The organism is Pedobacter sp. 22226, from assembly GCF_052045455.1.
Taxonomy (GTDB): domain Bacteria; phylum Bacteroidota; class Bacteroidia; order Sphingobacteriales; family Sphingobacteriaceae; genus Pedobacter; species Pedobacter jeongneungensis.
The window spans coordinates 57,672-115,342 of sequence record NZ_JBQEPB010000004.1 but is presented as its reverse complement, the minus strand read 5'-3'; the positions used below and the strand labels follow the sequence as shown (position 1 = coordinate 115,342).

Below are 57,671 nucleotides of genomic sequence, written 5' to 3'. Positions count from 1 at the left end.
GCAAACTGCATGGAATTTTCCGTGTTTTCAGTGCCTCCGTGGCTAAAAAGAATGATTAAGAATTTCGAGGAGGTCTGTGGGACACAAACCACGGACAGCATAAAAAAAGCCGCTGAATCCTCAGCGACCTTACAATCAAACTAACATATTTTATTTTTCAATCATTTTATAGTAGCGAACGTAATCCACTTCCATTTTTTGCGGCCAGATGGTCTCATCAACACCTTGCGCACCACCCCAATCGCCGCCAACAGCAACATTTAACAACAGGTGGAAACGTTTATCAAATGGCCAAACCTTATAACCTGTTCCTTCATTGATAAATTCGAATACCTTTACATCATCATAATAACCGCGGATGGCAAAAGGTGTCCAGTCTACACGGTACAAATGGAAAGCTGTACTTGCCCCATCAATTTTTTTGGTAATGGTTTTCTGGGTATTGATTTTGAAATAATACGCCTCGCTGTGGGTACTAAAATGAACCATGTCCTGATCGTAACCTACATGTTCCATAATATCGATTTCTCCCGATTTAGGCCAATCGCCATAAGCACGATCGGTAGGCAACATCCAAATGGCAGGCCATGTTCCCCTTCCGGTTGGCAGTTTAGCCTTAATTTCGAAACGGCCATATAAAGCATCGAGTTTATTACGGGTTACCATACGCGATGAAGTGTAAGCCATGCCGCCCATGTTCTCTTTTTTAGCAGTGATGGTTAATATTCCGTTGGCAACACTGGCATTATTGGTAGTATTGGTGTAATACTCAAGCTCGTTGTTGCCCCAACCGCCACCTCCGGTATCGTAATCCCAATTGCCAGAAAGTGGTGCACCGGTGTTCGTAAATTCATCAGCCCATGTTGGTGCCGATTCAAAAGCCCATCCTTTATCAACCGGTGGTCCTGCTGGTACCGGCGGCACATAAACCAATCCATCATCACCTCCCTTTTTCGAACAGGAGCTCAATGCAATTACACCAATGGCAAATGCAAAAACCACACTTTTAAAATGCTTTACAGAATGTATCATCATATCAATTTTTAAAAATGGGGCAGTTTGTAGATCTTTCTATAAACTGCCCCGTTAAATCAGGCTTTACTTAAACTCAAAATCGTCAATGTAGAATATGCCCGGAGCAGGATGACCTTCGCCACCCAACTGAACCACAATTTTATCGTAAAGTGTTTGAGCAGCAGATCCGGAATAATCGAACTCTAACTGTATCCACTTATTGTAATCAGTTGCGGCAATCGTTTTAACAATTTCGATCTGTGTAGTATATGCATTGCCACCCAAGAGAGAGTTTTGCAGCTTTACCGAAACCTTTGGCTGCAATTTTGTAAAATCATTCCCGCCAGGAATAAAAACTTTTAAGTGGACTTTGTTTTTCGCCGCAAGATCAAAACGGTAAGGTAAGGTAACATTCAGGTTTCCGTACTGACCGTCATCGCCTGTTCTTTTTTCATAATAACCTACCTTTGCAGAGGTATTAACCGGGAATTTTGCCGGATTATCATAAGGACTTGTAAAATTAACATTTTCGGCAGTCCAGGTGAAATTTGCAGTACCCTGAAAATCATCAGCAAGGTTTGCGGCCTGAATAGGTTTTTGCACAATTGGGCGAACGTAACCTTTTTTAATCAGTTTTAAATACCAGGCATTGCCACTATTGGCTTTATCCAAACAGCGCAACCACATTTCATTCTCGTTTAAAGATAAAATCTGATATTGAGAAACCCCCAGATAATAACCAATAAACCCTCCTCCGGAAATGGTAATGTATTTCACACCATTGGTTTCGGTAACCAGCCAGGTTAAATTGGTTGGCGGGGTATAATTTACCGTTGGATCATTCGCCCCTGCAGGTCCACCAATACCCGGTGCATTGGCTGCATTGGCAAAAGTAGTACCTTTATTGTCGTAAGTATATTTCAGGGCATTCATGTTGAAGGTCATCTCATCATCGTAAAAGCCTAAACCATTCTTTTCATCAGGACCGGCCTGATACCAGTTTGGCTCCATTTTGGCAATTTCACCTACACCTAAATGTCCGGCTGATTTTTGGTCGATTACCCATGTAAAACCTGTGGCGTTTGCTAAACCTCCCGAAAGGGTTGTAAATGCCGGATCGGTTAACATGGCTGGATTAGTAGCTGCAATAATCACTGATTTGGTACTCGAAACCGAACCACCATCAGTAACAATGGTTAGTTTAACGGTATAAGTTCCTGCTAAAGGATAGGAAGCGGTAACCGTATTCCCATCGGCGGTTGCGCCGTTGCCAAAATCCCACAGGGCTTTAAAACCCGGCGATTGATTAACCAAAGTAAGCACATTGGCATTGGTTGCAGTAGGGGTTACGCTAAACTTCACCTGATCGGCCGTAGGCGCAGCACCTAAATCTTTATCGGTATTTCCTTTTTTGCAGGCATTAAAGCTCAGCAAAAGCAGCAAGGCCAAAAACCCGGCTGTTTGTTTAATGATATAATTTAATTTCATGATATATTTAATTAATTATAACCTGGATTTTGTTTAATCACACCTTTTGTGAGATCAATTTCTTGTTGTGGAATTGGAATAAATTCGCTTTTGCCTGCTTTGTAGCCCACTGGGCCTAAAACAGTAACGGCCCTGCCACTGCGAACAAGATCGAAGAAACGGTGCCCTTCGAAAGCAAGTTCTAACCTGCGCTCGTTGAAGATATTATCTAAAGTTGCAGGAACCGGAGTTAAACCCACTCTGGCCCTTACAGCAGTGAGCAGTTCTAGTGCACGTGTCGGATTACTGTTTAACCTCACCAAGGCTTCAGCTTCCATTAAATAGGTATCGGCCAAACGCATTTCAATTTCATCAATAGGCCAGTTTAATTCGGCGGTACCGCTGTTAGAACGGTAAGCTTTTAACGGTGCATATTTTTTGATGAAATAATCGGTGTTCTGGTACCTTCCGTTATAAGTTGCGCCGGCAGCTTTTAATGCAGCACCATCAATAATAGAGGTAGCAAAACGCGGGTCAGTTTTCATGGCATTTACCAGGCTCAGCGTTACCGGGCAGAAGCCCCAGCCTGCAGAATAAGTATCGCCATTGTAACTGTCCATACCCACAAACTGGGTACCTACATTACCTTCTCCACCATTAACCCAGCCCCAATCGCCCCATGCAGCTAAGGTAGAATGAGGAATTTCCAAAATTACTTCAGCATTAAATTTATTATCCGGTCTGAAGATATCGGCATAATTTGGCAATAAAGAATAACCGTAAGCATTACCAACTTTATTAATATCGTTAAATAAAGTAGCGGCTTCCTGAAGTTTGGTATTATCGTTTTGGTACAGCAATACTTTTGCAAGCAATGCTTTTGCTGCACCCATCGAAATGCGGCCTTTTTCGTTTGTGGCAACCGTTGCAGGTAACGACGGATAAGCATCACGCAGGTCTTTCTCCACCTGCGCATAAATTGCTGCCGGTGCAGATTGTTTTTGTGTGTATAATTCTCCTGTTGGGATGGTGGCCGTAATTAATGGCACATTGCCAAAAAACCTCACCAGATCGAAATAGAAATATGCCCTTAAAAATTTAGCCTCGGCAGTTACCCTGGTTTTAAAACCTGCGCTTAAGGTTGTTGCCTTTTCAATTTTCTCTAAAATAATATTGGCACGGTTAATACCAGTAAAGTTTTTGCTCCATAAACCCACCTGCGGACCCAATCTCGAATCCATGTTAAAGTTATCGTAAGCTACCCAGCCTGGCTGATCGGAGGCGTTACTGCCGCCTGCAAAACAATCGTCGGATGCAGCACTTAATAATGGTTGTTTCATGGTATAACCACCGGTTGTACCCCATTGCATTACATCATAAACCGATATCAGGCCCTGGTAAACTTCTGTTTCGTTACGGTAAAAATTTTCTTCTGTTGCAGTTCCTTTTGGCACCAACTCCAAAAAATCTTTTTTGCAGGAAACTGTTAATTGCATCATCGCCAAAATGGCAATCGAATATTTTATATCTCTAATTTTCATATCGCTCTTGTTAAAATCCAACATTTACACCTACAAAGAATGACCTGGCCTGAGGATAAAAACCACGGTCTACGCCTAAGCTTCCGCCACCAATTTCCGGATCGTAACCAGTGTATTTGGTTAGTGTAAACAGGTTATTGCCCATTACATAAATTTTTAACTTATCTAAACCAACTTTATTTACCAACTGCTTAGGCAAAGTGTAGCCCAGTTGAACGTTTTTTAGCCTGAAATAAGCACCGCTTTCTAAAAACAGGCTCGATACACGGCTATAGTTTTTGTTATCATCCTGCAGGGTTACCCTTGGTATGGTATTGCTTGTTCCTTCTCCTGTCCACCGGTTTAAAATATTGGTAGTATAGTTAGATGGAGTTAAATCGAACCTTCTTAATCCGTTAAAAATGATGTTTCCGGATACACCCTGGCCAAATAAAGAGATATCGAAACCTTTATATTTTGCAGAAAAGGTTAAACCATAAGTAAAATTCGGGTTCGATCGGCCTAAGAAAGTCCTGTCTGCATCACTGATTACACCATCACCATTCAGGTCCAAAAATTTAATATCACCTGGTTTTGCATTGGGCTGAATTAAAGCACCTGCACCGTTTTTATAATTGTTGATTTCGGCCTGATTCTGGAAAAGACCTGCAGTCTGGTATCCAAAAAACGAATCAACCGGCTGACCAACAGCTACACGAGTTACCTCTAAACCCTGTGGCGTAATGGTTTGTCTGCTTGGGATGTAATCTTTATCCGCACCTAATAGTGTTACCTGATTTTTGATAAATGAAGCATTACCGGCAACATGAAAACTCACTTCGCCAATTTTTTTGTTCCAGCCCAGTTCAATTTCGAAACCCCTGTTGTATAAATCGGCTGTATTGGCATAAGGTCCGCTATTACCCACATACGATGGTACTACCTGCTGCAGTAACATTCCGTAGGTTTTTTTATTAAAATAACTGGTACTTAAAGTAATGCCTTCAAATAAAGTAGCATCAAAACCTAAATCAACTGAAGAGGTTTCTTCCCACTTTAAATCAGGATTTGAAAGGGCATTCGGGCTCACGCCATTAACAAGTGTTTGGCCGGAAGCCGTTCCCAAAGAATAGTTCCTTCCACCACTTACGGTTGCCAGGTAGCTGAAATCAGGAATATTATCGTTACCATTAATACCATACGAACCTCTAAACTTTAAAAAAGTAATGATATCATTTTTAGGCCAGAAATCTTCACGCGAGGCTACCCAACCTGCTGATGCAGAAGGGAAATAGCCGTATTTATTATTCGGACCAAAACGTGATGAACCATCTCTGCGGATGATACCGGTAAACAGGTATTTTTCATCATAGTTATAAATTACCCTGCCAAATATGGAATTTAAAGTATTGAGGTATTCGCCACCATAAAAATCTGAATTGGTTCTGGCTACCGGAAATTGCAATGAAGCATCTTTAATATTATCAACCGGAATGCCTTCTTTAATACCTCCCTGGGTTTCGCCTTTATTTTTTTGTGCCGAGTAGCCCAATAATGCGGTAAATACATGCTTACCTATAGTTTTATCATAACTCAGGGTATTCTCCAGCGACCAGAACAAACCTCTGTTACTATCTCTGGTATAAGCCGTTAGGGTAGATTGATTAATCGAGTTCAGGTAATAAATCGGGCGAAAAGTTTGTCCGCCCCAAAAAGCAAGATCCACTCCACCAGTGCTTCTAAATTTTAAACCTTTAATAAATTCTATTTCTGCAAATGCATTTCCAACTACTTTATCGCTCCAGCTATTTCCCTGTGCTACCTTTAAAGCAGCAACCGGATTTAAAACCTCCGATTGTGCATAATCAGAAATACCATAAGGAAAACCTGCATCATTTCTTACTACCGGATTATTCAGGTATTTTGAGGCACCATATTTTGCAGGATCAGTTTCTACAACCGGTGTGATCGGATCCATATTAATGGCCCTGCTTAAAGGCGATCCATACTCGGTATTGGTACTTACCCCAACAGAATTTATCCTGGTGTACCCGATGGAATTACCGAATTTGATGTTTTTGGTAATTTTATGCTCAAAGTTAAACCTCGCAGTAAATCTTTTGAACTGCGAATTTGATGTAGCCACAATACCATCCTGATCGAAATAACTGAACGAGCCGTAATAAACAGATTTATCATTTCCTCCGCTCATGTTTAAATCGTGGTTCTGGATTTTAGCGCTGTTGTTAAATACAGCTGCCTGCCAATCGGTACCTTCGCCATATTGCGCCGGATTTGGGAACCGTACTGCGGTAATCCCATCAGCCAGTTGCGATTCGTTATATATGGTAGCGTATTGCGTAGCGTTTAACAGGTTAAGTTTGGTAGAAGGTGCCTGCGTACCGATATAGTTGTTATACTCGAGTCTGATTCTTCCCGTATTAGCACCTTTTTTAGTAGTTACAATAATTACCCCGTTTGCGGCACGTGTACCATAAATGGCGGCCGACGCAGCATCTTTTAATACCTCTATCGATTCGATATCCGATTGATTCAGGTATTCTATCCCCCCACCAATTACCACTCCATCTACTACAAATAATGGATTTGCATTATTAATATTGGCCGTACCACGGATCCTGATGGTACCGCCATCGCCTGGTTGGCCAGAGCTCGTCATTACATTCACACCCGATGCCCTGCCCTGTAACGATTGCTCCAAACGCACCACAGGGGCATTTTCTAAATCGGTAGCTTTAACAGATGCAATTGCACCCGTTACCACACTTTTCTTCTGTGTACCATAACCAATTACTACGGCATCGGCCAATAGGCCTGCCTGCGGCTCTAGTTTTACGGTAAGGCCATTGGCTGCCGTTACTTCTTTATTTTCGTAACCGATATAAGAAATCACCAGCGTTGCGCCTTCGCTTACATCTTTTAAAATAAATGTACCTGTTTCATCAGTTACCGAACCCTGGTTAGTGCCTTTTACCTTTACACTGGCACCAATCATTGGCAGGCCTTTTTCGTCAACCACCTTACCCCTGATATCAACAAAAGAACGAATCATTAATGGTGTACCCTCGGCTGCTTTGCGATGGATGATAATGGTATTATTTTTTATGGTATAGCCAAGCGGCTGATCGTTAAAAATACGTTTGAGCGCTTCTTTTATATCTGTATTACGGATATCGATGGTTACCGGTTTAGCCTCCTTTAAAAGGTCTAAATCGTACAGAAAACTATAGCCCACGCTTTTGTTCAGCTTGCGAAAAACTTTAAGCAGGGTAGTATTTTTTTCTGATAATGTTACGTTTTGTGCATTTGCAGCCCCGTAACTGAGCTGTAAAAATGTAGTGATTAGCAAGACAAAAGTCAATTTCATAATCAACAAAATTTTAAACAGGCGTCCCTTTGGTTGGGGCAACCATTCAGTATAAAAATTCATATATTTGGTTATTAGGTTTGGAATAGTTGTATCTCACAATTTTACGATTAGAACAAGGCCTTAAATATGGCCGGGAGCGTTGCCGCGCTTCCGGTTTTTTTTTCAGGCATATTCTAAAAATCATCATCGTTCTGATGAAAAAGTATAGGTTATGGCATAACTAAAATCCTCCTTTCTTCGATTTTAAAATGTACGGCACCTGTAGTTTGCAGCATATCCAACACCTCGTTAACGCTATTGAATCGCGAAATGCGGCCGCCAAAGGTTTTATTGATTTTATTGCCTCGGTAATCTATTTCTACATTATACCAGCGGGCAATTTTGTTCATAATGGTTGCTAAATTTTCTTCATTAAAACTGAAATAACCGTCTTTCCAGGTTACTAATTCTTCTGCATCAACAGTTTCTACCCTTACCGATGGCGAAGAAGAAGCAATAATCGATTGCTGGCCAGGCTTTAACAACTGAGAAATGTTCGACTGCAGGTTTTTAATCCTTACACTACCTTCCAACAACGTGGTTTTGTTGCTGGGTTCGTTGTTATAGGCATTGATGTTAAAATGCGTGCCCAATACTTCTACTTCCTGGCTCCTGCCTGCCCCAATATCGCTTTTCACTTTAAAGGGTACCCGCGCACCTTTTTTATCGGTTAATTTGGCCACCTCGAAATAAGCCTCACCTTTTAGTTCTACTTTTCTTTCTTCGCTACTAAAAGCAGCCGGGTATTTTAAAACCGATTCGGCATTGAGCCAAACTCTGGTTCCATCAGGAAGGTTGATCTGGTATTGTCCGCCACGCGGCGTTTCTATTGTATTATAAACTGCATTTTTAACATTCGGTGCCGAATGGGAGGCAATGGTATAAATCAGTTCCCCTTTGCTGGTTTTGGTAATGTTAATGCCCGCTTGTTTGGCAATTATACCATTAGTAGCATCTGTTAACGATATTTTAGAACCATCGGCCAGGGTTAAAGTGGCTTTATTACCACCTGGTTTAATAATTTTTTCTGCATTACTAATTTGTTGTGGATTTACCAGCTGTTTTTTAAGCTGGTTATTAATCACGAAACCAATAAAGAAAAGTACTACTGCCGCAGCCGCCAGTTTTGGCCAAAGGATATGTATCCGCACCGGTTTCAGCTCCGTTTCTTCTTCAATCGCATTCCAGATCTGATATTTGGCATCATTTAATTCAGCATGATCCAGGTTCGACTCTCTTGAAGAAAGTTCGTATAAGTGCCACGATTCTACTAAAGCTATTTCATCTTCAGTACACAATCCATTTCTGTATCGTTCTAAAAGTTTTTCAACTTCGGCTTTGTTCATTACTTCAAAATATTTGGCTAATTAAATACATGTAGGTTAACCATAGCCCAGGTAGTAGATGAAAAGAAAATATTTTTATTTTTTTGATTCGATAGATTTAATTAGCTGTTTATAAGATGATTAAGGTGTTCAATATTTTTTTTTGAAAACGACTGGTTCAGTTTTTCATGGGGGATGGGCAGCCCCGTTATCCGCTTTACTCCGTTACACTACGTGTTCGCTCCTACCGGGTTTATTTACGAGGGATATCAGCTCGGATTTAGGTCGTAGCGAGACGCTACAACCAGAGTGGGTTTAATTTGAGCCGGTGGGTTTTGCGTTAGGGATTGGAAGGGTTCAGTACCGATCCTTCATCGGTACCGGAGCGAAGCGCAGCCCTGAAAAGCCCGCCCCTTTCCCGATTTTTCATCGGGATTGGGTAACGCCCAAATCAATCAATTTATAATTTTTGGGTTAGAATAAAAATCAGCGAAGCATTAAAATTACAGCCAGCAACAAAAACGAAGTGAGTTTTAACCTTAAAACCTTTAGCGCATTGCTCATTTGTTTTTTTACCGTTTTATCAGATAAGTGCAAAATTTCTGCAATTTCCTTTTGGCTCAGGTGCTGCTTGCGGCTCATTTCGAAAATCAGGCGCATTTTTGGCGGCAGTAAGGCTACTTCTTTCTCAATCAGTGAAGCAAATTCGCGCTCACGGATATAATTATCCGTAACGTAATCGCCCTGATCAGCAAAGCTTTCTAACGATTGTAAATAATTGCTACGCGATTTATTTTTATCCAGCCAATCGAAGATTTTATACCTAACCGCAGTATAAAGGTAGGCTGATAATTCTGATTTGATTTTAATATTCGGATTGCTCCAGAGGTACACAAAAATCTCCTGAACAATATCCCTTGCATCTTCCCTGTCGGGCACCATTTTACAGGCATAGACATATAACAAACCGTTAAACCGCTCGTAAATTTCTTCAAACGCATACTTATCCCCATCCTGCATCAGGACGAAAAGTTCGTGATCGGTTAATGAGTTATAAGTTGACAAATGGTTAGAATGATTAAACGAATGTAAGAAATTGTTTAATGTAAATCCTAACATTATTTTAATATAGTGCTGAGCTTTAAACGTTTTAGCAACGCTTAACAATAGATTCTACACACAATTGTAAAGTTTGGTTCTTTAATTGGCATATCGGGAAATTCCGATATACATTTGTACCATGGATCAGGTAGAAATATTTAAAGCCCTTTCGAATAAAACACGTTTGCAGATTTTAGGCTGGCTAAAAGAACCTGCGGCGCACTTCCCCGAACAGCCACCAACTGCCGATTTTGAAACCGTGGGTGTTTGTGTAGGTCAGATCCAGCTAAAGAGTGGTTTATCACAAAGTACCATTTCAGAATACCTCTCTATCCTTCAACGTGCCGATTTAATCAGTTCTACCCGCATCGGGCAGTGGACTTATTACAAACGCAATAAAGAAGGGATAGAAAAATTAAGCAAAATCATCAATACAGCATTATAAATATTAAAATAATATGAACACAGATAGTTTATTCAGGCCTTTTAGCCTTAAAACATTAAATACAAAAAACAGGATTGTAATGGCACCGATGACGAGATCTTTCTCGCCAGAGGGTGTACCAACAGCCGATGTTGCTACCTATTACGCAAAAAGAGCAGCTGGTGAAGTGGGCTTAATTTTATCAGAAGGAACCGTAATTAACCGCCCTTCTTCATCAGCAGACCCTAACATTCCACATTTTTATGGCAAAGAAGCATTGGCAGGCTGGGAAAATGTAATTAAAGGTGTTCACCAGGCTGGCGGACAAATGGGACCACAGATTTGGCACCAGGGCATTATGGAAAACCACGCATCGGGATGGTTGCCGGGCGCCCCTTTCGAAGGTCCGTCTAGCTTTAACAAACCAGGTTTCGAAAACGGCGTAGCCATGACGGATGCTGCCATTGCCGATACCATTGCCGCTTTTGGCCAGGCTACTGCTGATGCCAAAGCTTTAGGTTTCGATACCGTTGAAATACATGGTGCCCACCAATATTTAATCGATCAGTTTTTCTGGGAAGGAACAAACAACCGTACCGACATTTACGGCGGTAAAACTTTGGCCGAGCGCACCCGCTTTGGTGTTGAAGTTATTAAAGAAGTACGTAAAAGGGTTGGCGAAGATTTCGCATTAATTATTCGTTTATCTCAATTTAAACCTGCTGCTTACGATTATAAACTGGCTAAAAATGAGCAGGAGTTAGAAGAGTGGTTAACACCATTGGCCGATGCCGGAATTGATATTTTCCATTGCTCGCAACGCCGTTTCTGGGAACCAGAGTTTGAAGGTTCTGATTTAAACTTTGCCGGTTGGGCGAAAAAGGTTACCGGAAAAGCAACCATTTCAGTAGGTTCTGTTGGTTTGGATGGCGATTTCTTTGGTGCTTTTGCTGGTCAGAGTTCACAACCTAGCTCTTTAGACGAACTGGTACGCAGAATGGACCGTGGTGATTTTGATTTGGTAGCCGTTGGCCGTCCGCTGTTAGCAGATCCGAACTGGGTAGAAAAAATTAAAAACAACCGCACTGAAGAACTGAAAGGCTTTAGCAAAGAGGCTTTAATGCAGTTAGTATATTAAAAATCCCTATTTTTCTTTTTAAGTTTAAAAGCATCCTGAAAGGGATGCTTTTTTCATTAAATACTGTCATCTCGACTGAAACGAAGTGGAATGGAGAGATCTATCTCGAGATAGATTTAGCTTCGCTGAGCACTTCGTGGTTCTCGGCTTCGTTGCACTCCGCTCGAAATGACGTTGAGTGGAAAGTAGTGTTCTAATGAGTATATTTTCTCTTGAACTCCCACCCTTTTTCCTTAAATTCACCTCATTAAAATTGATCATTCCATGTCGAATATTAAACTGATTATCGAAGAAAGGCCAGCAAACATTGGTAATTTTATGGTTGGCAGGCTTTTGCCTTTCAGAGAGAAACGCATGGTTGGCCCTTTTTCTTTTATCGACCATATGGGGCCTGCGGCCATGAGCGATCACGAAAATCTCGATGTTCCGCCACATCCGCACATCGGCCTTTCTACCCTCACTTTTTTATTTGAAGGAGAAATTACCCATAAAGACAGTCTGGGATCGGATGTGGTAATTAAACCCGGACAGGTAAACTGGATGACATCAGGCAGTGGCATCGTACATTCAGAAAGAACACCCGAATACCTCCGCTATACCGATAAAATGCTGCACGGCTTACAAATATGGGTGGCTTTGCCAAAAGCGCTGGAGCAAATGGAACCAGAATTTTTCCATGTAGAAGGCACCGACATTCCTGCCTGGGAACAGGATGGCGTTGCCATTAAATTAATTGCCGGAGAAGCTTTTGGCCGTAAATCGCCTGTTCCTGTTTATAGTCCGCTGTATTTCCTGGAATTAAAAAGCACCAGCCGCCAGAAAGTAAATATAGGCGATTACCTTTTTGGAGAAAGTGCCCTGTACATTTTGGAAGGAGCGATAGAAAGTGATGGACATATTTTTGAACCCCGCCAGATTTTAATTGCCAATGATGCCAAACTCTGCGAGTTCACCATGCACGCAAACACCACAGTTTACATTTTCGGCGGAGAGCCTTTCCCTGAAGAACGCTTTATTTACTGGAATTTTGTGGCTTCTGATAAAAAACTGATTGAGAAAGCAAAACAGAAATGGCTGGAGCAAAGCTTTAAACCCGTACCCGGCGAAACCGGCTTTGTGCCTCTGCCAGATCCGATCAGAAATATTAAACATTAATTTTTTACCTGTTAAGATTAAAAATTGGAATATAAATGCAGCTCTTGCGGCGAAATTCATGAGGAATGGCCTGCACTAACTTATAATTCACCTTCTTATTATAATAATCTGTCGGAAAATGAAAAATCTACAATCGGCTATCTCGATTCTGATTTCTGCACAATTGATTATCCTGATGGAAGGGCCAGGTTTATCCGTTGTACTTTGACCCAAAAAGTTAACGATCATTGCGAAGATTTAGAATATGGTCTTTGGGTATCGTTAAGTGAAAAAAGTTTCGACGACTATTCAGAAAACTTTGATAATAAAAATCATGAGGCCGGATATTTTGGTTGGTTATCCAGTTGGCTTCCAGATTATGATTTTGAAGAAAGCATCCCTACAAATGTAAATACCAGAACTGGCGGCTTTAGACCCGAAATTATTCCCCACGAAGATTTCGACCATCCATTTGTTAGAGATTATTATTCAGGGATAAGTAAAGCTGAAGCCGAAAGAAGAATAAATGAAATGCTTAAAGCGCAATTTTAGTTTCTTTTAAATAAATTCATATTTACCGAAACTGCTATTCCTGTTGAGGATAACCTCGAATTTCCGTAACCAATACCGGTTAACGGGATTTTCATGAAAGGTTTGGCGCTGATGCTTAAATTATTGTTTATTTTATGTTGAAATTCTACCCCAACATTGGCAATACCCAAATAATGCTGATTTTGGCCCTTAACCTCCCAACCCTGCGGCCCCTGGTAAGCACCATCGTAAGCGTAAGTATATTGCTCTTTTAACATAATATAGCTCGAAAGTCCGGTACTTACCGAAATCGAATTTCTGTTATTTCCAAAAACCTTATAATTTACATTTAAAGGAATATCGATCACATCGCAATTGGCGTGAATATTTGATGGTGCTATTTTAAAAATATAACTGGTGTTCGGATTGTATAAACTAAAATCCGAATCATAAATCTTCTTAGCATAAGATGCTCCTGTGCTGATGCTTAGTTTTTTGGATAATAAATAAGTTGCTTCTACTCCAAAACCACCACTTAAACTGCTTGTACCCGATTTTTGAACACTGGTTAAATCAGGTGCGGCTAAAATACTCAGTACAAACCGCGATTTTTGTTTTAAAACAGGTGGTTTTATCCGTTCAGGCTTGCCTACGGCAACATCTGATGCTAATTTTTGATCTTTAAATTCAACAGGATTAATTTTCGAACTCAAATCCGGCTTAAACTGCACATTGGCCAACAAACTGGTATTATTTGCTATAGTTTCAATGCTTTTCTGACCAGTTTCTACATTTACATCAGTAATACGCTTTTGAACTGATTTGCCCGCTTCATTATTTTTGTGGTTTACAACCAACGAATTTGAATCTATATGTGCAGCAGGATCAACCTGTTTTGCAGGCTGTCCGGTTAAATTTCCTGTATTATTTTGTTTTTCATTATTTTGATTTCCCTTATCGGTTTTTATCACCGCCTTAACATCATTTTGTTTTCCGAATGGCTTTATTAATAAAAACACGATCAATAACATTGCTGCAATTCCGGCTGCAGCGGTTAACCAAAACAAAGGCAGAACCCTCTTTTTTGGTGTTGGATGCAATCTTTCCTCCAGATTATCCCAATCTAAATCATTAAAAGGCAGATCGGGGTTTTCCAATCCATCTTTAAATAATTTATCTATATCTTTTCCCTCTTTCATTGCATGTTTGTGTTTAACCTTATCTGTAAAAGGTTTTTATCTACGCCCGAACTCCTTACCTGGTAAGTTTTCGCATCAGTAGTTTTTAACATTTCCTGTAATTTCTGCCTGGCCTTAAACAGGTTCGACTTTGATGTTCCGATTGATATACCCAGCATTTCGGCAATTTCTTCATGGTTATAACCATCTATAGCAAAAAGGTTAAAAACCGTTCGGTAGGCAGGACTTAAGGCCTGCACCAAAGCCAGCAAATCATTGTAGGCCAATTTATCATACACTGAACTTACCTGAGCAATGTTTTCATGTTCGAGGATATCTACATGATCAGAAAATTTTAAATTGGCACGGTAATAATCGATAGCCGTATTGGTAATGATCCGGCCGAGCCAGGGCATAAAAGCCTTAGATGTTTCATATTTGGCTATATTCTTAAAGGCTTTAAAAAAACCATCGTTCAGTATTCCTGCAGCATCTAACCGATCGTGTGCGTAACGCAAACAAATACCCATAGCAAAGCTATAGAAATGTTTATATAGTGCTTTCTGACTATCTCTTTCATTTCTAACGCAGCCCTGAATATACTTTTGTATAATTTCTTCACTATCGCGGTTAGCGGTCACAAGTTCTCCTTTCAACACACATTACGGCAAGGGATAACAAAAGGTTGCCTTAAAAAACTATTTTTTTAAAATATTTTATTTTGTTCGTTTTGGTCAAAAATATCCATTCTACAAGCAACCATTTACAATCTGGCGGCGTAATAGCGGCATATCAATTTTTATTAAAGTTAAAACTAAAAACAAAAATCTTATGCTAATCTACTTAAAAAAGAATCTATTGGCTATCATTTGTATAGCCATGGTATTTACAGCCTGTAAGAAAAACAGTTCTGATGAACCTACAACTCCGGTTAATAACAACAAGGGAATCCAACTGGCAACCGATGCCAAATTCGGAAGCGTGTTAACGGATAAGGACGGAAAAACTTTATATTTCTTTTCATCTGATGCTGCTGGTACCCCAACCTGCACTGGTGGTTGCGAAGCCATCTGGCCACTTTACTATTCGGCAGATGCCAGTACAGATTTAAACCTGAATAAAGCTGAAGTTGGAGAAGTTACCAGGGCTGATGGACGTAAACAGAGCACTTACCGTGGTTATCCACTTTATTATTTTGCCGGCGATGCTGCAAAGGGTGATGTTAAAGGCGATGGTGTGGGCGGAATCTGGTTTGTGGCCAAGCCCGATTATTCTTTAATGCTGGCTAATGCGCAGTTGATGGGAAAAGTAAACGGAATCAGTACCAATTTCACAAATACCTATACTGTAGGCGATGGCAAAACCATTTACCTTACGGATAACAAAGGCCGTACATTATATGCCTTTGCGCCAGATAAAAATGGCGTAAATACTTATACCAAAGGCGCAACGCAAGAAGGAATTTGGCCGGTTTATACATCTGAGGTCCTTAATGTTCCTTCAGCTATAGCAAAAACCGATGTGAATGTGATCACTGTAGCCACAATCAGTAAAAAACAGTTAACCTATAAAGGATGGCCTTTATATTATTATATATCAGATATAAATAGAGGTGATAACCTAGGTATTACTGTAAAACCAGCAAATGCTGCGGTCGGTTCGGTTTGGCCTGTACTACAGCTAAACGCTACTGTTGCTCCGGCACAATAAAAACAGTTGGGTTAGGCGGGTAGAATGGTCGGCTGGTATTTTATCAGCCGGCCTTTTTTATACTGTTAATAAAGCCTGCTTAATTTTCTCAGCAGCCTCAGCCAATTCTTCGTTTGTTGGCTTTAATTTTTCTTTGCTAAAGTTCATATCGCTCACATTATTCATCGGTATTAAATGAATATGCGCATGTGGAACTTCCAGTCCGATTACTGAAACACCAATTTTTTTGCAGGGAAAAGCTTCTTTTAAGCCCTTGGCTACAATTTTAGCAAACATCCATAAACCCACATATAAATCTTCGTCCATATCAAAGATATAGTCTGTTTCGATTTTAGGGATTACCAGAACATGTCCTGCTGTTAAAGGCTGAACATCCAGAAAAGCTAAATATTCTACAGTTTCGGCTACAACATGCGCAGGGATTTCGCCTGCAACAATTTTTGAAAAGATAGTCATAAGGTGAAAGGTTAAAAGGTGGAAGGTTTGGGGGCAGAGCGGTTAGGGTTATGCGTTTGGCGATAGGCGTTTTAATAATCGCTCACCGCCAAACGCTATTCGCTTATCTCGATATCTCGAGTACTTCGAACTGCATTTTACCTGCAGGCACTTCAATTTCTGCAAACTCGCCTACGGATTTGCCCAGTAAGCCCTGTGCAATTGGCGATTTAACCGAAATTTTTCCGGTTTTTAAATCTGCTTCTGTTTCTGCCACCAATTGGTAAGTCATGGTTGCACCGTTTTTAACATTTTTTATTTTTACGATAGATAATGCCAATACTTTTGATAAATCCATTTTCGATTCATCAATTAAACGTGCATTTGCCAGCGTATTCTTTAATTTTGAAATTTTAGCTTCATGCAATCCCTGCGCCTCTTTTGCGGCATCGTATTCTGCATTCTCCGATAAATCACCTTTATCCCTTGCTTCTGCAATTGCTTTAGATATAAGCTGACGACCGGTGGTAGTTAGATAATGTACCTCCTCTTTCAATTTATCCAACCCCTCTTGGGTGTAGTATGTTACCTCTGTCATTGCTCTATTAATTTTTATTCAAACGCTATAAAAAACAAACAAGACTATATAGTTGGTTTGCTACATAGTCTTGCTTCAATTATAACGAAGATAAAATGTGGAAATTACAAAAGCAAATAAAAGATTAAGATTTAACGGATTTTTAGATTTCAGGATCTTTTTTTTACACCAAATAGGCTTGTATGAGAAGCAAAACTCACCAAAAATGTAACATTCAATCATACATTCATTCAAAAATCTATCATTCAATCATTCTCTCATTCAATCATTTTCTTATTCAATCATTCTGTAATTCAACCATTCTCTCATTTAATCATTTTCTAATTCAATCATTAGTTTTAATTTAGCTTAAATTATTCTTAAAAAATGAAAAAGTTATTTTCTATTGCCCTGCTCCTAAGTTTGGGCGGATATATGGCTTCGGCCCAGGAGCTTTATATGCCCCGGAATATTAAAGCGGCCTATGCCAAAGGTACCCGTTCGATGAATGGAAAACCCGGTCCAAATTACTGGCAAAACCATGGTAAGTACAACATGGACATCAAGGTAGATGCCGAAACCAAAGTAGTAAGCGGTAAAGAAGAAATTTTGTACAGCAACAACAGTTCGGATACATTAAAAAATCTGGCCATCCGGTTTGTAAACAACCTGCATAAACCAACTTCTCCAAGAAATGGTGCAGTGAGCGAAGATTTTTTGAGCACCGGATTAAATATTATCTCTTTTTCAGTAGATGGCGAAACTTACAAAGTTGACAGCAAAAACTGGGGAACAGTTGGCAATGTAAAAATGAAGAAACCATTGGCGCCAAAATCGAAAATTACGGTTAAAATAGAATGGGATTATCCTTTATCAAAAGAAAGCGGCCGCGAAGGACAGATTGATCCAAACTCTTTCTTTGTGGCTTACAGTTATCCCCGCATTTCGGTTTTCGATGATTATAACGGCTGGGACCGCATCCCTCATACCGACAGGGCTGAGTTTTACAACGATTTTAACGATTACGAATTCTCGGTTAAAGCGCCTAAAAATTATGTGGTATATGCCACAGGCGATTTCCTTAACCCTGATGAAGTATTACAACCAGAGATTTCTGCACGTTTAAAAAAATCGTATAATGGTGATGAGGTGATCCACATTGCTACCGAACAGGAAATGAAAGACGGCAAAGTAACCCAGCAAAAAGACTGGAACACCTGGAAATTTGCAGTAAACCACATTACCGATGTTACTTTTGCCCTGAGTAACCATTATGTTTGGGATGGCGCAAGTGTAATTGTAGATAAAAAAACCAACAGAAGATCGAGCGCGCAGGCGGCATATAATCCAACAACCGGAAAAGATTTTGTAAATTCGGTTAAATATAATCTTAACGCATTAGACTGGTTTTCGAACAACTGGCCGGGCATTCCTTATCCTTATGTAAAAACAATAGCTTTTCAGGGTTTTGCCGATATGGAATATCCAATGATGGTAAACGATTCTCAATTTGGTGACCCTGTTTTTGCACAACTGGTTCAGGATCATGAAGTTGCTCACACTTATTTCCCTTTCTACATGGGCATTAACGAAACCCGCTATGCTTATATGGACGAAGGTTGGGCCACTACATTCGAATATTTAATCGGCATTGCCGAACATGGCAAACAGGCTGCTGATGATTTTTACAAAAAATTCAGGGTTGATCAATACATTAACGATAAATCTGCAGAAGAAGACCAGCCGGTAATTTCGATGTCTGATCAGGTTTCGGGTGCAGGTTACGGAAATAACTCTTACGGAAAAGCATCATTGTCTTATTTGGCCTTGAAAGATATGTTGGGCGATGATTTATTTAAAAAAGCATTACATAATTATATGAGCAACTGGAATGGTAAACATCCTATTCCATGGGATTATTTTAATTCGATGAACGCAGGATCAGGACAAAATTTAAACTGGTTTTTCCAAAACTGGTTTTTCACCAACAACTACCTCGATTTAGCCATTACCAAAGTAACACCTGCAAAAGGAAAATCGACGGTAACTGTTAAAAATATCGGTGGTTTCGCCATCCCATTTGATGTTGTGGTAACTTATACCGATGGAAAAACAGAAACCATCCACCAAACACCAGCCGTTTGGAAAGCAAATCAGAAAGAGGTTAATATAACAGTTAATACCACTAAAAAGATAACATCAATCAGTCTGGATAATGGCATTTATGTAGATGCTACGCCGAAGGATAATGTTTGGTCAGCGAAATAGCTGGCAGTCGTAATTTTCAGTTGGCGGTTAGATGTAACTGCCAACTGAAAACTGTTAACTACTAACTGAAACTGAGTACCGGCTCGTGTTTAACCGGAAAATTTAACGAATTGGCAATAAAACACATTTTATTAGCCTCATGATGCAGCGATGCTGCAAGTTCGTAATGCGTCTTATCGGCAATCAATACCTGTGGATGGAGGGTAACTTCTCTAAATCTCCCGCTTCCATCAGCTAATTCTTCCATGGTACCTACCGCCTCATCTTTATAATCGATAACTACGATCTCATTTTTAGAGCATAAATGCAAATACCAGAGCATGTGGCAACTGGAAATGGATGCCAGTAAAAGATCTTCGGGGTTATATTTAGATTTATCGCCCAAAAAGGCAGAATCTGATGAACCGCCAATATCGGCTTTGCCTTTTACTGAAATAACATAATCGCGGTCGTAGGAACGGTAATCCATCGTACCCGAGCCTTTATTGCCCGTCCAGGTAACCGTAGTAGAATATAAATGATCTTTCGGCATGATAAATTGGTTAGATTGTATAGCCAATTTAAGAAAATAAAATTACTTAAGCTAACGCTCGTTTCTAATGAGCGTTGAATAATTTATCGTTTAGAAACGATAGAATCGTATGGCTATTGATGCGCACGTTGATAAACGAGCGCAAACTCGGAAAATAAAATGGAGATTTATACCTTTTTTAAACCTAAGTATCGAGTTTAAGTAGATGTTAATTTTTATTTTGAGCGCGTGGCCTGTGTAAGAAAATAAATTGGCTCCTGTGTTCCGCTTATACGCTTTGGGCTTCGTACCTCTGCCCTGCAGGGTAACGCTTTACCCAGGGCTAAATGGCAAAACCAGTTGTTTATTTTAAGGGTTGCAGGCTGCAGCCGAACAATATAAACCTGATTGTAATGGAAAGCCCACAGCGTAGCGAGGACTTGTAATGAAAAGCAGGACAGAACCTTCACGACTAGCTGTGCCTGTGCTTTTCAAAACCAAAACAAGCAAGAATTATACTAAAAACCAAGCCCGCTTAACTTACCGGCCAAAACTTCCGAAATTTTCCGGTACGAATCGAAGGTCCAGCCACCAACATGTGGGGTTAAAATCACCTTGTCGTTATTCTTTAATTCATCATACCAGGGCTGTTCGCCTAACGCCGGGAATTTTTCAGTTTGTAAAACATCCAAACCTGCACCTAAAATCTTTCCAGTTTTTATAGCATTTAGCACTGCTGGTGTATCCACAATTTCTCCTCTGGCCGTATTGATAAAGAAAATCGGCTTTTTAAAATGGAAAAAATATTCATCATCCACCATTTGTTTGGTTTCAGCAGTTAAGGGAATATGCAAACTCAACACATCGCTGTGTTTTACAATTTCTTCCATGCTTACCTCGCGGACAAAAGCATCGCTAAAACCTGTTTTATATTTATCGTATGCCATTACATCCACTTCGAAACCAGCGAGTTTTTTAGCAAAACTCTGTCCCATAAAACCATAGCCAATAATACCAACCTTTTTGCCTTTCAGCTCATAACCGCGGTTACCCTCCCGGTCCCAAACGCCATTTCTGATTTCCATATCAGCCCTGCGGAAGTTATTCATCAACGATAACAGTAAACCCGTAGCATGTTCGCCAACGGCATCGCAGTTTCCCTCTGGCGCATTAATTAATTCTATATTCCTTTCAAAGGCAATTTTATCATCAATATTATCCAAACCTGCTCCTGCCCTGGCCACAAATTTCAGGTTTGGTGCTGCTGCAAAAATTTCGGCATCTATTCTAAATTTTGTCCTTACAGCAATACCGGTATAATCTTTTATTTTATCTAAAGTTTGCTGACGGGTAATCTGTGGTTCATCATCAACCTGGTAACCCATGGCAATGGCCTGCTCTTTAAATGCAGGGTGCAGATCGTCAACAATTAATATCCTATTCATAATGAACAAAAGTAACATTTTGCACATTGATCAATTGTAATATTCCGTCATTGTTTTAGGCAAAACTCAAAACTGCCTGTTAAGATCTGCCAAACTGATAAATTAACCCACAAAAATATTACGCTAAAATGGCTGTAATAAAATAGTTACGGCCCATTTATTAAACTTAGTTGCCGTTACTTTGTCTCCCTTTATAAAAACACACAAATTTTATTTTTTAAATGAGACTTTTACAATACAAAACAATAAAGATTACCCTTCTGCTGCTTACCCTTTCATTTAGTCTTTTCGCACAAACAGGCGGAAAAGCAAAAATTACCGGAGTACTTAAAGATGCCAAAACACAAGAAACCATTCCTTTTGCCACAGCAGTTTTAATTAATAAAGCCACCGCAAAAAATGCCAAAATAGTACAAACAGATGTGAACGGTGCATTTGTGATGACTGATCTCCCAACCGGGACTTTTACCTTTAAAATCAGCTTTGTTGGTTACCAAACCATGGTTAGGGATAATGTAACGATTACGGCTACCACAGGTGCGTTAAATTTCGGCGACATTAAAATGAACCCTGCAAAAGGTAATGTACTAAGCGAAATTACCGTAACAGGCCAGAAACAAGGCATGCAAATGGGAATAGACAAAAAGATTTTTGCTGTAGATCAGAGCGTAATCAGCGAAGGTGGTTCTGCAGGCGATTTATTGCAAAATGTACCTTCAGTTTCTACCGATATGGACGGTAATGTGAGCCTTCGCGGATCAACCGGTGTAAAAGTTTTAATTGATGGTAAGCCATCTTTAATTGCTGGCGGTAACGTTGCGCAAATCTTACAATCTATTCCGGCCAGCTCCATTGAAAGTGTAGAGGTAATTACCAATCCATCAGCCAAATACGATGCCGAAGGTCAGTCGGGCATCATCAACATTGTATTAAAGAAAAACACCAAATTAGGCTTTAATGGCTCGGCAGCCGTAACGGCAGGTAACCGCGATAACTACAACGCCAATACCAATTTAAGTTTCCAGAACAGCAAAGTAAACATTTATGGTAATTACAGCTACCGTTATGGTAACCGTATTGGTGGCGGTTTTCAGGATATTACCTATAAAACAGCAACACCGGGTTCAACAGCTTTTGCGAACCAGAATACGGTTTCAAACTCTTTAGATAAAGGACACAATGCTAAAGCGGGTATCGACTATTATCTGGCTCCTAAAAGCGTAATCAGCTTATCGGGTGGTTTCAATTCGAGAGAAAACGACCGCAACGATTTGCTAAATATCAGACAGTTAAATTCAAACAATGCTCCTGTTTTACTGAGCAACAGAACCAATACTACTGATGGTTATGGCAATAGTTATGATGCAAACCTGGATTATGTGCAGAAGTTTAAAAAGCCTAAAGAAGAATTAACTTTTAATTTTGGCTATTCATACGGTACAAATAACAACGATCAGGCTTACAGCACCAATACCATTAACCGTAATGGTGTTCCAATTGACGAAACCTTAAGTTTACAACGTGTATTTAACACCGGTAATAACACCAATTACAATATTCAGACGGATTATGCCCTTCCAGTAGGTAAAGCAGGTAAAATTGAATTGGGTTACCGCAGCCAAATCCGTTTAGGAAATAACGATCAGTATGCCGATTCAATCCCTACCAATACCAATGTTTATGTAAGTAATAATAAACTGATTAATGGTTTTGATAGCAAAGACCAGGTACATGCCCTTTATTTTAATTACCAGAACCAGATTAAAGATTTTGGTTACCAGGTAGGTTTAAGGGCTGAAGATGCGCGGTTGGATACCCATTTAGAAGGTTATACCAACAACGTATTAACTACAGCTGAAGGAAATATCCACTATAAAAGATTATACCCAAGCGTATTTTTAACGCAGAAACTGAAAGGCGACAATCAACTTCAATTAAGCTATACCCGCCGTGTAAACCGTCCACGCCCATGGGATACCAACCCGTTTTTGGATGTTTCTGATCCCTTAAACTATAGAGGTGGTAACCCGAATTTGTTACCGGAGGATGTGCACTCATTTGAGCTTGGATATAGCAAATACTGGAAAAAAGTAACCTTAACGTCGAGTTTATATTTCCGTCAAACCAACGATGTAATTCAGCGTGTAAGAAGCACACCTGTTAACGGGATTATCACTTCAACCCCTCAAAATTTATCACACCAGATTAATAGTGGTGTGGAGTTAATCGGTCGGTTTGATCTGATTAAAGCTTTAAATTTCACCACCAACGTTAACTTATACCAGGCCAAATTTGCCGGTGATGAGCGTTTTGATATTGCATCAAGCAGTGGCTTTAGCTGGAATGCCAACGTAACCGGAAATTTAACGGTGGTTAAAAATCTATCGTTACAGGTACGTGGCGATTACAGGGCGCCAGAGGTGATGGCACAAGGAAAACGTAACGCAATGTATGGCATAGATGGCGGTGCGAAATATGATTTCCCAAACAAAAAGGCATCATTAAGTTTCAATGTTAGAGATGTGTTTAATACCCGTAGATGGAGTATGACCACCGAAGACAATTATACAATAGTTGATTTCCAGCGTCAGATGCAGGGAACAATGGGTAGCTTAACTTTCTCTTACCGTTTCGGAAAAACCACCTTTACCGGTGCCAGTAAAAAGAAGAAAGACGATCAGCAGGAGAACCGTCCTGATGAAGGATCATTCTAATCTTGACCAATAGGCTGTATCATAAAGTTAAATTAATTGCAATTTATCACGTTGAGCTTGTCGAAACGCTCAGGATGATTATTTTGAACAAGAGGTGCTTAGAAAAAATCTAAGCACCTTTTTTTTGCACTAGAATTTCTTCCTTCTAAAAACCCATAGTAAGTTGCTATCTTGCACCATGGAAGATATTAACCCCTGGAAAACGCTGGAGAGCGAGGTAAAATATGATAATAACTGGATCCGTTTAACCGAACACCAGGTAATTAATCCATCTGGCGGAAAAGGGATTTATGGCACCGTGCATTTTAAAAATCTGGCCATCGGGATCCTTCCTTTAGATGAAAATTACAACACCTGGCTGGTAGGCCAATACCGGTATGCGCTGGATGCTTACAGCTGGGAAATTCCGGAAGGTGGCGGTCCGCTCAAAGAGGCACCTATAGAAAGCGCCCGAAGAGAATTATTGGAAGAAACCGGCATGAGTGCCAGAAACTGGAAAGAAATTCAAAGAATGCACCTTTCCAATTCTGTGAGCGATGAACTGAGCATTATTTATATAGCTACCGGCTTAATTGAAGGGATTGCCATGCCCGAAGAAACGGAACAGCTTATCGTAAAAAAATTACCCTTTAAAGAGGCTTATCAGATGGTGTTGAACGGCAAAATCACAGATTCAATGAGCGTGACCGCAATATTAAAAGCAAAGCTGATGATGTTGAATGGGGAATTGTAATATCACAATCACCAAATGTTCCTAACGGAACATAAAAAATATCAAATATTTTTCCTTACTACCTATGATATGTCCCGATGGGACATGAGATATTAAATATGGGGATAATCATACCTCTATGATTTTTTATTTATGAATTGTTACACAGAAAATCCCTTGTCCCGCTAGGGACAAATCCTTGGTAGAAAACCAATTAAACGTGAATTTTCGTTCCGTAGGAACGTTTCGTGATTGAATCTGGTTACGGTAGGGAAAATTTGAATATTTTATATAATTCAAAATAATTCTTAATTTAACTAACCAATTGCTAAAACAATTGAAATCCATCCCGAATAAATCTGTCAGTTGTCTTATAAAGATAATATCCCCTGATGGAAAAATAACAGATATAATTTCGTTCCGTAGGAACGTTAATATGGATTTAAATTTAAAATGCAATGCCTAATACCTATACTCAGTTACACATTCAATTTGTATTTGCTGTAAAGCACCGCGCTTCTTTAATTAAACCTGATTGGAAAGAAAGGCTTTTAAAATACATTACGGGGATATTTCAGGCAAATAATCATAAAATGATCCAGATCAATTGCATGCCCGACCATATTCATATTTTTATCGGGATGCGGCCGCATCAGTCAATTTCCAGCTTGATTCAAAATGTAAAAACAGAAAGTTCTAAATGGATAAACAATCAGGGATTTTGTAAAACAAAATTTGCCTGGCAGGAAGGTTATGGAGCATTTTCATATGCCAGGAGCGATGTAGAAAATGTTATTAAATATATCCAAAATCAGGAACAGCACCATAAAAAAGAAACATTTTTCCAGGAATACACTAGCTTTTTAAAAACCTTTAAAATCGACTACGAAGAAAAATATATCTTCAAAGAACCAGAATAATTTATTATTATCTTTGTCGCCTATTAAATCAACCAGATGAGCAAGCTTTTTGGATATATTTTAAGCCCTGTTTTTTATATTTTCTTCGGATTAACCCTCTGCATCTTCCATCCTATACAATGGCTTTGCTATAAAATTTTTGGCTACAAGGCGCATAAGGTTTCTGTTGATATCCTTAATTTTTTTCTTACTTATTGCCAGATTTTTCTTTTCAATTCCATCAGCTTTAAAAACGAATACGTTCTGCCAACCGATAGGCCGATCATTTTTGCGGCTAACCACCAGAGCATGTACGATATCCCATCATTAATCTGGTTTTTAAGAAAACACAGTGCAAAGTTCATTTCGAAAATCGAGCTTACCAAAGGCATTCCATCTATTTCCATTAACCTGCGCTTAGGTGGCGGAGCCAATATCAACCGGAAAGACAATAAACAGGCCATTTCTGAAATCATTAAACTTGGCCGAAGAATGAAAGAAAACAACTGGAGTACCGTTATTTTTCCAGAGGGAACGCGTGCAAAAGATGGTCAGTTAAAAACCTTTCAGTTTGGCGGTATTGCCACCATTTTAAAGGTGGTTCCCAATGCATTGGTTGTTCCGGTAGCTATAGAAAATTCGTGGAAAATTGTTCGTTTTGGCATGTTTCCATTAACCACCGGTAATGCCTTAAGATGGACGGTTTTAAAACCAATTGAACCTGGCGTAAAAACAGCAAACGACATTACCTTAGAGGTAGAAAATGAAATCAGGAAGGTTTTAGGTCAGCCAATGCAGCAGCCAGCTACGCTGTAAAGAAGGGTTAACTGGTTAATTGTTTAAATTGGTTAATCGCCGCTATACGCCTAACGCCAACCGCCCATCATCCATCTTCCATTTTACATCACCCCTTTAAATGTTCTTGTTTCCAATCACCCTGAAAAATTCATCGCGGTAAGTATCGCCTACAGGGATAATTTTCTGGTTAATCGTAATCCGGCTGCGCTCAATACTTTCAATTTTATCAACCGCAACAATATAAGATTTATGTACACGGATAAACTGGCTTTGAGGTAAAGCTTCTTCCATTTTCTTCATACTCTGCAACGTAATTACACGCTCATCTTTGGTGAAAATCGAAATGTAATCTTTCAAGCCCTCAATAAACAGAATATCGTGAAGGTAAATTTTTTGGATTTTGTGTTCTGTTTTAACAAAAATGTAATCCTGAACCGGATTTGGTGCTCCTGAAAACGGCGCAGGAGTAATGATGGGCTGTGCCACACTTGCCGGAGTTTCAACCGGTTTTACCTGATTGTGTACTTTTTCTACCGCTTTATAAAAACGATCGAATGCAATTGGCTTTAACAAATAATCAGAAACATTCAGATCATAACTTTCCAAAGCATATTGCGGATAGGCAGTGGTTAATATATAATGGCATTTATTGCCGGCAATTTTCAAAAACTGAATTCCTGTAAGTTCAGGCATCTGGATATCTAAAAACACAAGATCAATTCCACCACCCTGCACAATCTGCAAAGCTTCAATGGGGTTTTCGCACCTCTTAACCATCGTTAAAAAGGGCACTTTTGAGATATAATCCTGTAAAATATCAAGCGCTAAAGGCTCATCATCAACAACAATACAGTTTAAGTTCATTTTTGGTTAATCTATTTAATACATGATTTCTTTATCACCCAGGCCAGGTTAGTTGCCCGATTATATGTCAATCATCAGTTCGCAGGTGTAATGGGTAGCCGAATTTACAACATTTAATTTATATCTTTCAGGATAAACCAATTGTAATCTTCGTTCTACGTTGGTTAAGCCTACACCACCCTGCGCATCTTTATTCTGCTGATTCTTTTTATTAATAACACTAAAGTGCAAAATTTTCTGGTTGGCAATAATATTGATCCTTACCGGTTCGGCAGGATCGGTTACCACACCATGTTTAAATGCATTTTCTACGAAGGAGATCAACATTAAAGGAACAATTTTCTGGTTATCGATTTCGCCATTTAGAGTAAGCTCGATATAAGCCCCATCTTTAAACCGTATTTTTTGTAGTTCGATATAACTCGTTAAATAATCTACTTCTTTACTTAAAGCTACTGTAGGGGTATTGCTCTCATAAATCATGTAACGCATAATTTCCGACAGCTTCATAATCGCATCAGCTGTTTTATCCGATTTCTGGTAAGCCAAAGAATAGATATTGTTAAGCGAATTAAAAAGAAAATGTGGATTTAACTGCGATTTTAAAAACTGAAGTTCCATTTCGCGGCGTTCGCTTTCTAAATTACGCTGAATTCTTTCGCTTGCAAACCAATCGATAGTGAATTTAATGATACAGCTTGAAACCAGAAAAAAGCCGAGGACAAAAACCCTGTTTAGTGCAAAGTTATTTACTGACATTTCTGCCTTCTTACCTTCCATATTAGTATAATGAAGAAGCTCATCAGGATTTAAAACAGCTATAACTGTCTTTACAAACGCTGCAACAACAATTAAAAGCAGAAACGATATAATGTATAACCAATATTTTTTCCGCTTTTTGATTAATGATGGAATAAGAAAAATATAGTTAATGTAGAATACTGAAACGTTTAAAATCCCAAAAACAAAAAACGACAGAAAATAATCTTTTGTGGTATGTACCTCTTTATCTAGCATACTTACCACTATAATAAAAAGAAATATTACCCCCCAAAAAATAGCATGTAATATTAAAGGTCCCCTGCTTTGTTTCATTTAAAATCTGTTAAATATTGATGAAGCTGATATCCGTTTAAACAACGCATATTCTTCAAGCCACAAAATAAATAAAGTTTTATCGATTTACTTATACAATCTACCAACGGGCATTTTTTTTCTACCAACGGCCCAATGGGCAATTTTTATCGACAAACGCCAAAAATGTCTGTTGATCTAGAATCTTGAACACTTGGTATAATAGATTTTAGCAGGAAGTTTTTCTTCAGTTTCTTTGAATCATCAAAACGAAAACAATATGAAAACTACATCAGCAATCAACTTAAAAAATCAAACAGTAATGGCTGATGGAATTTTCGCAGCCGCTCAAATAAAACAAACCATCATGAAAAAGTTAGGAAACACATCGCCATTTTTACTTTTATTATTACCAGTATTTATGATGATCATTTTAACACTTACAGTAAGCACCAGTCAGAATGATGCAGAGATTGTGGTAAAACCTGCTAAAGGTTCAGAAGCGATCGTGAAACAGGCCACAGCTATTTTTAAATAATAGTGATGAGCAATTACGCTATCGAAACTGTAGGCTTAAATTTTAACTTTGGCCAGCAAACCATCGTAAAAGATCTTTCGTTACAGGTGCCAAAAGGGAGTATTTATGGCTTTCTGGGACCAAACGGAGCCGGTAAAACAACTACTATAAAAATATTACTTAACCTGCTGAAGTCGCCAGCTGATCAGGTTTTTGTATTTGGAAAAGAAATAAACAATAACCGTATAGCCATTCTTAAACGGGTGGGCGCACTGGTAGAACAACCGGCCATTTACGGCCATTTAACAGGCAGAGAAAACCTGATTAACCGCTGTATCCTGCTGGGTATAAAAAAAACCAAGGCAGACGAAATGTTAGCGTTGGCAGGCCTTACCGAAGCCGCTAATAAAAAAGCCAGTAAATATTCTTTAGGAATGAAACAACGTTTGGGCATTGCGCAGGCGTTAATCTCAGATCCGGAATTATTACTTTTAGACGAACCTACCAATGGTTTAGATCCTAACGGGATTATCGAGGTACGTAACCTGATGATTGATCTGGCCACCAAACATGGAAAAACCATATTGGTATCGAGCCATTTACTGGCAGAGATCGAAAGAACGGCCACACATGTGGGCATTATCAATAAAGGACAGCTCTTATTTCAGGGTACAATAGAGGAGCTGCACCTGTTAAGCAAACCCTTGCTCGAAATTGAAGTAAACAACATCGAAAATGCAAGCGCACTGATTGCAAAAACCGGTTACGAAATTATCGCCCAAACCGATAAAAAAATCACCGTTCCATTTACTTCATCACAAAAAAGCGGCGAATTAAATACACTGCTAGTTCAAAATGGATTTACCGTAAGTAGTCTGTATCAACAAAAAAAGGATCTCGAAAATCTATTTCTGGATATTACAAAAATCAATTAACATGCGCACGCTCTATATATCTTTAATATCGGAATTTTATAAATCGAGAAAAACGCTGGCTTTTTGGGCGGCGATCTTATTGCCAGTTATTATATGCGGATTAATCACTTTCGGTTTTTATTCAAGCTCCGAAAAAATACTGAATCTTCATTATCCTCCTATGTTGCTTTGGGGCAATTATATCGGTGCATCACTTAACGTAATGGGTTTGTTAATTCTGCCTTTCTACGTAATATTTATGGCCTTTTCAGTCAACAATATTGAACATAAAAACGATACCTGGAAAATGCTGTTTACCCAGCCCTTAAACAAATTTTCTATTTATGCGGCTAAATACCTTTACGCCGTATTTTTAATCTTGATCTGCTTATTTCTTTTTGCATTCTTAACATTTGCATTTGGCCATCTGTTGCAGGCTCTAGTACCGAAATATAATTTTGATCAGTATAGCCCAATCAACATCCTGTTCAGCTCTTACGCTAAACTTTTTCTGTCTTCACTGGGTATTTTGTCTCTGCAATTCATATTGAGTTTATTGTGGGCTGATTTTCTTAAACCTATGGGGATCGGTTTTGTGGGTACCATTATGGGCATTATAACTGCTAATGTGGGCTGGAAATACGCCTACCTCATCCCCTATTCGTTACCAACCCTTGCTTTAAGGATCACTAAAGTTAAAAAAGGGGCTGATCCCTTAAATTTTCCTGTTTTTACACAAGAAATATGGACGAGTTTAATTTACGCAGGCATTCTATTCATCATCGGCTACTTTATCGTGACTAAAAAGAGCATAAAATAGGCAAAACACCAAAGTTACCGACCTATTCATGTAAAAATATCATTAGAAAATAACTGGAAGGGGTTTAAAGCGTATTTTAGATCAAAATCAACCAACTAATTATTCAAAAATGATCAAAAGATTTACCATCTCAGCATTGGCTTTTAGCCTTTGCTTTTCAGCTTTTGCACAAGATACCCCTGATGCAGCTATAGTACAAAAAATAAGAAAAGAAGGTTTAGAGAACTCGAAGGCAATGGACATTGCTTTTAACTTAACTGATGTGAGCGGACCGCGTTTATCAAATTCGCCGGGCCTGAAAAAAGCGCAGGAATGGGCTGTAAAACAACTTACCGATTGGGGATTAAAAAATGCGCACCTCGAAGCCTGGGGAACTTTCGGTAAAGGCTGGCAGATTGATAAATATTATGCAGCCACTACCTTACCATATTATCATGCCATTATTGCCTCACCAAAAGCATGGACTCCAGGCACAAACGGTCCGATAAAATCGGAAGTAATCCTCATTAAAGCAGACAGCGTCGCCGATTTAGCAAAATATAAAGGCAAATTAGCCGGGAAAATTATTATGATGGATCAGGGTACACCGCTAACCAGTGGTATCAAACCTGATTTCTCTCGTTATGCCGATACTACATTAGCACAAATGGCTGCTGCAAAACCACAAGCAGCCGGTGCAAGGCAGCGCCCGGGCACCGGACCAATGGCCGATAGAATGGCACAAATGATGAAAATGCGTGAAATCCGTGCCGCTATAAATGCTATGCTGGTTGAAGAAAAAGTTGGCTTAATTTTAACTTATGCCCGCGGTGGACAGGGAACATTTTTTACCAGCAACGGAGCATCTTATGCTTTAGATGCAAAACCTGTATCGCCAGAGCTGGAAGTAGCAGCCGAAGATTTCTTGCACATATTACGTCTGTTGCGTGCCGGTAAACCTGTAGAAGTAGAGGCCGATATCAAAACCTCTTTCTACGATCAGGATCCGCAGGGTTATAATGTTATTGCAGAAATCCCTGGAACCGATAAAAAACTGAAAGATGAAGTAGTGATGATCGGCGGTCACTTCGATTCGTGGCATGCCGCAACCGGAGCAACCGATAATGCCGCTGGTTCTACCGTAATGATGGAAGCCATGCGTATTTTAAAAGCAATTGATTTTAAACCCAAACGCACCATCCGCATTGCACTATGGAGTTCGGAAGAGCAGGGTTTATTTGGTTCAAGAGGTTATGTTGCTAAGCATTTTGGCGACCCGAAAACGATGGCATTAACACCTGATCAGAAAAAAATATCAGCTTATTACAATCTTGATAATGGAACCGGGAAAATACGCGGCGTTTATTTACAGGGCAATGCTGCCGCTGGTCCGATTTTCCAAAGCTGGTTAACGCCATTTAACGATCTTGGCGCAACAACCATCACCATTAATAATACGGGTGGTACTGATCACCAGGCTTTTGATGCCGTGGGCATTCCGGGCTTCCAGTTTATTCAGGATCCAGCTGATTATAATACCCGTACCCACCATAGCAATATGGATACCTACGACAGGTTGGTTGAAGACGATTTAAAACAGGCGGCAACCATTATTGCATCATTTGTTTACAATACTTCGCAGCGTGAAGCACAGATTCCAAGAAAAGAATTGCCTGCCCCACAACCTGCCAGACCATAAACCGGTAAAATACAAAAGCCTGCTGATTTGACTTTAGAAATCAAATAGCAGGCTTTGCTGTTTAGAATGAGAGGTTATAATGTATCTTTAATCCCTTAAAAGGATAATATTCTTTCTTTAAAGGCCCAAACAATCAACTGATAAGAGTTTTTCAGGTCGAGCTTTCTCACCATGTTTCTACGGTGCGTATTAACCGTATGTTCGCTAATAAAAAGCATTTCGCCGATTTCTTTACTGTTGTAACCCATTGATAACAGATGTACAATCTCAACTTCCCTTTCGCTGATCGAACCATGATTTTCCTGTAGTAGGATATTGTTTATCATTTTTCAAAGAATTTAAATTTTTTAATTTATAAGATTAACCGGCTTCGTCATCAAATAGACTTATTTTTAAATAAGTCCAAAATAGTTGTTCGTTAAGGATAGATTGAGTTTGTTTTTCGTGGTGCAGATTTTTGATCTGCTACCATATACCAAAAGTAGTGCTATGTAATAATTGGGCGATGCCGCAAAACACCTTAAATAAAAGGGTATTTTTACGGTACTTTAAATGCAAATACTTCTTGACAGATCATTTATTATTATCGATTTTTAGGCTTTTTACAAACAAACAAACACTTTAACTTTTATGAGCAAAAAATTAAATATGGAACCTATCGATCCGAAGGTTGCAAAGGCTATGGTTGCTGCCTACGCCAAAGATGGCATGACGTCTGAAGAATCTTATACTAAGGCCGTATGGTTTCCGGCTGAGCAGATTTTAGCAATCGCAAAATCAATGAGCGAAGGTAAATATGATGGATTAAGAATCTATTTCGCACAATATTTGGAAGGAGCAATTGAAGGTGTTCCTAAATCTTACGAAGGCAGAAATACTCTATTGCTGGTACCAACTACACCAGGTGTGGGTAATGGAAACGGGCATGGACACGGTCATGGGCACGGACACGGCAATGGCAACAGTAATGGAAATGAAGACCATAAAGATGATTTGGGAAATATAGAAAACAGGGGTACTGCATGCCCTGACATGTGCGAAGGAACGAGCTTATAAAGAATGAGGTACGTATCACCCATAGTTATAGCAGAGATTATCTGTTTAATCAGCGCAATTTTGTTGGTGTGGAAAGACGGTAAGGTTTTTTGGAAGGTAATCACCTGCTACATTGCCATTGCTTTGGGTACAGAACTTTATGCCATTTATCTTGCTTCAAAACATATACACAATTTATGGCTTTTCAATATTTTTTTAATATTCGAAAGCAGTACCATTTTGTATGGCCTTTATTGTTGTTTAAAAGAATACACCAACCCGAAACCTATTTTTTTAATAGGCTCGGGTGTGGTTTACCTTACCTATTTTATTTTTCTCTTTACACATCCTTTTACCGATTCAAATACGCTTACCATTAGCGTAATGTCTGTATTTTTTACCCTTTACTGCCTTTACTATTACTATCTGTTGCTAAAGGATGAAAACTTTATCAATATTAAAACCCATCCTGAATTTTGGTGGGTAACTGGTGTATTGTTTTATTACTTCGGAAGTACCATGTCGAACATTTTCGATGGCCTGTTCAGCGTAAAAGTAATTGGTGTTGCAACATTAAGATATTGTATTTATGTACTGTTAAATCTTATTTTATATAGCCTTTGGGTATATTCGTTTATATGCAGAATGAAACAACGAAAATTGCACTCCTAGTTGCCGTTTCTACATTGGTATTTTTACTGATGCCGGTGTTTTTGATTTTATATATCAGGTCTTACAACCGGCACAAAAAGAATCATTTTCTTGAAAAACAGAATATGCAGCAAAGGTTCGAATCCGAGATCCTTCAAACACGTATTGAAGTGCAGGACCAGACCATGCAGAGCATTGCTACCGAGCTGCACGATAATGTTGGCCAGTTGCTGAGCCTGACCACCCTCACACTAAACTCAGTAAATTTAAACGACGCTGAGAAGGCAAAAAAGAAGATCGAAAATTCCTTATCGCTCGTTAATAAATCCATCAAAGAATTACGGGAACTGGCCAAACTTTTACATGGCGAGCAATTGGTAGAAAATGGTATCGGCCATGCCATCGATCAGGAAATTAACTGGCTTGGTAAAGCTGGCACCTACGAATTAAAAACCAATAACCTGCTAACAGATTCACAACTTGTATCTCCGGATAAAGACCTGATTATCTTACGCTTGCTGCAGGAAATCATCAATAATGTAATTAAACATGCCCAGGCTACTTACATACAGATCGATTCATACCTGGAAGAAGGTGCATTGCATTTGAAGGTTACAGAAAATGGTATTGGTTTTAACCCTGATGAAATTAATGCAAAAAAAGCAGGAATGGGACTTAATTCTATTTATAAAAGAATTGAGATGATCAATGGAAAATTAGCATTAAATTCGGCCCCTGGCAAAGGTACATCCATTGCAATTGAAATCCCCTATCCCTAATTATGCAGAACCAAAGTATCTCCATAGCCATTGTTGATGATCACACGCTTTTCCGTTCGGGATTAGCGAGTTTGTTAGAAGAATTTGACGAAATCGAAATCGCATTCGAAGCCGTTAATGGTGTAGATCTTCAGACAAAGATTACCCGGCACCCAGAAATTCAACTGGTATTAATGGACATTAATATGCCTGTTATGGATGGTTTTGCCGCTACCAAATGGGTTAAAACCAATTACCCGAACGTTCATGTGCTTGCACTAAGCATGCTCGAAGATGAAAAAGCAATTATTGGGATGCTTAAAGCTGGTGCAGGCGGTTACATGCTTAAAGAATCTACGCCATCTGATCTGTTAACCGCAATTAAAGTTATTGTAGATAAAGGCTTCTTTGTAAACGAACTGGTATCGGGCAGGCTGCTGGTAGCACTAAAAGATACTGATACTAAACCTATATTCTCTAACCGGGAACTTACCTTTTTACAATATTGCAGTACCGAACTTACCTATAAAGAAATTGCAGACCTCATGAATGTGAGTCCGCGAACGGTTGACAACTATAGGGAATCTCTTTTTGCAAAGCTAAACATTAAGTCACGCACAGGTTTAGTAGTATATGGTATCAAAAACAACCTTATAACCATATAGCACACAACAACAAAATAACCTGTAAAACCCTCATTTACAGACTACAATCACTCCAAAAAATTCTCACCCAGGCTAAAAAAAAAAAATTTACTCTGACCTGAAAAATTCAGCATTAAAAATTTGTGAAATAATTTTTAAATAAAATTTGGATAACTAATATATTAGTTTTAACTTTAGCTAAGGCAAATAAATTTGCCATTATCCTTATTATTATTAACTATTATGGAAATTAAAGATTTAACCAAGGCTGAAGAACAGATTATGCAGGTTTTATGGCAATTGGAAAAAGCATTCGTCAAAGAAGTAATTGATGAGCTTCCACTCCCTAAGCCTGCCTACAACACCGTATCAACCATTATCAGAATCCTCGAAACAAAAGGCTTTATCGGTCATGAGGCATTTGGTAAAGCACACCAGTACCATCCTTTAGTAAGCAGGGAAGAATATAAGCGCCATGCAACAGAAAAGCTTTTGGGTAATTACTTCGAAAATTCAGTAGAGAGTATGTTTTCATTCTTTGTTAAAGAAGAGAAGCTTGATTTAAGCGATGTTGATGAAATTTTAAAAATGATCAATAAAATTAAACATAAGCCAAAATGAGTTTTGCCCACTACTTATTACAGGTACATTTATACTTAATTGTTTTTTACTGCTTCTACAAGCTGCTGCTGGATAAGGAGACTTATTTTACACTCAACCGCATTTATCTTATATCTTCGGGAGTTTTGTCGTTATGCATACCGTTTATCCGCCTGGAGTGGCTAACGGAACAAAAAGCAGCACAACGCGTGTACACATCAGTTAACTGGGATGCAGTATTAGCACAGGCCACAATCGTAACAGAACGCAATTCCGGATTTAACTGGGCCAGCGCTTTTGTATATTTTTATTGTGCCGGTATTTTGTTCTTTCTGGGTAGGTTAGTGTTTAACCTTTTAATGGTTAAAAAACTCATTTCATCAAACAAGGCGGGCTCGGCCTTTGCTTTTTTTGGTAAAAAAATAATTGATCGTGAATTACCACAAATGGATGTGATCGACATCCACGAAGAAGCGCACATTAAACAGTGGCATACTGTTGATGTGCTCTTCTTTGAAATTATAGGCATTTTAACCTGGTTAAACCCGGTGATTTACCTTTATAAAAAAACAATCAAAAACATACACGAATTTTTAGCCGACGAACTGGCGGCCGACTTTCAGGGCGATAAGGCAGAATATGCCATGTTGTTATTAAGCAAATCGTTTGGTATTTCGCCAAATAGTTTAACCAATGGTTTTCTTGAAAAATCATTAATCAAAAAAAGAATTTTCATGCTTCATAAAGAGCGGTCGAAAAAGACTGCAATTATGAAGTATGGGATTTTTATCCCGCTTTTTGCTTTACTTATTGTGTTTTCATCAGCAACAGTACGTAAAAATGAAAAATTAATGTCTATTTCCGATCAGATCCCTTTAAATAAACCGATCGAAATGGTGCAGGCAATTGTTACAACCGAATCCAGCGAGGATACCCCTTCGCCAAAAGTTTCAGTTGATGGCAAGGCAGATGCAAACTGGAAAAGTTTTTATCAGTTTTTATCAAAAACCATTAAATATCCTGCTACAGCCAACAATAATGAAGTTCAGGGCAATACGCAGCTAAAATTTAGCTTAAAGGATGGCAAAATAACCAATATTACTTCAAATGCAGTGCTTGGTGCCGGTTGTGAAGAAGAAGTAAGAAAAGCTATCTTGTCTTATAAAGGCTTTAAAAATACTGAAGATGGCAAATATGCATTAACGGTTACCTTTAGCCTGCCAGAATCTACTGAAGAATTTAAGAACAAATTTGTACCCGCATCTTCGGGCTATATAAACCTGAACAAAATCAGAATTACTTCTTACCGCAACAAAGCCGCCGAAACAGCCGGCAGTTTAAACACCCAGCAGGATGAAACAGATAAAAAGGTTTATGATTTTGTTTCCATCGATAAACAACCTGAATTTCCGGGAGGTATTGCTAAATTCTATAAATACCTTGGCGGCAGCATCAAGTATCCAAAAATGGCGCTCGATAACAATGTACAAGGAAAAGTATTTTTAAGCTTTATTGTTGAAAAAGATGGTTCGCTAAGCGATATACAGATTACACGGGGTTTAGGCAGTGGAACGGATGAAGAGGCCATCAGGGTTTTAAAAGAATCGCCAAAATGGAATCCCGGAACTTCGAATGGTATGGCCGTAAGAGTGAAGTACAACATCAATGTAAACTTCACATTAAATGACGAACCAGCCAGGCCAGTTAAATTAGGCGCAGTACCGGCAAACCGGGTTATATTTAAAGATGGCGTAAATCTGGATGCACTGATCATTTTAGATGGCGTTAAACTACCAGATAACAGCCAGTTGAGCATGATAAATGCAAATAATATAGAGTCTATTTCTGTTTTAAAAGATCAGACTGCGATGAGCCTGTATGGCCCAAAGGCTAAAAACGGCGCCATTATTATTACGAGTAAAAACAAAAATAATATTTTCCGGAATCTTGAGTCAAAAGATACTGCGATTGACAAAAGCACTAATTTCTTAGATTTTAAAAGAAAATTCTAACCGATATGAAAAATTTCCTAACCTTTACCATGATGATGGGCATTAGTTTAGCTGGTTTTGCCCAAAAAGCAGACAGTACTAAAACCACCAAAATTACGCTCAGAGGAATGCCTGTTGCTGGTGCTGAACCTTTATTGGTAATCGATGGAAATAAACAATATATAAGAGGCGCATCAATGCTGGATGAAATTAATCAGGCCAATATTGAATCAATTACTGTTTTAAAAGATAGTTCAGCAATCGTTAAGTATGGCCCGGATGGTTTTGCAGGCGTAATTGAGGTAAAAACGAAAAACAACCCATTGGGTAAACAAAGCTCGATCATTCCCTCTAAACGGCTTTATAACCTGCCATTAAAAGGCAAAGCAACCGGATTTACCATTCGTCCTAAAAATTCAACTGCTAAAGATGGCGACTCGAATTTTTCTGTAACCAAAAACGGGATTAAATTAAAAAGTGGAGAAACAGCACCACTTTACATTATCGACGGCAAAGAAGCTTCAGGAATAGAAATCCTTGACAGGGAGAATATCGAAAAAGTGGAAATTATTAAAGACACGTCAGGCGCCACAATATATGGAGAAAAGGGCAAGAATGGCGTCATTATCATCACAACTAAAAAAGCTAAAACAGCTCCCGGTAAAAATTAAATAATCAATCACATAATCAAAAAGTAATGAGAAAGCTAATCTTTTTAGCCCTAACGGGCATCGCCATGTTCTTTAATTCGGCAAAAGCGCAGAACAGTCAGGACAAAATTTACGATTTTACTTCGTTGGAAAAGGCTCCGGAATATCCGGGCGGTATTTCTAAGTTTTATGCATACCTGGGACATGAAATTAAATACCCGGAAGTAGCTAAAAAAGACAAAACCCAGGGCAAAGTATTTGCTTCTTTCGTGGTAGAGAAAAACGGGGCATTAACCGATGTTCAAATTACAAAGGGGTTAACCAAAGAAACAGATAATGAAGCGTTAAGGGTATTGAGCAAGTCGCCAAGATGGAACCCCGGCTTAATTAAGGGAAGGCCGGTACGCGTAAAGTATAACATTAATGTTAACTTTAAAATGGACTAAATGCTGTTTCACCAATCTTTTAAACGCACAAAACCCCAGCAAAAATTGCCGGGGTTTTATGTTTTCTCTCCTGTCTCGGAGGACTAAATTTAGAAAAATTTTAATGTATATGCAAATATTACAGAATAAAATTTCTATTTAGGCAAAACTTTAATATGCTAACATAAGAATATTACGACTTTCGCAAACTTTTATTTCGCCGCACAATTCATCCTATTACTTTCAATCGAAAGGATTATTGTTTCATATGTTTTCAAAGCCTGGCTTTTCTGCTAAAAAGTATCTATATAAACCTAAAGTAATAACGCATAACTCATTAAAAAATTACCTTTAGATTTTTAGTTATAAAAAAGCCCCAAACCAGGTTTGAGGCTCAAGAATTCCGATAAATCGGAACGCACAGTATATTTTTAAACCGTTTCTTCCGAAACGAATTTTGCAGAAGCAAAATCGCGGTTCATGCGGGCAATATTTTCTAAAGAAATTCCTTTAGGGCATTCTGCTTCGCAGGCACCTGTGTTTGTACAGTTACCAAAACCTTCAGCATCCATTTGCGCTACCATGCTCTGTACGCGACGATAACGTTCTGGCTGGCCTTGAGGTAATAATGCCAATTGAGAAATCTTAGCCGATACGAACAACATTGCTGAAGCATTTTTACAGGTTGCTACGCAAGCACCACAACCGATACAGGCAGCGGCTTCGAAAGCAGCATCAGCCTGCATTTTAGGGATTGGCAAATTGTTTGCATCCTGGGCATTACCGGTATTTACTGAGATAAAGCCACCAGCAGCAATTACCCTGTCAAATGCAGAACGATCAACCGTTAAATCTTTCACTACCGGAAACGCAGCCGCTCTCCAGGGTTCAACCACAATGGTATCGCCATCTTTGAAAGAACGCATGTGTAACTGGCAGGTAGTAACCAGGTCTTTTGGTCCGTGCGGACGGCCGTTGATGAACATCGAACACATTCCGCAGATACCCTCGCGGCAATCGTGATCGAATACAACAGGCTCTTCACCTTTATTGATTAATTGTTCGTTTAATACATCGAACATCTCTAAGAAAGACATATCCGGTGAAATATCGGCCAATTTATAATCTACCAAAGCACCTTTGGTTTTGTTATTTTTTTGACGCCAAACTTTTAGCGTTAAGTTCATATTTCCTGTACTCATTGTATCTCAGATTTGAGATTTGAAACATTAGATATGAGAATTGAGAATTTTCATCTCACGTCTCACATCTCACATCTCACATCTTATTTATAACTTCTTTGTGCTACTTTAATATTTTCAAACTTCAGTTCTTCTTTATGAAGTTCGAAGTTTACACCTTCTTTAAATTCCCAGGCAGCTACGTATGCATAATTTACATCGTCACGCAATGCTTCACCTTCTTCTGTCTGATACTCTTCACGGAAGTGACCGCCGCAGCTTTCATTACGGTTTAAAGCATCGATACACATTAATTCACCCAGCTCGATAAAATCGGCCACGCGACCAGCTTTTTCTAACTCAGTGTTTAATTCGTCGGCAGTTCCAGGTACACGAACATCACTCCAGAATTCGGCACGTAAGGCCCTGATTTCTTCGATCGCTTCTTTTAAGCCTTGTTCGTTACGGGCCATACCACATTTTTCCCACATGATGTGGCCTAAACGTTTGTGGAAATGATCTACCGATTTGGTTCCTTTGATGTTAATTAAAGTATTTAAAATACCTACGGCTCTTTGTTCAGCCTCTACAAAGGCAGGGTGATCAGTCGGGATTGCTTTTACAGAAATCTCTTTTGATAAATAAGCACCAATGGTGTAAGGAAGCACGAAATAACCATCAGCCAGGCCCTGCATTAAAGCAGATGCACCTAAACGGTTGGCACCGTGATCGGAGAAGTTAGCCTCACCCGTACAGTATAAACCCGGTACAGATGTCATTAAGTTATAATCAACCCATAAACCACCCATGGTATAGTGAACCGCCGGATAGATACGCATTGGCATTTCGTAAGGATTTTCACCCGTAATCTGCGCATACATATCGAACAGGTTACCATATTTAGCTTTAATTACCTCAGTACCTAAACGCATACAGGTTTCTTTATCAGGATTGTGGTTACCTGACTTAGAAGCTTCGATTTTACCATAACGTTCTGTATTGGCTTTAAAATCAAGATATACGGCCAATTTAGAAGCACCAACACCATAACCGGCATCGCAACGCTCTTTCGCCGCACGTGAAGCTACATCACGAGGAACAAGGTTACCGAAAGCAGGGTAACGGCGCTCTAAATAATAATCTCTTTCGTCTTCAGGAATTTCTGAAGCTTTACGGTTATCATCTTTCTTTTTTGGAACCCAGATACGTCCATCGTTACGTAACGACTCAGACATCAGGGTTAATTTTGACTGGTGATCACCAGAAACCGGAATACAGGTTGGGTGGATCTGCGTGTAGCAAGGATTTGCAAAATAAGCACCTTGTTTGTGCGCTTTCCAGGCCGCAGTAACGTTACTGCCCATGGCGTTGGTAGAAAGATAGAATACGTTTCCGTAACCACCTGTTCCTAATACCACTGCATGACCGAAGTGACGTTCAATTTCGCCTGTAATTAAGTTACGGGCAATAATACCACGCGCTTTGCCATCGATTTTAACCACCTCAAGCATTTCGTGGCGGGTGTACATTTCTACTTTACCCATACCAATCTGGCGTTCTAAAGCAGAATATGCACCTAATAATAACTGCTGACCAGTTTGACCTGCAGCATAAAAAGTACGTTGAACCTGTGTACCGCCGAATGAACGGTTATCTAACAAACCACCATACTCACGTGCCAAAGGAACACCCTGAGCCACACACTGATCTATAATATTTGCACTAACTTCTGCTAAACGGTGTACGTTAGCTTCGCGTGCCCTGTAATCGCCACCTTTAATGGTATCGTAAAATAAACGGTAAACGCTGTCACCATCATTCTGATAGTTTTTAGCGGCATTAATACCACCCTGAGCAGCAATAGAGTGTGCCCTACGTGGTGAATCCTGAAAACAGAAACATTTAACTTTGTAACCCATTTCGGCCAAAGTTGCGGCTGCCGAAGCGCCTGCCAAACCTGAACCTACAATGATTACTTCAATAGTTCTTTTGTTCGATGGGTTTACCAAAGGCACAGAAGACTTATATTTTGTCCATTTGCTGGTTAATTCGCCTTCTGGAATATTTGAATTAATATCTGACATATCTTTTGTGCTAAAAATTATTGAATAAGACCGAAATAAACTGCAATCGGCATGGCCGCGAAAAGGATCGAAATAATAATCGAATACCAAACGCCTGCTCCTTTAATAATACCATTATATTTTGAGTGGTTCCAGCCCATTGTCTGGAAAGCTGAAGCAAAACCATGTAACAGGTGATAACACAAAGAAAACATGGCTAAAATATATACGGCAACCCTTACCGGATCCTGAAATTTCTCTTTCATCACGGCATAAAGGTCTTCGTGCCCGTTGGCATCAACTGTCGGGATTCCGGTAAAACGCGAAACTACCCAGAAATCTTTCAGGTGAACCACCAAAAAGATCAGCAAAAGTGTACCCAATAAGCCCATAGAACGGCTATACCATTTACTGTTTGCTTTACCATCGTTTACGGCATATTTAACTGGTCTGGCTTTTTGATTTTCCAACGTTAAACGTAACGCCTGAAAAATGTGCGCAAGTAAACCAATAAACAACACAATCTCGCCCGCCCGGATAATCCAGTTAGTGGCCATAAAATGTGCGCCTACATTAAAAGTCAAACCACCGTCGTTAATAAATATTAAAGCATTAATACCGCAGTGTACAATTAAAAAAAGTATCAGGAACAAACCTGTAATACCCATGATGAATTTCTTCCCTATTGATGAAGAAAATGCATTTCCGAAACCACTCATTTGATTAGGATTTATATCTAAATTTCTTGCAAAAGTATCTAATTATGAGTTTAATTTATAAACGATTATGACAAAACAACGATAAATCATTTATTTAGAAACATTCTAAAGCATAATCGGAAATAATTGAAAGAATATGGGATTATTTATGGTTTCGATATTGAGATTTGAGGTTAAACTAAATCATTTTACCAATCAAATACCATTATCCTTTGGTAGATCTAGTAAACATCCAATCCATCTTACCATTAAGGAATTAAGATCATTAAGAATTTAATAGTCAATTTTTATCTTACTCATCTGGTAAGATTTTAAAATACTCGTTGACTATAGGCACAATGCTTCTAGTGATGTTATCAGTAAAAAAATTGATAAGTAATCCCTGCGGCGCTGAAAGAAGTTTCATATAAGTTTGAAGCTGCGCCTGATGAACTGGCAAGACATTAGTGATTGCTTTTATTTCAACTACAACACAATCGTTAACATACAGATCAGGTCGCAAATCTAAATCCATTGGTAAATCATCATATATTACAGAAAGTGACAACTGTTGAGAAACCTTGTATCCATTTTTTTCCAATTCATATTTCAAACAATGCTCATAAATATGCTCCAGCAAGCCAGGTCCAAGTGCATTGTGAACTTTAATGGCAAAGCCTGTTATTTCGTATGATAATTGCGTAACCTCTTTTTTTGTCATCTCCTTATATTTAAATAATATGCGGCACTAAGGGATGATTAAAGGGTATTATTAAGAAACCGCTTGTTTAGCAACTAAAATAGGAATTTATTTTAACCATGAAAAACTAACTCACTAAATTCCTTACAATTAAGGAGTTAAGGAACATTAAGAAAATCAATTAAATAAGTCTTAATTATCTTAACTTCTTAATGGTGAAACAATATAAATTATAGTTGGGAGTATTTAAGATTGCTTTGTCAACAAAATGATAACTGATGATATTAAAACTTTCCTCCACAAAAAAAGTCCCGATTTGCATCGGGACTTTTTACGATTTATGTGTTCGAGTTTTCTTAAGCTACTTTTACATTTACCGCGTTTAGGCCTTTTCTACCTTCTTCTACATCGTAGTTTACGGTATCATTCTCGCGAATGTTGTCGATTAAGCCTGAAGCATGAACAAAAATTTCGGCATCGCCATTAGATGGAGTGATAAATCCGAAACCTTTAGTTTCATTAAAAAATTTTACTGTTCCTTGTTGCATTATATTGTATTTTAATTTGCTCCAAAGATAGAGTTAAATACCTATAAATCAATTTTTTATTTTTTATTATATAAATATTTGCTAAATATATTGACTATATGCCATTTAAGCGCTATTTAGCCGCCCGATTTAAGCCGTCAATACTCGATGTATCGCCCGGTTTTATCAATAATGCCCGTTCAAAACAGGCCTTCGCCTCGGGTTTTCTGCCTGAAAAAAGCAAGGACCAGCCTAACATATGATTGCCGTCATAATCAAAAGGGTATAAAGCCACCACCTTTGCAAAATATTTAGATGCAGCGGCATATTGTTTTCGGTTGTATATGATAATGCCTGCCCAATAATTGGCTTGTGTATTTTGTGGGTCGATTTTAAGGATATTGTTGTATTGTTCCATCACTTTTTCCCAGCTGCTTAAAAGGGAAAGTGGCTTAATCAGACCAAATTTGGCTTCAACAGCATTGGGCCTGGCATTTATAGCCCTGGTATAATAATTTTGAGATGCGGTATAATTTTTCGCCAGATAATATAACCAGCCGATACGAAGATTGATTTCGTAATTATTTTCAGCATAAAACGGCATTACATCACTAATGGCTTCGGCGTAATTCTTTTTGCTTTCTTCATTGTAACTATTCTGAAAAGCTTTCTGCAAAGCCGCATTGTTTTGGGCACTTACCTCAAAAACAGATAAGCCAAGCATTGCAAATACGGTAAATCGCTTTAAAAATTCCATGTAATGCCTCCGTTTATTGAGTGTTGTAAATAGTTAAATTTAAAAATATTATCAGATTTACGTTCAAATGTATAATTCAAACCTAAAAGTAGGTGGTGTTTTAACAAAAAATAACAATTTCCACCTGCTTTAAACTTCGTTTTATCAAAACCATTGTAAATATACAGGGCATCGGCTTCCGCGTAATTATATTGATTACCTAAAGTAACCACACCCTCCAACCAAAAATTATGAAGGGGCTTAATGCCTAATAACTGCTGAAAAACGACATTATTGGCATCCAATACATTAACAATTGAAAAACGGCTGATGCTGTAAAAATTTAAGTTGCCTGATAAATACTTAACAAACCGTAAATTATACTGTCTTGTTTTTTCATCGCCAATTTGCGACATTACAAAATCTCCCTGTACATTGCTGCCGTTACCGGCATATTTAACCCCACCCAAAACTGCATTATTCTGATAAACCAAATGCCTCAAATTGGATCTCATATAATGATAGGCACCAATAAAGCTAATCCTTTTAGAAGGGGTATAGTTAAGTTTGGCATAATAACCCGGCTGACTGATATTATCATTACGCACGGGCTGATTGTAATACGAAAATGAAGTTGATAAACTCCATTTATAATTTAACCGTATATTAACGAAAGCCCTTGAAAAAGATGAGTTTCCCCGCTCATAAATATTGGTAAACTTTATCCCGCTTTCTGCCCCTGCATCGGTTAATTTAAACGATCGAATCTGTTCTCCCTCAACCCTGTTACTATCTAAATAAGAAGCCAGAAAACCTGCATTTTCACCACGGTTTAAATAAGTATTGCATAAATAAGCGTAATAAAGCGCGATTTGATTGTGTTTATCGTTATCTAAAACTTTATTGTACTGTGCCAAAGCCCCTGTATAATTTTCGCGCACAAAAGAGGCATAAGCAATCCGTAAACGCAACAGCGGAAAATCCTCTCCTTTGTTTAGCGCATCTTTTCCAAACGAAACCAGTTTCTGCCATTCAGAAGCATTAAAAAGGGCCAAAGAAATGCTGTCTGTTTTCTGATAAGAATTTTGTGCTTTACCAACCGTTACTAAAACAATTAAAAGCAGCATAGTTAAACCAAGTTTGTTTGCCATGTTACTTTTAACTTTTTGTTATTTTGTCCGAACTTCATTTCGCTTATTCCTTTGCTATCGAGACAGATTTCAGCGTTTAGAAAAATATGATGATGATTAAAAACCTGTTTTTTAGCCTCAACCTGAATGATTAGTCCATCATTTTTGGGAATGATGTAATTGGAGTAATTGTTGTGGCTGAAAATTAAAAACGGAGCTAAAAGATCCTGAAGCCAAAGCGAGGGTTTAAATCGCTCTATTTCTAAAGCATAATGATCTTCCACTTTGTGCGCAGAATAATCAATTTTGTAGGCTGCCTGATAAAAAAGGAAGAGGATCGATGTTCTGTCGCCATAAAACCTGGTAAAGTAAAATATACTTACATTATTCACAAAATAAGCCACCGCCTGGTTTTCGCGACAGTAAAAATAGGTTGCATTAATATCATCGGTAAATATTTCCCAGGTTTCCTTTTTGCCATTATCGCCTGTTACTACACAAATATAGCCTGGCTGAAAATGAAATGCATTTTTTAAATAAGGGTTAATTTCAGGTTTTTGAATGGTCTCCCCTTCTACGGGAATCTGGAAATATTTTAAAACAGAATTGCTTTCAGAAACGTAGTAAGCAAATGGATAGGCCAGGGTTTTAGAACCGATGTAAGGTGTAGCTTGTACCTGAAAGTGTAAGTGCGGTTCTGGCGAGCGACCGGAGTTGCCACAGAGGCCAATAATATCGCCCTGTTTTACTATATCGCCGGTTTTAACTTTTGTGCTGTTCTTTTTTAAGTGCGAAACTTTGGTATATAAATATTCGGTATGTTTTATAACAATGGTATTTCCCCAGTTTTGCTGCAGGTTCACCTGTCCGATCACATTATCATCAATATGGCTGATTACTTCCTCAACAATCCCATTACCCGCAGCGAGAACAGGTTTATTAAAGCAATAATAATCTTCAGGCTTAATACCCGGCAGTTCGTAACTTTTATCATCAATATCTTTTAACACAAAATCTAACGCATGCTGCCAATCGCCTTTATGGGTAATTTTGCCATCATACCCCTGAGAAACTGTCCACGCGCCCATAAATGGCAAACTCAGGTTAACGAATTTAAAATCTTTAAGTCTTTCTTCACCATTTAAATACTGATAAAGATTAGTTTCGGGCGAGTAATTCTGAAATGCGGTGAGCTGTAATTTTCCAGGATTTTTCCTCAGTATAAAAAAGTATAGCAAACCTATGGTTACTAAACAGAATGGCATGGAGCATACGGGGAGATTGTAAATACCCAGCACCCGCGAAAGGCCATTTAAAACCAGAAAAGTAAAAGGCACGACAACAATTGCCCATCCATAGGAACGCCAGGACGGGATAAGAAAAAAGCCCCCGATAGCACAACTGGCCATCATAAAATTTGCACCAAGATAATAATTGCTTATTCCATCGGGATAGGTTCCGGTGAAGTGGTTAACTAAACATGCGGTAATAAAACCAGCAATTAATAAGCTAAAGCCTATGCGGGAGTGTATCAAAACCCCGATGCTGATTAATATACCTGCTAACACATTATTTTGAAAAAGTACTGCACTTAGCGATCTAAAAAAAAGCAATGCATAACCAGGTATTTTCAAATGATCGAAAAAATAGCAAAGCTTTGTAAAATGAGAGGGGATACTGTTGTTTAGCTCAAACAGTAAGGAACTACTTTTCTGCACTAAACCCATGCCCGGGTAACCATTGGCAGCGATTAAAACCACCCAAAAGGTAATGATAAACGGAATGGAAAGTGGTGGCAAAGCATATTTGCCTAAAAATGATGTCAGATTAACGCTCAACATTACACAAAGCAGGCAGGCGGCAGCCAGCCAAAGCCAAAAAGTAGGGTTGAAATTGAAAAATGTACCAAAGCCAATGCCGAGTAAAAGTGAATTAAAGCTGTATAAACCTGATTTAACGTCTTCTTTATAAAAACCTAAATTATTAACTAAAATCAACGATGCAATTACAGCAATCAATCCAGAAAGGCCCGCATTAAAATTGAACATAGAAACCACAAACAATACCGCACCCAAAATTTTATTCTTCGAAAAGAATAAAATAGCATAACTGTTTAATGCCGAGCTAAGGTAATATTGCAGGTGTTTTTTCAATTTTTGTTTTTAATCTTGGTTATCAAACCTAATGTTTTCAATTAGCATTAGTTGTCAGGCTGAGCCTGTCGAAGCCTCTCAAATTGTTAAATAAAACTTTTGTCCTTCGACAAGCTCAGGATGACATACCTTATTTGTTACCCTTAAGTTAATTATGTTGACAGAAGATTAATTATCTTAAATATTCCGGTACTTCTTCCATCATTTCTAAATAGGCCAATGTTTCAGGTTTTCTGATCAGATGGCTTTTTCCCTGCATATCGATCAGTACTACAGCCGGGCGCATGTTAATAAACTGCATCCATTGCGTCATGTTATAGGCGCCAACTTTATGCACCACCACCTGGTCTCCACGTTCCAGTAGCGGAAGTGTGATGCTCTCTCGTACTACATCAATGTTCATGCAAAGCGGACCGAACAAAACTGTTTCTTCGGTATATTGACCTGCTTCTTTAGCAATACTGATTTTATGATCGTACCAATTGGAGGTGAATAAAATGTTAATTCCAAAGTCGACAATGGTTGCCCTCCTGCCATCGCTCAGGCGTTTATTGGCCAATACACTTCCGATCAAATAACCTGCATCATCAATAAGCACCCTGCCACTTTCTAAAACTAAAAGTGGAAGTTCATCTGCTGCAAAGCCGAAATTTAAAATGGTATTGGTAATGGCTTCTGCAAAATCCTCAACAGATGGAACAGTATCTATTCCCGGTAAATAAGCTCCTTTTAAGGTATTGGTTGAAGGGAAACCTCCGCCTAAATCTAAATATTGAACCGGGTTTAGAAGCTCTGCTTTACAGCGCATGGCCAAATCGCAGAGTTTGGTTGCGGCCACCGAATAAGCTGCAGCTGACAACATAAAGGTGCCGATATGGCAATGCAGGCCAATTAACTCTAAATGATCTGCCGCAACAATTTTGTTGATCGCCGCCCAGGCCTGGCCATTCTCATAATTAAAGCCAAAGCGGTCCCAAATGGGGTAAACACCAGTATCGAAATTAACCCTGATGGCCACTTTTGCGGTTTTATTGATGCGTTTACAGATCTCGATTAACAGGTATAATTCATCATAATGATCGATATGGATGAGTGAATGATTTTCTATGGCTAAGATTAAATCGGCCTCTTTTTTATCTGGTCCGTTAAAGATAATCTGGTTACCAGCCACGCCGTTTCCTAATGCCTTATGGTATTCGAAGCCTGAAACCACTTCTGCCCAGCTTCCCTCCTGATGAAAAATCTTACAAACCGCGTTCAGGTAATTGGTTTTATAGCTCCATGCAAACTGAACCTTTGGATAACGCGTTTTAAATGAACGAACTGCAGCCTGGTAATTGCGCCTGATCTGCTTCTCTGATAAAACAAAAACCGGCGAACCATAATCAGCCACCAAACTTTTAACCGGAACACCATCAATTGCTTCGACGGGATCGAAATCGGTACGTGTACCAAACTTGTTCATTAGCCCGGTATTCATTTTCTTTATGGTTGGTCGTTCGTATTTTTGTTTCATTGTTTTAGCGTTAGTTTTTGTAGTATCGAGTCATGAGGATCAAGTACCAAGATTAAATTGATGCGGGATTAATCGCCTTATACCTTACACCCTAAACCATACACCTTTCTCACAGTTCTCCAAAGGCCGATAGCTTCTGGAATTCTTCTACATCTACAATATTATCCCAGGCGTAACGAATAAACATTTTACCTGATTTATAATCTTTCATTTCCTGTACGGGATTACCTAAGGCTAAATCTACCAAAGCTTTGGGTTGATTCTGACCAGCGGCTGCTGTTAAATATACCCATGCAGGAAAGCGCGGATTTACTTCCATAATGTATAGGGTTCCGTTATCGTCCATCATAATTTCGAGTTCGAAACCGCCTCTCCATCTGGTTGCTTTTGCAAAATCTTTGGCCAGGGTGATCAATTTTTCATCTTCGATGGTAATCCCCGCCCAGGCTTTGCCTTTTTCGGTAATGTAGAGTTTGCGCATCGGGATTACGCTGATGGCATTCCCTTTTCCATCCCCTAAACCCGCAATATTAATTTCGGTTCCCTTTATAAATTTTTGCAGGATAACGGGCAAACCCCATTTGGCATGCAGTTTATGAAAGGCTTTATGTGCATCGGTAATATTCAGTGCAGTGTGTGCTTCATAAAATTTACCTTTCACCATTAACGGAAATCCGAATTTATTGGCGATGTTATCAATCTCCGAAGCTGTAAAAATCACTTCGTCAGCAGGTACATTAAACTGATTTTTCTTTCCAAACTCACCAAGGTTAACTTTTTCTCTTTGCGCCAGCTGCTGATGTGTGGGCAAAAAGGTATGGATTCCCATTTGGAGCAAATCAGGTTCTATTTTTATAAAATTATATAGTTCGGCATCAAAATTCGGGATCAATACGTCAATCTTTTCAATTTCCTGAATTTCTTTTATACGTTCTTTTAATGCACCGGTTCCGGCAGTTGGGTAAGGAATACGGTAGGTTTTATCTACCTGATTCCTTAAATAAATTGCCGGTTCCAAAGTTTCGTAAGCCAAACCTATAATCCGCAAATTTTCTCCAAAGCCAGCACGCAATGCCCGTATAACCGCCAGCCCGGGGCCGGGATTATCGTTTGCATTTAAACCTGTAACCGCTATGTTAAGGTTTTTGCCTTTATTCAGATCCTGAGAAACGTACATGATTAGCTTTTCTTTTTTGGGTTACAAATCTAACAGATTCGCTTCCTTTAACTGTAACATATAATCATCCCAATCCCTTTCGAGCTGATTCGATTCTACTTCGTATTGGTCCAGTATTTTCTTTTTGATTTCCGCCTCACTCCTGCCCGATTTCATATAACCTAAAATTTCGGCAGCAATAGCATTACTGGTAAATGAATCGCCTGTGGCAGGATTGAAAATAAACCCGTTTTCGCTGGTAGCAATATTCGCTTTTAACTTCATATTCCTTTTTGCTGATTGATGAAACCGCTATATGCATCGCCGATTGGCAATTCGGCATGGTTGAGGTGCACTTTTCTGTTGTGTATTGATTTTATTTTGCCCAGTGCCGCAATAAAGCTCCGGTGAACACGCGCAAACTGATCTTCAGGCAACTTCTCTAAAACTTTTTTCATCGTCATCAACGTTAAAACAGGTTTATCGATATTGGTGAGGTAAATTTTAAGGTAATCGCCCATACTTTCGATGTATTCGATATCTCGGAGCAAAATTTTGATCATTTTATACTCCGAATACACATAAATACTTTCATCGCTGGTATTTTCCTGGGTAGCATTTTTGTATTTATGATAATCGACAGCTTTTTCTACCGCAGCGGTAAAACGTTGAAAATCGATGGGTTTCAGCAGATAATCTATGGCCTGTAACTCATAACTTTCGAAGGCATAATTACGGTAGGCCGTGGTAAAAATAATCATCGGACTGTTTACCAGACTCCGCACCAGTTCTACACCGGTAATATCGGGCATGTTAACGTCAACAAAAAGCAGGTCGACAGGGGTTTGCTTCAGGTATTCGGCACCCGAAAGTGCATCTTCAAAAACCTGCACCAACTGGAGATCAGGGAACCGCGATACATACGTTTTGATGAGCTCTAGTGCCAGTGGCTCATCATCAATAGCTACACATTTTAAGGCCATAGTAATCTGTTAATTTAGCAATCTACACAAAGTTTAACGGTAAACATGCTGCCGGTATTTTCTATATCCAGGCGGTGCTTTTGAGGATATAGATGCGATAACCTTTGGCGGGTGTTCGCAATACCAATTCCCGAACGTTCTAAATTAGACTTGTGGTTATAAATTTTATTCTGACATGAAAAGTCAATTCTTTCGGTATCAATGCTCAAATTGATATTGATTACCGTTTTTTCTTTTTTAGTTACACCATATTTAAAAGCATTTTCGATGAAAGTCATGAAAATGAGCGGTGCAATTTTTTTCCCATCGGGTTTGCCCTGAACATTAAAATTGATCTCTGCATCAGCACCCAGCCTTAAACGTTGCAGCTCGATATAATCGCGTACACAATCGATTTCATCCTTTAGCATCACGAAATTCTGTGTTACATCATCTGTTACGTAGCGCATAATGTTAGATAACTTCATGATACTTTCTGATGTGTGTTCACTGTTAATCACCGATTGGGTATAAATATTATTGAGGGTATTAAACAGGAAGTGGGGATTGATCTGCGCCTTGAGGAAAGAGAGTTCGGCAGTAGCTTTTTCGGCCTCAGCTTTTACCACTTTCGATTCGGCCGTTTGCCAGCGCTGTACGGTACTGGTAGCAATACTCAACCCCATAATCATAAAAAAAATAAAAAGACTGATTACATCGATATTCATGGGTTGGTGCAGTTCCAGAATCCCGTCGGGCTTTTTTAAATTTGGATCCTGCATCCTTAAATCCTCATTCGGCAGTGGACCAAAAGGCATTTCTACATTAGGGCCAACATCAGGATCTTTGCCAGGCTGTAAGGATTGATTTAAACCTTTAGGCTGTTTATTGGGCGGACCATTTAATGCAGCCATTACACTTTTGTTGTGCCCGAGTAAATTATCATAGGGTTGTGCATAATACACAAAACTAAAGAGCAATAACACCACTGCAATATAAATTACATGCCGTTTTTTAAACATCAAACGTGGCACTAAAACCAATGCGTTGAAATAAAACATGAGCATGTAAGTACCACAGAAAAGCCAGTAATAAGGAGATGCAAGCAACAAAAAACTACTTTGCCCCGATTGTTCGTTATTGATGAACAACAGTGGAAAAGTGAGAAATAAAAGCCAACCTGCCACATGGATGATGAAGGTTGGGGTTTTAAATTGCTGCATGCTACAAATTAATGATATTTTTTCTGGCTATCTGATCAAAAATGAATGCTAAATTTAATTATAAACCAGACTTTCGTGCTGCTCGTAATTTACAATCAGGTTTTCTGTAACTTTAACCATCAGGGTTTCATTTTCTTTGCCCTCATAACTTAAAATCATTAAATCACCTATCATTTCGTGCAATATCAGCTTAGGACTGGTATAGGTAATGGAAACGACGTGAGCGCCCTTGTTTAAAAGATCTGAACTGCAAAGGTGTAATTCGGCCCAATCAAAAAGCATCGGACGGTCTTCAAGATCATTTAGCACCGGCATTTTATGATTTAAAGCAGCGATGCTGTTTATGATGGCGTATTGAAGCTTCTGATGTAAGGTACTGGCTTTTCCGTTGGCATGTTGCATCTGCGAAAAAGTGTGGAGGTGATGATCTAAACTATATATTTTTGATTTTTTTTGAAATTCTTTGTAGGTATCGTGGAATATCCGCCTTTCAAAATCGGTTCTGCACATGAAATTGAAATATTGTTTTACGCTGAGGTTGATGTGAGCTAAAGCCATAATATTCGGTTTTGGTTGCTGATTCAAATATGGAACAATAAAAAAATTTAATTTATAAAGTATCGGTAAACACTGATTATCAATCGGTAAATGGCGAAACTAAATCTCGATTATGAAAAACGGATGAATATTGCTTTGCGTATGAGAAAGGGACCTGAGAAGCAAAGATTTAAGGTATTTTAACAAATAGGACTGTCATTCTGAACGCTGTGAAGAGCCTCTGCACAATGAAATACAGAACCTGAACAAATTAATGCATTTGCTTCACTAGCATTGCATCCGCGGCAAAAAAATATAACGCGATGGTCTGTGGGATACAGGCCATGGATTAAGAAAGACCATTCGACTACCCTCAGGGTGACAAACGTTGAGATTTATCTGTTTCCATCTGTGGTAAAAAAAGCATGATGATTTGTGGGGACACAAACCATGGGTTTCAATTTTTTAAAAACAGTTTAATTGCCAGCAGGTTATTACTATACAAAACATTTATAACCAAAAATATTTAATAATATGGAAACGAGAAACAACCATGGCTTAATTCAGGCTTTGCTAGATTGCGCTTTAGCATGCGAACATTGTGCATCATCATGCTTGAAGGAAGAAGATATCAACATGATGATCGATTGCATTAAACTGGATCGGGATTGTGCCGATATCTGCACGCAGGCAGCAAGGTTACTACAGCGCGATTCGGTGATAGCGCATCAATATCTATTGCTCTGTGAAGAAATATGCAGACTTTGTGCAGAAGAATGCGGTAAACATGATCACGAACATTGCAGACAGTGTGCAGTAGCCTGCGAAGAATGTGCTGAAGCCTGCCACGCCAACCACGAACCAATTAATCAGGACTAAAAAAAAGCCTTCCGATTTAAAATCGGGAGGCTTCCTCAAAAATTTATTCTAATTAATTATTGAGCAGGGAAACTGTAGTTATATGAACCTTGCTCGCCAACACCAGAGATACTTACCATGTTGTTTCTGCCTAATGGCAATGCTTTTTGAACATCAGCCACAGAATTTACCGGTTGTCCGTTTACTTTGGTGATGATTAAACCTTTTTCTACACCAATGTTATCAAAAGCTTTTCCGGTGGTAACAGAAGTTACTACCACACCACTGTTAATGCCATATTTCGATTTCTGTGCCTGGCTGGCAGGAGCAAAAGTTGCACCCAATTTACCTACCTCAACACTTTTGCTTGCTGCGTTATTAGCCGTTAAACCTACGCTGGCTTCGCCTTTAAGGGTAACAGTATAATCTTTTAAAGCACCATCACGCAATACCGTTAATTTAACTTTATCGCCAGGGTTTAAACGACCCACTCTTTCCTGAAGATCAGGTGAATCATTGATTACCACACCATCAACTTTTTTGATTACGTCGCCTGATTTAATACCTGCCGCAGCAGCACCGCCACCAGCAACCACATCATTTACATATAAACCACTAATTTCGTTGGTTTTAATGCCTTCAGGTTTTTCTTCACCGCTTAATGGCACGAAGTTAACACCAATATAACCACGTTTAACTGAACCGTATTTCATAAAATCGTCAACAATTTTACGCGCAAGGTTAACTGGAATTGCAAATCCATAACCCTGGTTATAACCGCTTTGCGAAGCAATTGCAGAGTTAATACCTACCAGTTCGCCATTTGCATTTACCAAAGCACCACCGCTATTACCCGGGTTAATTGCTGCATCTGTCTGGATAAATGATTCGATACTGGTATTAGCCGGACGATCTGGTCTTTTACCCGTACGCTGATATTCGCGGTATTCTTCTTCAGTAATTTCATTGCCTTGTTGCTCGCGACCAATAATACCGATGCTACGGTTTTTAGCGCTTACAATACCAGCAGTTACGGTTGTATTTAAATCTAAAGGGAAACCAACGGCTAAAACCCACTCTCCTACCTGTACATTATCAGAGTTACCCATTTTCACCACAGGTAAACCTGTTGCATTTACTTTTATTAAAGCTAAATCTGTATTCGGATCGCGACCGATTACTTTTGCCTCTACCTTACGTCTGTCGGTTAACACAACCTCTACTTTTTCCGCATTTTCTACGACGTGGTTGTTGGTTACAATATAACCATCCTGACTGATAATTACACCAGATCCTGACGCTGCCCTGGGCTGACGCTGCATCTGGCGGCCACCGCCACCGAAGAAATCTTCCATCATGTCAAAAGGAGAAGAAGAACCCTGACCTTTTGATGCGGCGTAAGTTGTTTTAATGTGAACCACACCTGGTGCAACTGCTGCTGCTGCCTGTGTAAAATCGGTAGCACCTGCTGATGTTACTTTTAACGGATTATTGGCGAAATACAAGTTCTGTTTTTCAGTAATGGTACTGCCAGTTTGGTTACGCTCAAATAGTTTGTAACCTCCAATTGCTGCTGCCCCACCTATAAAAGCAGCTAACACGGTAATTCCTAATATTTTTTTCATGTGTTTGTATATATTTTTTTTTAAAGCCATGAAATTATAAGCCAGTTTGCTAGCTAATTGTTTAGCTTATAATGTTCATTTGTTAAATGTTATTGTTTGCAGGAGCGTTTTCACTTTGATTTAAGCAGGATGCTCCGGCAGTTTTTATCTGCTCAAATTTTCTTTAGTAAGTTTATTCAAATTTAATACCATATAAACGATATTTGTATCCTCAAAGCACTTAGTTTTGTGTTAAAAAATGTTAAATTAAAAAACACAATCCGCTTATTACCTTTTGCAACTCAAATATTGCATTAAAAAATGAAGCTTTCATGAAAATTAATTTTTATAAATACCAGGGCGCAGGCAACGATTTTATTTTAATAGACCACACCGCAAGTCCGTTAAAAAATATTGACACTCAATTAGTTGAACAATTATGCCATAGAAGATTTGGCATTGGTGCCGATGGATTAATGTTCATTACAAAGCATGAGGATTATGATTTTGAGATGCATTATTTTAATGCTGACGGCAAATTGGGCAGCATGTGCGGAAACGGCGGAAGATGCATTGTGGCCTTTGCCAAACAACTCGGTATTATTGATCGCGAAACCAACTTTTTGGCAGTAGACGGGCCTCATTATGCCAGAATTTCAGAAAATGGCGAATGGGTTGATTTGCAAATGATTGATGTAGATAACATTACCAGAGATGGCGAAGCTTATATACTCAATACAGGCTCGCCACATTATGTTGCTTTACACAGTGATTTAAAAGACCTTGATGTTTTTCATGAAGGGAAAAGTATCCGTTATAATGCAACTTATGCAGAAAAAGGGATAAATGTAAATTTTGTAGAAGATAAAGGCGATCATCTGTTTGTGCGCACTTACGAGCGTGGCGTTGAAGATGAAACTTATGCCTGTGGCACAGGCGTAACAGCAGTTGCCATGGCTATTGCAAAACATAAAAACCAGACCGGCCACATTAAAACCGACATTAAAGTTTTGGGTGGCGATATTAAAATAGAATTCGATTACGACGGCCAAGCATTTACCAATGTATTTTTATGCGGACCAGCAAAACTGGTTTTTGAAGGAGAAGTAGAATAATCTTTTTATAAGCCTCGTGGGTTTTTGCAACCCGCCGGGGTTGGTTATGACCTCTCGTGTAAAATATACACCATCCACGCCTTTTGTTTGCTAAAATAAACAGGATTAATCGTTTAAAAAATGGTTCATAACAACCAGTTTTAACACCATTTAACATCTGTCGCAAGATATTTACACATTCATTTCGGGCGAGAAATACAACGTAAAAAACTAAAAAACAGCATTTTAAAGCAAAAAGATCATGTTTTGAAGCATAAAATAAATCAATCGATTGATTAAATGACAGAATTTGGACAGATTTATTTTTTTTTAGGCTCTATTTTTGGGCAATTATCAGCGGAAATCGAAGTCCCTAAATTTTGACTACGCTCTTAATTCCGGAAATTTAAATTTATACACACACAGAAATAGTCCATGAGAAAAGTAACAACTCTCTTTTTTAGCATGAGCATGGGTATGCTCTTAGCATCCTGCGGAAACAACGATGCTGCTAAAAAAGCCGCAGCTGCAGCAGCAGCTGGTCCACAAGCTTACCCGGTTTTTACCGTAAATACACAAAA

At 38.9% G+C, this 57,671-nt stretch carries 55 protein-coding genes (1 of these 55 only partly in view); 25 read left to right on the top strand and 30 right to left on the bottom strand.

Features of this window, described 5'->3' with window-relative positions; all coding sequences use genetic code 11:
* Positions 1-150: 150 nt before the first annotated feature.
* The 6 genes from ACTJKC_RS10040 to ACTJKC_RS10015 all read right to left on the bottom strand — a co-directional run bounded on the left by ACTJKC_RS10040 (position 151) and on the right by ACTJKC_RS10015 (position 9,875).
* Positions 151-1,035, bottom strand: a complete 885-nt coding sequence (locus tag ACTJKC_RS10040; protein WP_440791567.1) for a glycoside hydrolase family 16 protein — start codon at positions 1,033-1,035, stop codon at positions 151-153.
* Positions 1,036-1,098: 63 nt separating this feature from the next.
* The gene (locus tag ACTJKC_RS10035; protein ID WP_440791565.1) at positions 1,099-2,502 is read right to left on the bottom strand and encodes a PKD domain-containing protein; all 1,404 of its coding nucleotides are present in this window, start codon (positions 2,500-2,502) and stop codon (positions 1,099-1,101) included.
* A gap of 11 nt (positions 2,503-2,513) precedes the next feature.
* Positions 2,514-4,022, bottom strand: coding sequence for a RagB/SusD family nutrient uptake outer membrane protein (locus tag ACTJKC_RS10030; RefSeq protein WP_440791563.1), 1,509 nt, complete (start codon positions 4,020-4,022; stop codon positions 2,514-2,516).
* A 10-nt stretch (positions 4,023-4,032) separates the two neighbouring features.
* Positions 4,033-7,389, bottom strand: a complete 3,357-nt coding sequence (locus ACTJKC_RS10025; RefSeq protein ID WP_440791561.1) for a TonB-dependent receptor — start codon at positions 7,387-7,389, stop codon at positions 4,033-4,035.
* A 212-nt stretch (positions 7,390-7,601) separates the two neighbouring features.
* Positions 7,602-8,777, bottom strand: coding sequence for a FecR family protein (locus ACTJKC_RS10020; RefSeq protein WP_440791559.1), 1,176 nt, complete (start codon positions 8,775-8,777; stop codon positions 7,602-7,604).
* A gap of 465 nt (positions 8,778-9,242) precedes the next feature.
* On the bottom strand, positions 9,243-9,875 hold the full coding sequence (locus ACTJKC_RS10015) for an RNA polymerase sigma factor (RefSeq protein ID WP_440791557.1): 633 nt from the start codon (positions 9,873-9,875) through the stop codon (positions 9,243-9,245).
* 121 nt (positions 9,876-9,996) lie between these two features.
* Here ACTJKC_RS10015 and ACTJKC_RS10010 point away from each other — a divergent pair, with 121 nt between their 5' ends.
* The 4 genes from ACTJKC_RS10010 to ACTJKC_RS09995 all read left to right on the top strand — a co-directional run bounded on the left by ACTJKC_RS10010 (position 9,997) and on the right by ACTJKC_RS09995 (position 13,105).
* The gene (locus tag ACTJKC_RS10010; protein ID WP_440791555.1) at positions 9,997-10,302 is read left to right on the top strand and encodes an ArsR/SmtB family transcription factor; all 306 of its coding nucleotides are present in this window, start codon (positions 9,997-9,999) and stop codon (positions 10,300-10,302) included.
* A gap of 13 nt (positions 10,303-10,315) precedes the next feature.
* Positions 10,316-11,419, top strand: a complete 1,104-nt coding sequence (locus ACTJKC_RS10005; protein ID WP_440791553.1) for an NADH:flavin oxidoreductase — start codon at positions 10,316-10,318, stop codon at positions 11,417-11,419.
* Positions 11,420-11,683: 264 nt separating this feature from the next.
* Positions 11,684-12,574, top strand: a complete 891-nt coding sequence (locus tag ACTJKC_RS10000; RefSeq protein ID WP_440791551.1) for a pirin family protein — start codon at positions 11,684-11,686, stop codon at positions 12,572-12,574.
* Between the two features lie 24 nt (positions 12,575-12,598).
* Complete coding sequence (locus ACTJKC_RS09995; protein ID WP_440791549.1) at positions 12,599-13,105, top strand: DUF2199 domain-containing protein; 507 nt, start codon at positions 12,599-12,601, stop codon at positions 13,103-13,105.
* On the opposite strand, the gene ACTJKC_RS09990 is transcribed toward ACTJKC_RS09995, so the two are convergent.
* Positions 13,102-14,283: a hypothetical protein gene (locus ACTJKC_RS09990; protein WP_440791547.1), complete on the bottom strand. Its 1,182-nt coding sequence runs from the start codon at positions 14,281-14,283 to the stop codon at positions 13,102-13,104. The two genes, ACTJKC_RS09995 and ACTJKC_RS09990, sit on opposite strands and share 4 nt — an antisense overlap.
* Positions 14,280-14,918 carry an RNA polymerase sigma factor gene (locus tag ACTJKC_RS09985; RefSeq protein ID WP_440791545.1) on the bottom strand — a complete coding sequence of 213 codons (639 nt, stop codon included), beginning with the start codon at positions 14,916-14,918 and terminating at the stop codon, positions 14,280-14,282. The genes ACTJKC_RS09990 and ACTJKC_RS09985 overlap by 4 nt, the downstream gene beginning before the upstream one ends.
* 175 nt (positions 14,919-15,093) lie before the next feature.
* On the opposite strand from ACTJKC_RS09985, the gene ACTJKC_RS09980 reads away from it, so the two are divergent.
* Complete coding sequence (locus ACTJKC_RS09980; RefSeq protein WP_440791543.1) at positions 15,094-15,972, top strand: COG4315 family predicted lipoprotein; 879 nt, start codon at positions 15,094-15,096, stop codon at positions 15,970-15,972.
* A gap of 57 nt (positions 15,973-16,029) precedes the next feature.
* Here the strand turns inward: ACTJKC_RS09980 and ACTJKC_RS09975 are convergent, their stop codons facing one another.
* Together ACTJKC_RS09975 and greA are read right to left on the bottom strand one after the other, a co-directional pair.
* Complete coding sequence (locus ACTJKC_RS09975; protein ID WP_440791541.1) at positions 16,030-16,428, bottom strand: HIT family protein; 399 nt, start codon at positions 16,426-16,428, stop codon at positions 16,030-16,032.
* 103 nt (positions 16,429-16,531) lie between these two features.
* A complete protein-coding gene (gene greA / locus ACTJKC_RS09970; RefSeq protein ID WP_025146397.1) occupies positions 16,532-17,005 on the bottom strand; it encodes a transcription elongation factor GreA in 474 nt (157 codons plus the stop codon).
* Between the two features lie 366 nt (positions 17,006-17,371).
* Here greA and ACTJKC_RS09965 point away from each other — a divergent pair, with 366 nt between their 5' ends.
* The gene (locus ACTJKC_RS09965) at positions 17,372-19,252 is read left to right on the top strand and encodes a M1 family metallopeptidase (protein WP_440791538.1); all 1,881 of its coding nucleotides are present in this window, start codon (positions 17,372-17,374) and stop codon (positions 19,250-19,252) included.
* A 61-nt stretch (positions 19,253-19,313) separates the two neighbouring features.
* On the opposite strand, the gene ACTJKC_RS09960 is transcribed toward ACTJKC_RS09965, so the two are convergent.
* Positions 19,314-19,784, bottom strand: a complete 471-nt coding sequence (locus tag ACTJKC_RS09960; RefSeq protein ID WP_440791536.1) for an OsmC family protein — start codon at positions 19,782-19,784, stop codon at positions 19,314-19,316.
* Positions 19,785-20,281: 497 nt separating this feature from the next.
* Positions 20,282-21,208, bottom strand: a complete 927-nt coding sequence (locus ACTJKC_RS09955; protein WP_440791534.1) for an NAD(P)-dependent oxidoreductase — start codon at positions 21,206-21,208, stop codon at positions 20,282-20,284.
* Positions 21,209-21,429: 221 nt separating this feature from the next.
* On the opposite strand from ACTJKC_RS09955, the gene ACTJKC_RS09950 reads away from it, so the two are divergent.
* From ACTJKC_RS09950 to ACTJKC_RS09935, 4 genes are all read left to right on the top strand, one after another.
* Positions 21,430-23,922, top strand: a complete 2,493-nt coding sequence (locus ACTJKC_RS09950; RefSeq protein WP_440791532.1) for a TonB-dependent receptor domain-containing protein — start codon at positions 21,430-21,432, stop codon at positions 23,920-23,922.
* Between the two features lie 178 nt (positions 23,923-24,100).
* On the top strand, positions 24,101-24,655 hold the full coding sequence (locus ACTJKC_RS09945; protein WP_344852209.1) for an NUDIX hydrolase: 555 nt from the start codon (positions 24,101-24,103) through the stop codon (positions 24,653-24,655).
* 437 nt (positions 24,656-25,092) lie between these two features.
* Positions 25,093-25,554, top strand: a complete 462-nt coding sequence (gene tnpA, locus ACTJKC_RS09940) for an IS200/IS605 family transposase (protein ID WP_344852210.1) — start codon at positions 25,093-25,095, stop codon at positions 25,552-25,554.
* A gap of 36 nt (positions 25,555-25,590) precedes the next feature.
* Positions 25,591-26,349 carry a lysophospholipid acyltransferase family protein gene (locus ACTJKC_RS09935; RefSeq protein WP_440791529.1) on the top strand — a complete coding sequence of 253 codons (759 nt, stop codon included), beginning with the start codon at positions 25,591-25,593 and terminating at the stop codon, positions 26,347-26,349.
* 96 nt (positions 26,350-26,445) lie between these two features.
* Here ACTJKC_RS09935 and ACTJKC_RS09930 read toward each other — a convergent pair whose 3' ends face one another.
* Both ACTJKC_RS09930 and ACTJKC_RS09925 read right to left on the bottom strand, forming a co-directional pair.
* Positions 26,446-27,195 carry a LytR/AlgR family response regulator transcription factor gene (locus ACTJKC_RS09930; RefSeq protein WP_138819591.1) on the bottom strand — a complete coding sequence of 250 codons (750 nt, stop codon included), beginning with the start codon at positions 27,193-27,195 and terminating at the stop codon, positions 26,446-26,448.
* Positions 27,196-27,255: 60 nt separating this feature from the next.
* Positions 27,256-28,290: a sensor histidine kinase gene (locus ACTJKC_RS09925; protein WP_440791526.1), complete on the bottom strand. Its 1,035-nt coding sequence runs from the start codon at positions 28,288-28,290 to the stop codon at positions 27,256-27,258.
* Between the two features lie 259 nt (positions 28,291-28,549).
* Here ACTJKC_RS09925 and ACTJKC_RS09920 point away from each other — a divergent pair, with 259 nt between their 5' ends.
* The 4 genes from ACTJKC_RS09920 (at position 28,550) to ACTJKC_RS09905 (ending at position 32,198) form a co-directional block, all read left to right on the top strand.
* Positions 28,550-28,807 (top strand): hypothetical protein, encoded by a 258-nt coding sequence (locus ACTJKC_RS09920; protein WP_344852214.1) that lies wholly within the window; start codon positions 28,550-28,552, stop codon positions 28,805-28,807.
* 5 nt (positions 28,808-28,812) lie between these two features.
* On the top strand, positions 28,813-29,721 hold the full coding sequence (locus tag ACTJKC_RS09915) for an ABC transporter ATP-binding protein (RefSeq protein ID WP_440791524.1): 909 nt from the start codon (positions 28,813-28,815) through the stop codon (positions 29,719-29,721).
* Position 29,722: 1 nt separating this feature from the next.
* A complete protein-coding gene (locus ACTJKC_RS09910) occupies positions 29,723-30,520 on the top strand; it encodes an ABC transporter permease (protein ID WP_440791522.1) in 798 nt (265 codons plus the stop codon).
* Positions 30,521-30,629: 109 nt separating this feature from the next.
* Positions 30,630-32,198 (top strand): M28 family metallopeptidase, encoded by a 1,569-nt coding sequence (locus ACTJKC_RS09905; protein ID WP_440791520.1) that lies wholly within the window; start codon positions 30,630-30,632, stop codon positions 32,196-32,198.
* A 95-nt stretch (positions 32,199-32,293) separates the two neighbouring features.
* Here ACTJKC_RS09905 and ACTJKC_RS09900 read toward each other — a convergent pair whose 3' ends face one another.
* Positions 32,294-32,524, bottom strand: a complete 231-nt coding sequence (locus ACTJKC_RS09900; protein ID WP_025143302.1) for a response regulator transcription factor — start codon at positions 32,522-32,524, stop codon at positions 32,294-32,296.
* A gap of 304 nt (positions 32,525-32,828) precedes the next feature.
* Between ACTJKC_RS09900 and ACTJKC_RS09895 the strand changes: the two genes are divergently transcribed.
* The 8 genes from ACTJKC_RS09895 (at position 32,829) to ACTJKC_RS09860 (ending at position 38,973) form a co-directional block, all read left to right on the top strand.
* Positions 32,829-33,254 carry a hypothetical protein gene (locus ACTJKC_RS09895; protein ID WP_440791518.1) on the top strand — a complete coding sequence of 142 codons (426 nt, stop codon included), beginning with the start codon at positions 32,829-32,831 and terminating at the stop codon, positions 33,252-33,254.
* Positions 33,255-33,257: 3 nt separating this feature from the next.
* Positions 33,258-33,905: a hypothetical protein gene (locus ACTJKC_RS09890; RefSeq protein WP_344852219.1), complete on the top strand. Its 648-nt coding sequence runs from the start codon at positions 33,258-33,260 to the stop codon at positions 33,903-33,905.
* Positions 33,872-34,663: a sensor histidine kinase gene (locus ACTJKC_RS09885; protein WP_440791515.1), complete on the top strand. Its 792-nt coding sequence runs from the start codon at positions 33,872-33,874 to the stop codon at positions 34,661-34,663. The genes ACTJKC_RS09890 and ACTJKC_RS09885 overlap by 34 nt, the downstream gene beginning before the upstream one ends.
* A 2-nt stretch (positions 34,664-34,665) precedes the next feature.
* The gene (locus ACTJKC_RS09880; RefSeq protein WP_440791513.1) at positions 34,666-35,307 is read left to right on the top strand and encodes a response regulator; all 642 of its coding nucleotides are present in this window, start codon (positions 34,666-34,668) and stop codon (positions 35,305-35,307) included.
* Between the two features lie 222 nt (positions 35,308-35,529).
* Positions 35,530-35,907, top strand: coding sequence for a BlaI/MecI/CopY family transcriptional regulator (locus ACTJKC_RS09875; RefSeq protein ID WP_025143307.1), 378 nt, complete (start codon positions 35,530-35,532; stop codon positions 35,905-35,907).
* Between the two features lie 125 nt (positions 35,908-36,032).
* The gene (locus tag ACTJKC_RS09870; protein ID WP_440791511.1) at positions 36,033-37,898 is read left to right on the top strand and encodes a TonB family protein; all 1,866 of its coding nucleotides are present in this window, start codon (positions 36,033-36,035) and stop codon (positions 37,896-37,898) included.
* A 5-nt stretch (positions 37,899-37,903) separates the two neighbouring features.
* Positions 37,904-38,548 carry a TonB-dependent receptor plug domain-containing protein gene (locus ACTJKC_RS09865; protein WP_440791509.1) on the top strand — a complete coding sequence of 215 codons (645 nt, stop codon included), beginning with the start codon at positions 37,904-37,906 and terminating at the stop codon, positions 38,546-38,548.
* A 26-nt stretch (positions 38,549-38,574) separates the two neighbouring features.
* Entirely contained in the window at positions 38,575-38,973 is a 399-nt protein-coding gene (locus ACTJKC_RS09860; RefSeq protein WP_440791507.1) for an energy transducer TonB, read from the top strand.
* 410 nt (positions 38,974-39,383) lie between these two features.
* On the opposite strand, the gene ACTJKC_RS09855 is transcribed toward ACTJKC_RS09860, so the two are convergent.
* The 14 genes from ACTJKC_RS09855 to ACTJKC_RS09790 form a co-directional block, all read right to left on the bottom strand.
* Positions 39,384-40,154: a succinate dehydrogenase/fumarate reductase iron-sulfur subunit gene (locus ACTJKC_RS09855; RefSeq protein WP_025143311.1), complete on the bottom strand. Its 771-nt coding sequence runs from the start codon at positions 40,152-40,154 to the stop codon at positions 39,384-39,386.
* 83 nt (positions 40,155-40,237) lie between these two features.
* Complete coding sequence (locus ACTJKC_RS09850) at positions 40,238-42,217, bottom strand: fumarate reductase/succinate dehydrogenase flavoprotein subunit (RefSeq protein WP_440791505.1); 1,980 nt, start codon at positions 42,215-42,217, stop codon at positions 40,238-40,240.
* A 17-nt stretch (positions 42,218-42,234) separates the two neighbouring features.
* Entirely contained in the window at positions 42,235-42,915 is a 681-nt protein-coding gene (locus ACTJKC_RS09845) for a succinate dehydrogenase cytochrome b subunit (RefSeq protein ID WP_406825002.1), read from the bottom strand.
* Positions 42,916-43,207: 292 nt separating this feature from the next.
* The gene (locus tag ACTJKC_RS09840; protein ID WP_440791503.1) at positions 43,208-43,615 is read right to left on the bottom strand and encodes a GxxExxY protein; all 408 of its coding nucleotides are present in this window, start codon (positions 43,613-43,615) and stop codon (positions 43,208-43,210) included.
* A 335-nt stretch (positions 43,616-43,950) separates the two neighbouring features.
* Positions 43,951-44,142 carry a cold-shock protein gene (locus ACTJKC_RS09835; protein WP_010599638.1) on the bottom strand — a complete coding sequence of 64 codons (192 nt, stop codon included), beginning with the start codon at positions 44,140-44,142 and terminating at the stop codon, positions 43,951-43,953.
* Positions 44,143-44,254: 112 nt separating this feature from the next.
* Positions 44,255-44,878, bottom strand: coding sequence for a tetratricopeptide repeat protein (locus ACTJKC_RS09830; protein WP_344852227.1), 624 nt, complete (start codon positions 44,876-44,878; stop codon positions 44,255-44,257).
* A complete protein-coding gene (locus ACTJKC_RS09825) occupies positions 44,866-46,008 on the bottom strand; it encodes a hypothetical protein (protein WP_440791500.1) in 1,143 nt (380 codons plus the stop codon). Before ACTJKC_RS09825 ends, ACTJKC_RS09830 begins: the two co-directional genes overlap by 13 nt.
* Positions 45,987-48,140, bottom strand: coding sequence for an urea transporter (locus ACTJKC_RS09820; RefSeq protein ID WP_440791498.1), 2,154 nt, complete (start codon positions 48,138-48,140; stop codon positions 45,987-45,989). Before ACTJKC_RS09820 ends, ACTJKC_RS09825 begins: the two co-directional genes overlap by 22 nt.
* Positions 48,141-48,312: 172 nt before the next feature.
* Entirely contained in the window at positions 48,313-49,656 is a 1,344-nt protein-coding gene (locus tag ACTJKC_RS09815; RefSeq protein WP_440791496.1) for a hypothetical protein, read from the bottom strand.
* A gap of 109 nt (positions 49,657-49,765) precedes the next feature.
* Positions 49,766-50,833 (bottom strand): ATP-grasp domain-containing protein, encoded by a 1,068-nt coding sequence (locus tag ACTJKC_RS09810; RefSeq protein ID WP_440791494.1) that lies wholly within the window; start codon positions 50,831-50,833, stop codon positions 49,766-49,768.
* A gap of 21 nt (positions 50,834-50,854) precedes the next feature.
* Positions 50,855-51,097 carry a PqqD family protein gene (locus tag ACTJKC_RS09805; RefSeq protein WP_440791492.1) on the bottom strand — a complete coding sequence of 81 codons (243 nt, stop codon included), beginning with the start codon at positions 51,095-51,097 and terminating at the stop codon, positions 50,855-50,857.
* Positions 51,094-51,795: a LytR/AlgR family response regulator transcription factor gene (locus ACTJKC_RS09800; protein ID WP_440791490.1), complete on the bottom strand. Its 702-nt coding sequence runs from the start codon at positions 51,793-51,795 to the stop codon at positions 51,094-51,096. Before ACTJKC_RS09800 ends, ACTJKC_RS09805 begins: the two co-directional genes overlap by 4 nt.
* 14 nt (positions 51,796-51,809) lie before the next feature.
* Positions 51,810-52,997, bottom strand: coding sequence for a sensor histidine kinase (locus tag ACTJKC_RS09795; RefSeq protein ID WP_440791488.1), 1,188 nt, complete (start codon positions 52,995-52,997; stop codon positions 51,810-51,812).
* Positions 52,998-53,051: 54 nt separating this feature from the next.
* Entirely contained in the window at positions 53,052-53,555 is a 504-nt protein-coding gene (locus tag ACTJKC_RS09790; RefSeq protein WP_440791486.1) for a hypothetical protein, read from the bottom strand.
* A gap of 513 nt (positions 53,556-54,068) precedes the next feature.
* On the opposite strand from ACTJKC_RS09790, the gene ACTJKC_RS09785 reads away from it, so the two are divergent.
* The gene (locus tag ACTJKC_RS09785; RefSeq protein ID WP_344852236.1) at positions 54,069-54,413 is read left to right on the top strand and encodes a four-helix bundle copper-binding protein; all 345 of its coding nucleotides are present in this window, start codon (positions 54,069-54,071) and stop codon (positions 54,411-54,413) included.
* A 56-nt stretch (positions 54,414-54,469) separates the two neighbouring features.
* On the opposite strand, the gene ACTJKC_RS09780 is transcribed toward ACTJKC_RS09785, so the two are convergent.
* Positions 54,470-56,017, bottom strand: coding sequence for a trypsin-like peptidase domain-containing protein (locus tag ACTJKC_RS09780; protein WP_025143326.1), 1,548 nt, complete (start codon positions 56,015-56,017; stop codon positions 54,470-54,472).
* A 311-nt stretch (positions 56,018-56,328) separates the two neighbouring features.
* Here ACTJKC_RS09780 and dapF point away from each other — a divergent pair, with 311 nt between their 5' ends.
* Positions 56,329-57,111 carry a diaminopimelate epimerase gene (dapF, locus tag ACTJKC_RS09775; protein WP_440791483.1) on the top strand — a complete coding sequence of 261 codons (783 nt, stop codon included), beginning with the start codon at positions 56,329-56,331 and terminating at the stop codon, positions 57,109-57,111.
* Positions 57,112-57,525: 414 nt separating this feature from the next.
* On the top strand, positions 57,526-57,671 hold the 5' end (the start) of the coding sequence (locus ACTJKC_RS09770; protein WP_344852238.1) for an efflux RND transporter periplasmic adaptor subunit. Its footprint extends 1,024 nt past the window's final position; 146 of the gene's 1,170 nt are visible here — the first part of the coding sequence; its start codon is at positions 57,526-57,528; its stop codon lies beyond the right edge, outside the window.

Coding starts and splice junctions, on each gene's coding strand:
- ACTJKC_RS10040 (WP_440791567.1), bottom strand. CDS start 1,035: ATGATGATACATTCTGTAAAGCATTTTAAAAGTGTGGTTTTTGCATTT.
- ACTJKC_RS10035 (WP_440791565.1), bottom strand. CDS start 2,502: ATGAAATTAAATTATATCATTAAACAAACAGCCGGGTTTTTGGCCTTG.
- ACTJKC_RS10030 (WP_440791563.1), bottom strand. CDS start 4,022: ATGAAAATTAGAGATATAAAATATTCGATTGCCATTTTGGCGATGATG.
- ACTJKC_RS10025 (WP_440791561.1), bottom strand. CDS start 7,389: ATGAAATTGACTTTTGTCTTGCTAATCACTACATTTTTACAGCTCAGT.
- ACTJKC_RS10020 (WP_440791559.1), bottom strand. CDS start 8,777: ATGAACAAAGCCGAAGTTGAAAAACTTTTAGAACGATACAGAAATGGA.
- ACTJKC_RS10015 (WP_440791557.1), bottom strand. CDS start 9,875: ATGTTAGGATTTACATTAAACAATTTCTTACATTCGTTTAATCATTCT.
- ACTJKC_RS10010 (WP_440791555.1), top strand. CDS start 9,997: ATGGATCAGGTAGAAATATTTAAAGCCCTTTCGAATAAAACACGTTTG.
- ACTJKC_RS10005 (WP_440791553.1), top strand. CDS start 10,316: ATGAACACAGATAGTTTATTCAGGCCTTTTAGCCTTAAAACATTAAAT.
- ACTJKC_RS10000 (WP_440791551.1), top strand. CDS start 11,684: ATGTCGAATATTAAACTGATTATCGAAGAAAGGCCAGCAAACATTGGT.
- ACTJKC_RS09990 (WP_440791547.1), bottom strand. CDS start 14,283: ATGAAAGAGGGAAAAGATATAGATAAATTATTTAAAGATGGATTGGAA.
- ACTJKC_RS09980 (WP_440791543.1), top strand. CDS start 15,094: ATGCTAATCTACTTAAAAAAGAATCTATTGGCTATCATTTGTATAGCC.
- ACTJKC_RS09975 (WP_440791541.1), bottom strand. CDS start 16,428: ATGACTATCTTTTCAAAAATTGTTGCAGGCGAAATCCCTGCGCATGTT.
- greA (WP_025146397.1), bottom strand. CDS start 17,005: ATGACAGAGGTAACATACTACACCCAAGAGGGGTTGGATAAATTGAAA.
- ACTJKC_RS09965 (WP_440791538.1), top strand. CDS start 17,372: ATGAAAAAGTTATTTTCTATTGCCCTGCTCCTAAGTTTGGGCGGATAT.
- ACTJKC_RS09960 (WP_440791536.1), bottom strand. CDS start 19,784: ATGCCGAAAGATCATTTATATTCTACTACGGTTACCTGGACGGGCAAT.
- ACTJKC_RS09955 (WP_440791534.1), bottom strand. CDS start 21,208: ATGAATAGGATATTAATTGTTGACGATCTGCACCCTGCATTTAAAGAG.
- ACTJKC_RS09950 (WP_440791532.1), top strand. CDS start 21,430: ATGAGACTTTTACAATACAAAACAATAAAGATTACCCTTCTGCTGCTT.
- ACTJKC_RS09945 (WP_344852209.1), top strand. CDS start 24,101: ATGGAAGATATTAACCCCTGGAAAACGCTGGAGAGCGAGGTAAAATAT.
- tnpA (WP_344852210.1), top strand. CDS start 25,093: ATGCCTAATACCTATACTCAGTTACACATTCAATTTGTATTTGCTGTA.
- ACTJKC_RS09935 (WP_440791529.1), top strand. CDS start 25,591: ATGAGCAAGCTTTTTGGATATATTTTAAGCCCTGTTTTTTATATTTTC.
- ACTJKC_RS09930 (WP_138819591.1), bottom strand. CDS start 27,195: ATGAACTTAAACTGTATTGTTGTTGATGATGAGCCTTTAGCGCTTGAT.
- ACTJKC_RS09925 (WP_440791526.1), bottom strand. CDS start 28,290: ATGAAACAAAGCAGGGGACCTTTAATATTACATGCTATTTTTTGGGGG.
- ACTJKC_RS09920 (WP_344852214.1), top strand. CDS start 28,550: ATGAAAACTACATCAGCAATCAACTTAAAAAATCAAACAGTAATGGCT.
- ACTJKC_RS09915 (WP_440791524.1), top strand. CDS start 28,813: ATGAGCAATTACGCTATCGAAACTGTAGGCTTAAATTTTAACTTTGGC.
- ACTJKC_RS09910 (WP_440791522.1), top strand. CDS start 29,723: ATGCGCACGCTCTATATATCTTTAATATCGGAATTTTATAAATCGAGA.
- ACTJKC_RS09905 (WP_440791520.1), top strand. CDS start 30,630: ATGATCAAAAGATTTACCATCTCAGCATTGGCTTTTAGCCTTTGCTTT.
- ACTJKC_RS09900 (WP_025143302.1), bottom strand. CDS start 32,524: ATGATAAACAATATCCTACTACAGGAAAATCATGGTTCGATCAGCGAA.
- ACTJKC_RS09895 (WP_440791518.1), top strand. CDS start 32,829: ATGAGCAAAAAATTAAATATGGAACCTATCGATCCGAAGGTTGCAAAG.
- ACTJKC_RS09890 (WP_344852219.1), top strand. CDS start 33,258: ATGAGGTACGTATCACCCATAGTTATAGCAGAGATTATCTGTTTAATC.
- ACTJKC_RS09885 (WP_440791515.1), top strand. CDS start 33,872: ATGCAGAATGAAACAACGAAAATTGCACTCCTAGTTGCCGTTTCTACA.
- ACTJKC_RS09880 (WP_440791513.1), top strand. CDS start 34,666: ATGCAGAACCAAAGTATCTCCATAGCCATTGTTGATGATCACACGCTT.
- ACTJKC_RS09875 (WP_025143307.1), top strand. CDS start 35,530: ATGGAAATTAAAGATTTAACCAAGGCTGAAGAACAGATTATGCAGGTT.
- ACTJKC_RS09865 (WP_440791509.1), top strand. CDS start 37,904: ATGAAAAATTTCCTAACCTTTACCATGATGATGGGCATTAGTTTAGCT.
- ACTJKC_RS09860 (WP_440791507.1), top strand. CDS start 38,575: ATGAGAAAGCTAATCTTTTTAGCCCTAACGGGCATCGCCATGTTCTTT.
- ACTJKC_RS09855 (WP_025143311.1), bottom strand. CDS start 40,154: ATGAGTACAGGAAATATGAACTTAACGCTAAAAGTTTGGCGTCAAAAA.
- ACTJKC_RS09850 (WP_440791505.1), bottom strand. CDS start 42,217: ATGTCAGATATTAATTCAAATATTCCAGAAGGCGAATTAACCAGCAAA.
- ACTJKC_RS09845 (WP_406825002.1), bottom strand. CDS start 42,915: ATGAGTGGTTTCGGAAATGCATTTTCTTCATCAATAGGGAAGAAATTC.
- ACTJKC_RS09840 (WP_440791503.1), bottom strand. CDS start 43,615: ATGACAAAAAAAGAGGTTACGCAATTATCATACGAAATAACAGGCTTT.
- ACTJKC_RS09835 (WP_010599638.1), bottom strand. CDS start 44,142: ATGCAACAAGGAACAGTAAAATTTTTTAATGAAACTAAAGGTTTCGGA.
- ACTJKC_RS09830 (WP_344852227.1), bottom strand. CDS start 44,878: ATGGAATTTTTAAAGCGATTTACCGTATTTGCAATGCTTGGCTTATCT.
- ACTJKC_RS09825 (WP_440791500.1), bottom strand. CDS start 46,008: ATGGCAAACAAACTTGGTTTAACTATGCTGCTTTTAATTGTTTTAGTA.
- ACTJKC_RS09815 (WP_440791496.1), bottom strand. CDS start 49,656: ATGAAACAAAAATACGAACGACCAACCATAAAGAAAATGAATACCGGG.
- ACTJKC_RS09810 (WP_440791494.1), bottom strand. CDS start 50,833: ATGTACGTTTCTCAGGATCTGAATAAAGGCAAAAACCTTAACATAGCG.
- ACTJKC_RS09805 (WP_440791492.1), bottom strand. CDS start 51,097: ATGAAGTTAAAAGCGAATATTGCTACCAGCGAAAACGGGTTTATTTTC.
- ACTJKC_RS09800 (WP_440791490.1), bottom strand. CDS start 51,795: ATGGCCTTAAAATGTGTAGCTATTGATGATGAGCCACTGGCACTAGAG.
- ACTJKC_RS09795 (WP_440791488.1), bottom strand. CDS start 52,997: ATGCAGCAATTTAAAACCCCAACCTTCATCATCCATGTGGCAGGTTGG.
- ACTJKC_RS09790 (WP_440791486.1), bottom strand. CDS start 53,555: ATGGCTTTAGCTCACATCAACCTCAGCGTAAAACAATATTTCAATTTC.
- ACTJKC_RS09785 (WP_344852236.1), top strand. CDS start 54,069: ATGGAAACGAGAAACAACCATGGCTTAATTCAGGCTTTGCTAGATTGC.
- ACTJKC_RS09780 (WP_025143326.1), bottom strand. CDS start 56,017: ATGAAAAAAATATTAGGAATTACCGTGTTAGCTGCTTTTATAGGTGGG.
- dapF (WP_440791483.1), top strand. CDS start 56,329: ATGAAAATTAATTTTTATAAATACCAGGGCGCAGGCAACGATTTTATT.